The 57109-nt window shown below is 36.8% G+C and carries 64 protein-coding genes and 4 pseudogenes; 16 read left to right on the forward strand and 52 right to left on the reverse strand.

Translation table 11 applies throughout. The features are described 5' to 3' along the window. Window positions 1–419: 419 nt before the first annotated feature. Window positions 420–788, reverse strand: coding sequence for a DnaA N-terminal domain-containing protein (locus HHO41_RS12785; RefSeq protein WP_169099215.1), 369 nt, complete (start codon window positions 786–788; stop codon window positions 420–422). Between the two features lie 472 nt (window positions 789–1260). Then, window positions 1261–1737 carry a hypothetical protein gene (locus tag HHO41_RS12790; protein ID WP_169099217.1) on the reverse strand — a complete coding sequence of 159 codons (477 nt, stop codon included), beginning with the start codon at window positions 1735–1737 and terminating at the stop codon, window positions 1261–1263. 392 nt (window positions 1738–2129) lie between these two features. Here HHO41_RS12790 and HHO41_RS12795 point away from each other — a divergent pair, with 392 nt between their 5' ends. Next, a complete protein-coding gene (locus HHO41_RS12795; RefSeq protein WP_169099219.1) occupies window positions 2130–2630 on the forward strand; it encodes a hypothetical protein in 501 nt (166 codons plus the stop codon). Window positions 2631–3049: 419 nt separating this feature from the next. Here the strand turns inward: HHO41_RS12795 and HHO41_RS12800 are convergent, their stop codons facing one another. From HHO41_RS12800 to HHO41_RS12845, 10 genes and pseudogenes are all read right to left on the reverse strand, one after another. Continuing rightward, window positions 3050–3835 (reverse strand): hypothetical protein, encoded by a 786-nt coding sequence (locus HHO41_RS12800; RefSeq protein ID WP_169099221.1) that lies wholly within the window; start codon window positions 3833–3835, stop codon window positions 3050–3052. Window positions 3836–3968: 133 nt separating this feature from the next. Continuing rightward, window positions 3969–4157 (reverse strand): hypothetical protein, encoded by a 189-nt coding sequence (locus tag HHO41_RS12805; RefSeq protein ID WP_169099223.1) that lies wholly within the window; start codon window positions 4155–4157, stop codon window positions 3969–3971. After that, window positions 4132–4404, reverse strand: a pseudogene (locus HHO41_RS12810) (transposase); the annotation flags it as partial. The pseudogene HHO41_RS12810 and the gene HHO41_RS12805, both read right to left, overlap by 26 nt. A 228-nt stretch (window positions 4405–4632) precedes the next feature. Continuing rightward, the gene (locus tag HHO41_RS12815) at window positions 4633–5094 is read right to left on the reverse strand and encodes a DUF4288 domain-containing protein (RefSeq protein WP_169099225.1); all 462 of its coding nucleotides are present in this window, start codon (window positions 5092–5094) and stop codon (window positions 4633–4635) included. Window positions 5095–5179: 85 nt separating this feature from the next. Beyond that, a complete protein-coding gene (locus HHO41_RS22805; protein ID WP_481747097.1) occupies window positions 5180–5620 on the reverse strand; it encodes a TIGR04104 family putative zinc finger protein in 441 nt (146 codons plus the stop codon). 173 nt (window positions 5621–5793) lie between these two features. Continuing rightward, window positions 5794–7857 carry a HelD family protein gene (locus HHO41_RS12825; RefSeq protein WP_169099229.1) on the reverse strand — a complete coding sequence of 688 codons (2064 nt, stop codon included), beginning with the start codon at window positions 7855–7857 and terminating at the stop codon, window positions 5794–5796. A gap of 274 nt (window positions 7858–8131) precedes the next feature. Further along, window positions 8132–8521 (reverse strand): tautomerase family protein, encoded by a 390-nt coding sequence (locus HHO41_RS12830; protein ID WP_169099231.1) that lies wholly within the window; start codon window positions 8519–8521, stop codon window positions 8132–8134. A gap of 6 nt (window positions 8522–8527) precedes the next feature. Continuing rightward, complete coding sequence (locus HHO41_RS12835) at window positions 8528–9232, reverse strand: SAM-dependent methyltransferase (RefSeq protein ID WP_169099419.1); 705 nt, start codon at window positions 9230–9232, stop codon at window positions 8528–8530. Window positions 9233–9498: 266 nt separating this feature from the next. Next, window positions 9499–9660, reverse strand: coding sequence for a DUF3934 domain-containing protein (locus tag HHO41_RS12840; RefSeq protein WP_169099233.1), 162 nt, complete (start codon window positions 9658–9660; stop codon window positions 9499–9501). Between the two features lie 221 nt (window positions 9661–9881). Next, window positions 9882–10082 carry a cold-shock protein gene (locus HHO41_RS12845; RefSeq protein WP_169099235.1) on the reverse strand — a complete coding sequence of 67 codons (201 nt, stop codon included), beginning with the start codon at window positions 10080–10082 and terminating at the stop codon, window positions 9882–9884. 269 nt (window positions 10083–10351) lie between these two features. On the opposite strand from HHO41_RS12845, the gene HHO41_RS12850 reads away from it, so the two are divergent. Beyond that, complete coding sequence (locus HHO41_RS12850) at window positions 10352–10852, forward strand: arsinothricin resistance N-acetyltransferase ArsN1 family A (protein WP_248278455.1); 501 nt, start codon at window positions 10352–10354, stop codon at window positions 10850–10852. Window positions 10853–10897: 45 nt separating this feature from the next. Here HHO41_RS12850 and arsC read toward each other — a convergent pair whose 3' ends face one another. From arsC to HHO41_RS12880, 6 genes are all read right to left on the reverse strand, one after another. Beyond that, the gene (gene arsC, locus HHO41_RS12855; protein WP_169099239.1) at window positions 10898–11320 is read right to left on the reverse strand and encodes an arsenate reductase (thioredoxin); all 423 of its coding nucleotides are present in this window, start codon (window positions 11318–11320) and stop codon (window positions 10898–10900) included. A gap of 28 nt (window positions 11321–11348) precedes the next feature. After that, on the reverse strand, window positions 11349–12404 hold the full coding sequence (gene arsB / locus HHO41_RS12860; protein ID WP_169099241.1) for an ACR3 family arsenite efflux transporter: 1056 nt from the start codon (window positions 12402–12404) through the stop codon (window positions 11349–11351). 33 nt (window positions 12405–12437) lie between these two features. Beyond that, on the reverse strand, window positions 12438–12785 hold the full coding sequence (locus tag HHO41_RS12865) for an ArsR/SmtB family transcription factor (RefSeq protein WP_169099243.1): 348 nt from the start codon (window positions 12783–12785) through the stop codon (window positions 12438–12440). A gap of 211 nt (window positions 12786–12996) precedes the next feature. Then, complete coding sequence (locus tag HHO41_RS12870) at window positions 12997–13407, reverse strand: DUF1259 domain-containing protein (protein WP_169099245.1); 411 nt, start codon at window positions 13405–13407, stop codon at window positions 12997–12999. A 107-nt stretch (window positions 13408–13514) separates the two neighbouring features. Continuing rightward, window positions 13515–14030: a DUF3189 family protein gene (locus HHO41_RS12875; RefSeq protein ID WP_169099247.1), complete on the reverse strand. Its 516-nt coding sequence runs from the start codon at window positions 14028–14030 to the stop codon at window positions 13515–13517. A gap of 12 nt (window positions 14031–14042) precedes the next feature. Continuing rightward, the gene (locus tag HHO41_RS12880) at window positions 14043–14318 is read right to left on the reverse strand and encodes a hypothetical protein (RefSeq protein ID WP_169099249.1); all 276 of its coding nucleotides are present in this window, start codon (window positions 14316–14318) and stop codon (window positions 14043–14045) included. Window positions 14319–14531: 213 nt separating this feature from the next. On the opposite strand from HHO41_RS12880, the gene HHO41_RS12885 reads away from it, so the two are divergent. After that, entirely contained in the window at window positions 14532–15362 is an 831-nt protein-coding gene (locus HHO41_RS12885) for a hypothetical protein (protein ID WP_169099251.1), read from the forward strand. Window positions 15363–15410: 48 nt separating this feature from the next. Here HHO41_RS12885 and HHO41_RS12890 read toward each other — a convergent pair whose 3' ends face one another. From HHO41_RS12890 to HHO41_RS12900, 3 genes are all read right to left on the reverse strand, one after another. Continuing rightward, a complete protein-coding gene (locus tag HHO41_RS12890; protein ID WP_169099254.1) occupies window positions 15411–15863 on the reverse strand; it encodes a hypothetical protein in 453 nt (150 codons plus the stop codon). 76 nt (window positions 15864–15939) lie between these two features. Then, a complete protein-coding gene (locus HHO41_RS12895) occupies window positions 15940–16806 on the reverse strand; it encodes an SDR family oxidoreductase (protein WP_169099256.1) in 867 nt (288 codons plus the stop codon). Between the two features lie 441 nt (window positions 16807–17247). Then, window positions 17248–18123 (reverse strand): LysR family transcriptional regulator, encoded by an 876-nt coding sequence (locus HHO41_RS12900; RefSeq protein WP_169099421.1) that lies wholly within the window; start codon window positions 18121–18123, stop codon window positions 17248–17250. 211 nt (window positions 18124–18334) lie between these two features. Here HHO41_RS12900 and HHO41_RS12905 point away from each other — a divergent pair, with 211 nt between their 5' ends. After that, entirely contained in the window at window positions 18335–19237 is a 903-nt protein-coding gene (locus HHO41_RS12905; protein ID WP_169099258.1) for a DMT family transporter, read from the forward strand. Between the two features lie 423 nt (window positions 19238–19660). On the opposite strand, the gene HHO41_RS12910 is transcribed toward HHO41_RS12905, so the two are convergent. The 3 genes from HHO41_RS12910 to HHO41_RS12920 form a co-directional block, all read right to left on the reverse strand. Continuing rightward, window positions 19661–19867, reverse strand: coding sequence for a helix-turn-helix transcriptional regulator (locus HHO41_RS12910; protein WP_169099260.1), 207 nt, complete (start codon window positions 19865–19867; stop codon window positions 19661–19663). After that, window positions 19868–20263 (reverse strand): hypothetical protein, encoded by a 396-nt coding sequence (locus HHO41_RS12915; RefSeq protein ID WP_169099262.1) that lies wholly within the window; start codon window positions 20261–20263, stop codon window positions 19868–19870. Window positions 20264–20528: 265 nt separating this feature from the next. After that, complete coding sequence (locus HHO41_RS12920; RefSeq protein WP_169099264.1) at window positions 20529–20879, reverse strand: DUF2200 domain-containing protein; 351 nt, start codon at window positions 20877–20879, stop codon at window positions 20529–20531. A 288-nt stretch (window positions 20880–21167) separates the two neighbouring features. Between HHO41_RS12920 and HHO41_RS12925 the strand changes: the two genes are divergently transcribed. After that, entirely contained in the window at window positions 21168–22004 is an 837-nt protein-coding gene (locus HHO41_RS12925; protein ID WP_169099266.1) for a protein-glutamine gamma-glutamyltransferase, read from the forward strand. Between the two features lie 356 nt (window positions 22005–22360). Further along, window positions 22361–22441: pseudogene (locus HHO41_RS22810) on the forward strand (YjcZ family sporulation protein); the annotation flags it as partial. 105 nt (window positions 22442–22546) lie between these two features. On the opposite strand, the gene HHO41_RS12935 reads toward HHO41_RS22810, so the two are convergent. From HHO41_RS12935 to HHO41_RS12975, 9 genes are all read right to left on the reverse strand, one after another. Next, window positions 22547–22867 (reverse strand): hypothetical protein, encoded by a 321-nt coding sequence (locus HHO41_RS12935; protein WP_169099268.1) that lies wholly within the window; start codon window positions 22865–22867, stop codon window positions 22547–22549. A gap of 189 nt (window positions 22868–23056) precedes the next feature. Then, window positions 23057–23494: a branched-chain amino acid ABC transporter substrate-binding protein gene (locus HHO41_RS12940; protein WP_169099270.1), complete on the reverse strand. Its 438-nt coding sequence runs from the start codon at window positions 23492–23494 to the stop codon at window positions 23057–23059. Continuing rightward, entirely contained in the window at window positions 23491–23697 is a 207-nt protein-coding gene (locus HHO41_RS12945) for a helix-turn-helix domain-containing protein (protein ID WP_169099272.1), read from the reverse strand. The genes HHO41_RS12940 and HHO41_RS12945 overlap by 4 nt, the downstream gene beginning before the upstream one ends. Before the next feature lie 175 nt (window positions 23698–23872). Beyond that, the gene (locus HHO41_RS12950) at window positions 23873–24328 is read right to left on the reverse strand and encodes a VOC family protein (RefSeq protein WP_169099274.1); all 456 of its coding nucleotides are present in this window, start codon (window positions 24326–24328) and stop codon (window positions 23873–23875) included. 468 nt (window positions 24329–24796) lie between these two features. After that, on the reverse strand, window positions 24797–25225 hold the full coding sequence (locus HHO41_RS12955; RefSeq protein WP_169099276.1) for a hypothetical protein: 429 nt from the start codon (window positions 25223–25225) through the stop codon (window positions 24797–24799). 126 nt (window positions 25226–25351) lie between these two features. After that, window positions 25352–25645: a Zn-ribbon domain-containing OB-fold protein gene (locus HHO41_RS12960; protein WP_169099278.1), complete on the reverse strand. Its 294-nt coding sequence runs from the start codon at window positions 25643–25645 to the stop codon at window positions 25352–25354. A 5-nt stretch (window positions 25646–25650) separates the two neighbouring features. Further along, complete coding sequence (locus tag HHO41_RS12965; protein WP_169099280.1) at window positions 25651–26790, reverse strand: thiolase C-terminal domain-containing protein; 1140 nt, start codon at window positions 26788–26790, stop codon at window positions 25651–25653. 81 nt (window positions 26791–26871) lie between these two features. After that, on the reverse strand, window positions 26872–28182 hold the full coding sequence (locus HHO41_RS12970; protein ID WP_169099282.1) for an MFS transporter: 1311 nt from the start codon (window positions 28180–28182) through the stop codon (window positions 26872–26874). 16 nt (window positions 28183–28198) lie between these two features. Further along, window positions 28199–29758, reverse strand: coding sequence for an AMP-binding protein (locus HHO41_RS12975; RefSeq protein ID WP_169099284.1), 1560 nt, complete (start codon window positions 29756–29758; stop codon window positions 28199–28201). Window positions 29759–29943: 185 nt separating this feature from the next. Here HHO41_RS12975 and HHO41_RS12980 point away from each other — a divergent pair, with 185 nt between their 5' ends. Then, window positions 29944–30540: a TetR/AcrR family transcriptional regulator gene (locus tag HHO41_RS12980; RefSeq protein WP_169099286.1), complete on the forward strand. Its 597-nt coding sequence runs from the start codon at window positions 29944–29946 to the stop codon at window positions 30538–30540. Between the two features lie 105 nt (window positions 30541–30645). Here HHO41_RS12980 and HHO41_RS12985 read toward each other — a convergent pair whose 3' ends face one another. Next, entirely contained in the window at window positions 30646–31518 is an 873-nt protein-coding gene (locus HHO41_RS12985) for an SDR family oxidoreductase (RefSeq protein ID WP_169099288.1), read from the reverse strand. Between the two features lie 198 nt (window positions 31519–31716). Here HHO41_RS12985 and HHO41_RS12990 point away from each other — a divergent pair, with 198 nt between their 5' ends. Next, the gene (locus HHO41_RS12990; RefSeq protein WP_169099290.1) at window positions 31717–32076 is read left to right on the forward strand and encodes a response regulator transcription factor; all 360 of its coding nucleotides are present in this window, start codon (window positions 31717–31719) and stop codon (window positions 32074–32076) included. A 248-nt stretch (window positions 32077–32324) separates the two neighbouring features. On the opposite strand, the pseudogene HHO41_RS12995 reads toward HHO41_RS12990, so the two are convergent. The 3 genes and pseudogenes from HHO41_RS12995 to HHO41_RS13005 form a co-directional block, all read right to left on the reverse strand. Next, window positions 32325–32654 (reverse strand): annotated as a pseudogene (locus tag HHO41_RS12995) (redoxin domain-containing protein); the annotation flags it as partial. A 15-nt stretch (window positions 32655–32669) separates the two neighbouring features. Next, window positions 32670–32885: a hypothetical protein gene (locus tag HHO41_RS13000; RefSeq protein ID WP_169099294.1), complete on the reverse strand. Its 216-nt coding sequence runs from the start codon at window positions 32883–32885 to the stop codon at window positions 32670–32672. Window positions 32886–33046: 161 nt separating this feature from the next. Beyond that, window positions 33047–33535, reverse strand: a complete 489-nt coding sequence (locus HHO41_RS13005; RefSeq protein WP_169099296.1) for a cytochrome c-type biogenesis protein CcmH — start codon at window positions 33533–33535, stop codon at window positions 33047–33049. Window positions 33536–33835: 300 nt separating this feature from the next. On the opposite strand from HHO41_RS13005, the gene HHO41_RS13010 reads away from it, so the two are divergent. Continuing rightward, window positions 33836–34303 carry a rhodanese-like domain-containing protein gene (locus HHO41_RS13010; protein WP_169099298.1) on the forward strand — a complete coding sequence of 156 codons (468 nt, stop codon included), beginning with the start codon at window positions 33836–33838 and terminating at the stop codon, window positions 34301–34303. An 89-nt stretch (window positions 34304–34392) separates the two neighbouring features. On the opposite strand, the gene HHO41_RS13015 is transcribed toward HHO41_RS13010, so the two are convergent. Continuing rightward, window positions 34393–34986 carry a class I SAM-dependent methyltransferase gene (locus tag HHO41_RS13015; protein ID WP_169099300.1) on the reverse strand — a complete coding sequence of 198 codons (594 nt, stop codon included), beginning with the start codon at window positions 34984–34986 and terminating at the stop codon, window positions 34393–34395. A 693-nt stretch (window positions 34987–35679) separates the two neighbouring features. Here HHO41_RS13015 and HHO41_RS13020 point away from each other — a divergent pair. Further along, window positions 35680–36111, forward strand: a complete 432-nt coding sequence (locus HHO41_RS13020) for a MarR family winged helix-turn-helix transcriptional regulator (protein WP_169099302.1) — start codon at window positions 35680–35682, stop codon at window positions 36109–36111. Between the two features lie 34 nt (window positions 36112–36145). Further along, window positions 36146–36964 carry a class I SAM-dependent methyltransferase gene (locus HHO41_RS13025; protein WP_169099304.1) on the forward strand — a complete coding sequence of 273 codons (819 nt, stop codon included), beginning with the start codon at window positions 36146–36148 and terminating at the stop codon, window positions 36962–36964. 282 nt (window positions 36965–37246) lie between these two features. On the opposite strand, the gene HHO41_RS13030 is transcribed toward HHO41_RS13025, so the two are convergent. From HHO41_RS13030 to HHO41_RS22650, 6 genes and pseudogenes are all read right to left on the reverse strand, one after another. After that, window positions 37247–38590 (reverse strand): RNA-guided endonuclease TnpB family protein, encoded by a 1344-nt coding sequence (locus HHO41_RS13030; protein WP_169099307.1) that lies wholly within the window; start codon window positions 38588–38590, stop codon window positions 37247–37249. 40 nt (window positions 38591–38630) lie between these two features. Next, window positions 38631–38924: pseudogene (gene tnpA / locus HHO41_RS13035) on the reverse strand (IS200/IS605 family transposase); the annotation flags it as partial. A gap of 263 nt (window positions 38925–39187) precedes the next feature. Further along, entirely contained in the window at window positions 39188–40384 is a 1197-nt protein-coding gene (locus HHO41_RS13040; RefSeq protein ID WP_169099309.1) for a Ger(x)C family spore germination protein, read from the reverse strand. Beyond that, window positions 40371–41474 carry a spore germination protein gene (locus tag HHO41_RS13045; RefSeq protein ID WP_169099311.1) on the reverse strand — a complete coding sequence of 368 codons (1104 nt, stop codon included), beginning with the start codon at window positions 41472–41474 and terminating at the stop codon, window positions 40371–40373. Before HHO41_RS13045 ends, HHO41_RS13040 begins: the two co-directional genes overlap by 14 nt. A gap of 25 nt (window positions 41475–41499) precedes the next feature. After that, window positions 41500–43074 (reverse strand): spore germination protein, encoded by a 1575-nt coding sequence (locus tag HHO41_RS13050; RefSeq protein ID WP_169099312.1) that lies wholly within the window; start codon window positions 43072–43074, stop codon window positions 41500–41502. 4 nt (window positions 43075–43078) lie between these two features. Beyond that, window positions 43079–43204, reverse strand: coding sequence for a hypothetical protein (locus tag HHO41_RS22650; RefSeq protein WP_282434283.1), 126 nt, complete (start codon window positions 43202–43204; stop codon window positions 43079–43081). 181 nt (window positions 43205–43385) lie between these two features. Between HHO41_RS22650 and HHO41_RS13055 the strand changes: the two genes are divergently transcribed. Next, entirely contained in the window at window positions 43386–43958 is a 573-nt protein-coding gene (locus HHO41_RS13055; RefSeq protein ID WP_169099313.1) for a copper resistance protein CopC, read from the forward strand. A 3-nt stretch (window positions 43959–43961) separates the two neighbouring features. Continuing rightward, the gene (locus tag HHO41_RS13060) at window positions 43962–45050 is read left to right on the forward strand and encodes a copper resistance D family protein (RefSeq protein ID WP_169099314.1); all 1089 of its coding nucleotides are present in this window, start codon (window positions 43962–43964) and stop codon (window positions 45048–45050) included. 75 nt (window positions 45051–45125) lie between these two features. Here HHO41_RS13060 and HHO41_RS13065 read toward each other — a convergent pair whose 3' ends face one another. The 6 genes from HHO41_RS13065 to HHO41_RS13090 all read right to left on the reverse strand — a co-directional run bounded on the left by HHO41_RS13065 (window position 45126) and on the right by HHO41_RS13090 (window position 53149). Beyond that, window positions 45126–46421, reverse strand: a complete 1296-nt coding sequence (locus HHO41_RS13065; RefSeq protein ID WP_169099315.1) for an Nramp family divalent metal transporter — start codon at window positions 46419–46421, stop codon at window positions 45126–45128. A gap of 309 nt (window positions 46422–46730) precedes the next feature. Continuing rightward, window positions 46731–47558: a CPBP family intramembrane glutamic endopeptidase gene (locus tag HHO41_RS13070; protein ID WP_169099316.1), complete on the reverse strand. Its 828-nt coding sequence runs from the start codon at window positions 47556–47558 to the stop codon at window positions 46731–46733. A 205-nt stretch (window positions 47559–47763) separates the two neighbouring features. Continuing rightward, entirely contained in the window at window positions 47764–49893 is a 2130-nt protein-coding gene (locus tag HHO41_RS13075) for a heavy metal translocating P-type ATPase (RefSeq protein ID WP_169099317.1), read from the reverse strand. Next, window positions 49886–50254, reverse strand: coding sequence for an ArsR/SmtB family transcription factor (locus tag HHO41_RS13080; RefSeq protein ID WP_169099318.1), 369 nt, complete (start codon window positions 50252–50254; stop codon window positions 49886–49888). The genes HHO41_RS13075 and HHO41_RS13080 overlap by 8 nt, the downstream gene beginning before the upstream one ends. A 355-nt stretch (window positions 50255–50609) precedes the next feature. Continuing rightward, a complete protein-coding gene (locus tag HHO41_RS13085) occupies window positions 50610–52469 on the reverse strand; it encodes a sensor histidine kinase (RefSeq protein WP_169099319.1) in 1860 nt (619 codons plus the stop codon). After that, window positions 52466–53149: a response regulator transcription factor gene (locus HHO41_RS13090; protein WP_169099320.1), complete on the reverse strand. Its 684-nt coding sequence runs from the start codon at window positions 53147–53149 to the stop codon at window positions 52466–52468. The genes HHO41_RS13085 and HHO41_RS13090 overlap by 4 nt, the downstream gene beginning before the upstream one ends. 128 nt (window positions 53150–53277) lie before the next feature. On the opposite strand from HHO41_RS13090, the gene HHO41_RS13095 reads away from it, so the two are divergent. Both HHO41_RS13095 and HHO41_RS13100 read left to right on the forward strand, forming a co-directional pair. Then, a complete protein-coding gene (locus HHO41_RS13095) occupies window positions 53278–54066 on the forward strand; it encodes a C39 family peptidase (protein WP_248278457.1) in 789 nt (262 codons plus the stop codon). Between the two features lie 96 nt (window positions 54067–54162). Further along, a complete protein-coding gene (locus tag HHO41_RS13100; RefSeq protein WP_169099321.1) occupies window positions 54163–54795 on the forward strand; it encodes a LysE family translocator in 633 nt (210 codons plus the stop codon). A gap of 123 nt (window positions 54796–54918) precedes the next feature. Here HHO41_RS13100 and HHO41_RS13105 read toward each other — a convergent pair whose 3' ends face one another. Beyond that, complete coding sequence (locus HHO41_RS13105) at window positions 54919–55362, reverse strand: carboxymuconolactone decarboxylase family protein (protein WP_169099322.1); 444 nt, start codon at window positions 55360–55362, stop codon at window positions 54919–54921. Window positions 55363–55545: 183 nt separating this feature from the next. Between HHO41_RS13105 and HHO41_RS13110 the strand changes: the two genes are divergently transcribed. Beyond that, the gene (locus HHO41_RS13110) at window positions 55546–56037 is read left to right on the forward strand and encodes an RrF2 family transcriptional regulator (protein ID WP_169099323.1); all 492 of its coding nucleotides are present in this window, start codon (window positions 55546–55548) and stop codon (window positions 56035–56037) included. A 106-nt stretch (window positions 56038–56143) separates the two neighbouring features. On the opposite strand, the gene HHO41_RS13115 is transcribed toward HHO41_RS13110, so the two are convergent. Continuing rightward, a complete protein-coding gene (locus HHO41_RS13115) occupies window positions 56144–56632 on the reverse strand; it encodes a GNAT family N-acetyltransferase (RefSeq protein WP_169099324.1) in 489 nt (162 codons plus the stop codon). Window positions 56633–57109: the final 477 nt, after the last annotated feature.

Here is a 57109-nt window from a genome sequence, read left to right on the forward strand (position 1 = left end):
ATTTTTGTTGTGGCATAAGAAAGCACCTCCTTTAATTGATACGTGTATCGTACCAGGAGATGCTGCTTGTTTATATGCGTAGTTTGAATTCGGGCTTACGTTGTTACATCGGCAAACGAGCCTATGTATCATACCCACCTCTCCAAGCAACGTCTTATAGTTATTTACGTTGAAAACTATTTTTACTTACTAAATATATTAAGTAAGCAAAGTTAGAAAAGTAGCTGTCCTTATTTCATTATTTACAATTGATACGGTAAAAATCTTATTATATATATCTAAACGATAGTTCAATAACTAACTTTACGCCTCCATGTTATCGTAATATTCAAAAAAACAGTTATAAAATAAAAAGAAGACCGCATTATTGATCGCCAAAAAGCCATGTTGATTAAACGCATGGCTATCTATATCCGTTTTTATTTCTGTTCGAGGCGAGCAATTCTGTCTTCTAGTTCTTGAATCTTTTTCTGCTGAGCTAGAATTAATCCTTTTAATTCATCGAAGGCACTTTTTGGAAGCTCCTTAGAGGATTGAAACTCCATATTTTTTTGTATGGTTTGACCCGTTATCTCTACTTCCATCGTGTGCCCAGTCACTTCTTTTATGGTTTCAATCATCATTGTTTTATAGCGTTCTTCCAACCAGTCAGCCTGAAATTCATTCTTTGTTTTGACAATCACAACATCGTCCTTTATTTCTGCTGTTGTGTTCTTCAGCCATGTTTCAAAACTAGGCTTGCTAATTCTTTCGCTAATAAGATGTAAGACTTGTTTCCATTGCTCCATTTAAAATCCATCTCCTTATTCTTTTTTCAACTGATCAAGCGTTAAGTAGTAACCACGTTCAATTTCTTCAGCTTTTTCCTTTTTTACGTTTGAAAAGAACCTGTTAAAAAGAATTTAAATATTTCCCTCTGTTTTCTTCCCAGTAGGGATCTTTTTCCCAATGATATGTATCGTTAAAAATGTTTAATTTATGATTTTATTTCAATATTACTTATTAAACCAATTTTACCATAAGCCTTATTGCTAACTTGTATCATTCGCTTAAGTGAAAGAATCAAAAAGATTATAATTAACCATCAAGTTTTGTTCAAGAATATGGCCATTATACTAAAGAAAGGGCACAATTCTTATTGCAGAGATGCGCCCGATTGCGGAAGATCGCTATTGAAAAGCCCTTAATCGCTGAACCCACAAATTCTCTTTTTATTTGTACATCATCTTTCTGAAAAGAGCTTAAATTAGAAATGAAACATTACTGTACTGAGCATAAGTTATTTAATTTCTCACTATTAGGACCCTCTATTTTAATAGATAAATCTTCTTGAACCCATAAATGAAGATATCCCAACCTGGATAATGCCTTACTTTTTTTATTTACTTGCTCTCTATACAATGGAGTTTCTGGCCAAGCAGCAATATAAAAAGCATTATTTTTATATTTTTTATCATCCTCTCGCTCCATTAACTTATTAATTTGGCTCTTGACGTTATCTCTTACTGAGCTTTTTGGCATAGCTCCTATACTATTATCTGTGTCATATTTATTTTTAACAGATCCTTTAGCTTCAATGTAAAGAGTCGCGCCATTTTTCGAAAGCTCTAAATCAATCCCTCTTTCGTTATTTTTTGCCTTTTTCATAAGTTTAAAATCGTATTTATTAAAATAGTCCTCAATTGCATCAATTAATTTGTTTTCAGTAATAAATAGACCTTCAAATGGTTTTGTCATAATTTCCACCTCATACAAGACATTATAACAAAGCCGGATCAGGATACGCTTTAAATAATTCCGTTTACTTCTTCTGAAAATCTTCCTTTAAGTTATACGTATAGGCACTTTAAATATCAAATAATCCAAGCAATTAGATACATCACTGTGCTAAAAAACATAATAATAAGGTCATTTAACTATTGAAAATATTCCATTAAATTTTCACAATTCATTAAGAAAGAGCGCATTTCTTACAGCAGAAATGCGCCTGATTCTGGAATAAGCTGCTAGATATTATCATCGGAAGACGAATTAAATTAGAAATAAAATCGAATTCCATATCTCCAATGCTTTCCTATTGTTTTATAATAAAAAGTATAAATAATTTACATAAAAAGGATGAAACCAATATGGAACTCTCTAAGACCCATATAATTCATATTCAATGGGATGGACCTTATAACTTAACTCAACTTCCAGACTTAATGAATGAGGAAACTGATTATGGTATTTATCAGGTTTACGGCAATCATCTCGTTTATGGTAATGATGTGTTACTGTATATCGGAAAAGCAGATCGTCAAACACTCGGAAGAAGAATCTCTCAAGAAGGCTGGCTAGATACTAACGACTCAAATAGCATAAAAATTTATGTTGGAAGATTTCATGGTAAAAGTAACCCCTCTCAAGAATTATGGTCTTTAGAAATTGACTTAGCTGAACGATTTTTAATCTATGCTCATAGCCCAGCTAACAACTCTAAAAGTATTTCTACACTCCCAGACTCAGAATTTCAGGATATACATATCTTGAATTGGGGACATCGTAGATCTCTTCTCCCGGAGCTTTCCGGATTACTTTGGACTAGTAAGTTAGATGACGTTGAATATGAATTATATAAATGGGTGTAATTGCACCCATTTTTTTCTTTCTGTCGCCTTTTGGTTCAAATGTGCAGTACTCTTGTCAAAGATTATAAATTAAAAGGACCCAATCCCTTGTACTGGAATAGCGCCCTTCGTATTATGGAATAACAAAAATATTGTTCTTATCCCTAAACCATTTAATTCTTGTTTAACTAAAGCAGTTTACTTTAATTACAGTATTTCACACATATTTGAAATAGAAATGCTGACCTAACAAGTACCTCCAATATCCTCCTCTAACCGATTGAATTAGACTAAATTGTATCACCGCTTTGATAAGAAAAATGCCTTGCCCCCTATTAAGGCAAAGCACCCATTAGTTAGTAAAGGGGGAGGCATTACCTATCAGTATCTGCGATATAGTATTTCATTTAGTCTCCTTGAATTATTTACAAAATCTCTATTTACAAATTATTTTCCCAAGCTTTTTCTCTTAAATCCCAATAATCTTGTGCCAGTAGCATATATCTTCTTACGTCTTCTGGGTTTTCAAGCGGTTTTTCTCCATCTACAACAAGGCGTTTAACGAATTCTCTATCATCAATAAAATAAATTTTTTGGCAATAGTCGTATATATCATCAAAAGTATCTAAAAAATTTTTCAATGGTAGAGAATTATATCCTGATTGGCTGAATATATTAAAATTACCTGTTTTATTATCTGACATTCTGATTCTATCTTTTAAGGGAATACTTAGATATTTGTTGAGATAATATACAAAAGTGTCTAATCGATCAAATCCATCCAGTGTATCTCGATTCCCTTTGAATTTATTCATCCCCCCAGTACTTGGCATGAGAGAAAAATTTAATAATGTATGATGGTGTTTTTCACATTTATCAAGCAAATCTAAATCTTTTCCTTTTAGAATCTGTTTAAATCGATATATTTTCCTGCAGTTAAAATTAAAATCACAATCTCCTGATAAACTGAATTTAGACCAAAATCGCCTTTTTTTAGAATATTCACTGTTTTCGTTAATTCCAGCGATATATCTAATATTTCCCTTTTCTGAATAGCGTCCGTATAAATTATAATAGGTATCAATATGATTCAGATTAAATTCGTTGATTAGTTTCCAATGCTTAGGAGTATATACTTTTATATAATGCTCCCAAGCAAATGGAGAAGAATCTGCATCGAATTCTAAACCTTTTTGCTTCTGTGGAATTTCAGGATATCTTTCCATATTTTTCTCCTTATCTAGCATTTACTCCTAATAATTATAAAAATTAATACTTAATTTTTCGATGTATTCTTACAATGTGCTGAATCTGACATATATACTGCGAAACTATTTCCTTTACATTAGACATGTTATTTTAAAATAAATGTTCAACAATTAACTCTCTGATATTTTTATGAATCCACTTTTTATCTTGATATGAAGGATCTAAAGACAATTTTACTACTTCCTTAATCAATTCAACATCTGATAAGTATGTCTGTTTCGAATCTTCACTATTATTTTCAATATCATTGCCGAGCCACAATTGCTTCTTTAAAGCCATTTAATCCATCAACTGAGAATATCAATACATCTCTCTCTTTTTTAATGTCGTTCAAGACTGCTAACCAGAATTTACTGCTCTCATTAGCTCCTACCCAAATACCTAAAATTTCTTTTTTATCATCTAAATTTACACCTATAACAACATTAGCTGCCTTAACAACTATTTGCTTATCTTCCCTTATTTTGTAGTGGATAGCATCAATAAATACGAATGAGTATGTATTTTCTAATGGTCTATTTTGCCATTAGTTTCTTATTGTTACATTTACTTCCGTTTAATATGAGGTCTCTCACAATCTTTAACCCATAACGACTTTCTTTTAATGTCTTATTCCAGATAATGGCCCTAAAATGGAAAATGAGCGCTTATCCTTTTTGAAGGATAGCGCCCGATAATTGAATAACTTATATATGATCTGAATCATTATTGGCCAACGCATTCTGCACGTTAAGAGAATACAACCTAATATACCCTATTTCGAGTTGGATTTTGTATTAAGGTCCCTGTTTCTTAAAACAAAATTTTGGTCAACTACATATTCCTCAACTGTTTCCGGATAATAGTGGGAAATAACTTTTTCTCTAGGTATATCTTTGGGTACATGTAAAAATCGTGAATACAATTCTGTACCTGATTGAAGTTTTTCATCTATTAAAATAAAGCAATCTAACGCATCTACAAATTTCTTTTCAACGAGTTCTTCGTATAGATTCAAATAGTTTATTTCTTCATCTTTTGCTTTCTTTTCAGCAATAGAATATGCGTGTTCAAAGGACTGTGCTTTAACAAGCATTATGCTTTCTTCAAAAGTTTTGTATGTATTGGTGTAATTTTTGTCTATTGTTTCTGGATTAGGGTTTCCCGAGATGATGCTTTCATATAGTAATTTTACTGCATACCATTCCCACGAAGATTTTCTTTGATTTTGGTTCACATAAATCCCCCCTCGTATATTAGCAGCAAGTACTCTTTCATTAGATTTTTACAATACAGGAAAGCGCCCTTAACTTGAATAACAATTATTTATTATTTTGAAAAGAATTATACTTTGTATAATAAGGAAAAATTAAAAAATTACTTGTAATTAGGATTACTCCAATTAATACAAGAATGATAAAAGATATGGAATGTAAAGAAACAGAAAAAACATTTGAAAGAATGCTAGAAAGGAATACAAATAAACCATTTATCAGCCCAAATATTAATCTTGACCGAAAAGTGATATAGTGTTCCAAGCCACATTGTTTACAAACTAATGGTTTGTACCACCATTTATTTGCCCTTTGAATTTCTTTCCATCTAAATTGATAGCCACATGAATCACAGCTTTGAATACCCAAATGTTTATCCTCGACTTTCATGGAAATGACTTTGTTGATTACAAAACACTTCTTTCCTCTTCCTAATCCTGTAATTTCGACATAAAATTTTGATTTTCCTTCTTTCACTAAACTGCTCATTAGTTTAAGTGGAATTCTTCACAAACTACACACCGTCTTTACAACAAATATTCAATTTTGCTTGAGGATTCTTATTCCATTATATGGCCCGATTGTGGAAATTTCCCTCATAAAAACAAGCACAATTCATTCTGCTGAATTGTGCCCGTTCTACATAAAATTATTTTCACCAACTAAACCCTATCTTTTAAAAAAGGGGAAATTTCGGAGGAATACGTCAAAATCATTTTATGCATTGCTCTTGTACAGGCAATATACAACAAGCTTTTATCTAGATCCGTTTTATAGTTCGCTTCATCAGTAAATGGAATGATCACATGATCAAATTCGAGCCCTTTTGCCATATGTGCAGAGGTAATAATGATTCCATCGTGGTATTCCTTACTATTGAAAGTTAATAAATGAATATTCTTGTTCAAGTGTTTTATTGCTTGATAAACCTTTTCGGCCTGGGGTTGTGACTTACAAATGATTCCAAGAGAAGTGTGCCCTGATTTTAGAAAAGCACCCATCAGCTTCTTAATGTTCTTCATTTCTTCATCAAAACTGAAAGATTTTATCAGGACCGGTTCTTCGCCATGTCTTTCAATTGGAATTAGGTTACTATGTGGATTTAATGTTTTCGCGAAATTTGTTATCTCCACGGTGGAACGATAGCTTTTTAACAATTCCACTGTGTCGGCATCCTGAAAGATTTCCTTTATTTTCTGCAGAGAGGATGACGAATATGGATTAACAGATTGGCTGCTGTCACCTAAAATTGTTTTTTTACATTTAAATATTTTGGAAAGAACTGCATATTGAATCGGTGTATAATCCTGCATTTCGTCCACCAGCAAGTGCTTTACAAATTCATAAGACTTAATTCCTTCAAGGTAAATTTTCAAGTACATCAATGGGAAGGCGTCCGCATACTCAAGTACTTTTCCTTTTTTAAAAATAAATAAGTCTGGCTTGCGAATGTGCTGATAAAATTCTTTGTAAAGAGACAGGGTATCAGCAAACTTAAACATTTTCTTAATCGCTGGTTTAATTTTTCGAGAAATAGCTCCCGGCAAACGTTTTCCAGCTTTATTTCTATAATTGGCCACAATGTTTGCGGCGATCTTTTCCAATCTCGGTTTGATTGGCAGCCATTTAAAAGAGTTATAGCTTTTCAATATATCCTTTTTGGAAATGAACACTGACTCAATTTTTATATCAACTGGTGAAAAATAATCAGTTTCGATTGATTTAGCGAAAGATTCTAGTTGGTCGTAGAAATCAACTGTTGCCTTATACTTAATTCTATTTACAGCCCCAAAGTCCGCATCCGCAAGAAGTTCCACTACTTGCTGATCAAAAGTCTGGATGTCGCAAATTCCCACCAATTCCTTACGCGCCAGTTCCTCCATCCTCACTTCAAGAATATTCTCTTCTCCCAACTCTGGTAAAACATTTGAGATGTAATCCGAAAAAACCTGGTTGGGCGAAATGATTAAGATGTTTCTAGAAGTAAGCGTTTCTTTGTTTCGATACAACAAAAATGCCACTCGGTGCAGAGCGACAGACGTTTTCCCTGAGCCAGCAACCCCTTGGATGATTAACTCTCTGGACGTTTCATTTCTAATGATGAGATTCTGCTCTTTTTGAATCGTCGCGACGATATTTTTCATTTTCTCATCTGAAGTACTGCTTAGCTCCTTTTGTAAAACTTCATCATTGATATTAAGGGAGCTTTCAATCATATATTCCATAACGCCGCTTTTTATTTTGTATTGTCTTTTAAGGCAAACCTCGCCTTCAACATTTCCGACTGGGGATTGATAATAGGCAGATCCAAGCTCAAAATCATAGAATAAACTTGAAACCGGGGCTCGCCAATCATAAATAATATTCTCATGGGTATTCTCTTCAAAAAAAGCATGAATTCCGATATAGAAAGGTTCTCTACCGCTTTTTTTAGCCTCAACAAAATCAACTCTGCCAAAATAGGGAGATTGCAGCAGCTTTTGAATTTTTCGACGCTGTATCACCGCTTTTTCGCCAAAATCGATTCCCAGTGAAACCTCAACACGATTAGCAGCTTGTTCCGCTGCATCAAGCTCTGCGATATTTTCCCAAATATACTTTTTTGCTTCAATTACATCTCTATTAATCGTAGAGATTTTATCATTAACAGAATCAAATTCTTTATTAAGCTTAGTCAATACTTCTTCAAGATGCTGTCTTTCCTCTTTTTCCGTTCGATTAAGCATCAATATACCCCTTCCATGAGCTGGTACACTCTATTTTAGGGAAAAAATAAAAAAAATATAGACTTATTATGGCCTATCTAGTATATTATATTAAAATTATCCCCCTTAAAAAATTTTCTTCTTTTTAGAAGAGATAAACATAGTCAAAACAACAGGCGAACCAGAATCTGGTTTGCCTTTTTTGGTGTTTCTTCATATTAACTTCTCAGCTCATACCAATGCCACCGGATTTTAATAATCTAAAAGAAGTGGCCAAAAAATGACCACCTCGTACTTATACATCTACTTTATAGCTCAATTTTAACTCATCCCCAGGTAACCCTCTTATACCCCAATTATGTTTTGGAGTTTCAAAAATGGTAATCTCAATATCCTGTGGAGATATACTCAATTCGCTATTCATACGTTCAAAAAGTAGTTTTATTAATTGTTTTTTGGTTTCTACTGAACGTCCTTCGAACATACTAATTTCGATTATTGTATATGCTTCAGTTCTTCCACTAGCATAATAAAAATCTTCTTTCTCCATAGGGAAGAAACGGTGAAACCTCTTTTCAGATGGTAAATCTAGTGCTGCCACCATACACGAATGAATAACATTCGACAGCGACTCCTTAATTGAATTTAAGCTGTCCTTTACTCCATAAATTTTTATTTGCCCCATTCTTATCTATCCTTTTATTATTTTTAACATTGAGTTAGCATTTTTCTGAAATTCGTATGGTACCTTCACTTCTTCAGTTGTACAACCATTATTTTCAAGATAGCTTATTATTTTTTCTAAATGCTCGTATCGCTTTCCTTCTAAGTCTACTAAAGGAAAGATGCGAATCTCTTCTTTTGTTACCCTTAATAACTCATTTAGAGTTTCAATGTGAAATTGAAAGTCTAATCTGTCACCATACATAAATAGAAAATGTGCAGATAGGAGTAGATCAAATTCATCATTTTTAAAAGGTAAAGTGGGCAATGTGACAGGGATGTACCGTTCACTTGATTTCTTCATATCATCGGAACAATCATTCAAAGCATACAAACGATGCCTCCTAAGACCTACTAAATCTTTGAAATAATCCCATTTAAAATTACTTTTAGCCTTTTCCATATGTTCCATTGCATGCTCAATATCTTGAAGACCTTTATTTTTCAAATCTTCCACCGAATGAAAATAGGCAATATCACTTGCGGTAACATCTAAACCTAATTTATTACCGACAGCAGTAAATGAACATGCTCCTGCTGGACAATCAAGTATTTTTTTTCCTTGTAATTCATCTTTGGAAAATGAAAACATATCCATATACTCTTCATAAGTTCTACCTATAAAAATAATCCGTTCTAAATCTAACTTAGTGCTCTGCTCAACTTTATCCAGCTTTACTCACCTCAACTAAAAGAATTATCTATATACTATCACAACCAATTGGAAATATTAACCTTTTAAAGTTACCTTGTTGAATCAGGCTTCCAGGTATTTTTGCTGAATAAAACTCCATCAAAACACAAAAAAACCTCTCGTGAAACGCCTTAATTTAAGGAGATTCAGAGAGGTTTTTTCTAAGTCAAAAAATCATTCCGAGCTTTTCACCTGATATGTCTTGAAGGATCCGGCTCTTCACGCTATATTTCGGATATGTCACATTAACTATTCCTTGTGGTATTAGCCATATCCGTATTATTTTTTGTACCTTTACTTTTATAAGGTTTAGCGCTCTTTGCTTTGTTTGCACTTGCTTGCCAGCGATTCCAACCTTTTTTGTCTGTTCCTCTGCCAGTTCCGCTTTTCCCCTTAGCTTTACTCATACATTCACCTCATTGTTATTACTTTAAGTTACCCATCTGGTTATATTTTTTCAATTAGTTTGAAGAAAATTAGGAATCCTGCAAATTATATGTTAGAATGTGATTACCATTTGAAATACTGTTTCATATTCCCTACTCTTAAGTGAGTGGGTTTTTTTTGTTTTTTTAAGAAAAATAAAAAACAGACTCTAAAAAGAGCCTGTCCATATTAGATATTTTAATTAAGCCTTTTGAACGTTAGCTGCTTGAGCTCCACGTTGACCTTGCTCAACATCGAAAGTCACTTCTTGACCTTCTTCTAATGTTTTGTACCCTTCGCCTTGGATAGCTGAGAAATGGACGAATACATCTTCTCCACCTTCACGTTCGATGAATCCGAAACCTTTTTCGCCATTAAACCATTTTACTTTACCTTTTTCCATGTTTGTTGCCTCCTATGTGTTTGAACACACAATGTATTACTATCCTTGCTCTCAGTGATCATTAAGACGAAAAGTTTTACTAATACTATCCTTTACACCGAACAAAAATAATTCTTCTCTAGAATAGCATTTATTGAAATGATTTGCAAGGAATCCTTTTAACTAATTACTATTTTTAGTGAAAAAAGGAATTTTGACAGCACTTAGAGAATGTATTTAAATTACTATTTTAAAAAAATACCATGAACGTTTGTAGGGGAGGGAATACTTTGGGAGCTAACATCATCATTCGGCAGGCTGAGGAATCTGATATCTCATCTATTTTAGAAATCTACAATCAGGGAATTGAAGACCGAATCGCTACTCTCGAGGAATCAGCAAAGGACGATTTGTATATGCAGGAATGGTTCGCAAACCATCAGGGTCGTTTTAAGGTAGTTGTAGCAGAGCATGATGGAAACGTGGTCGGTTGGGCTTCTTTAAATCCATATAGTAATCGTTGTGCTTACAACGGGGTCGCTGATTTATCCGTATATATTGCTCGGGAATATCGTGGAAAAGGAATAGGAAAAGAGCTTCTATCTCAAATCGAATCCGTAGCAGTGGCTAATGACTTCCATAAAATCGTGTTGTTTACCTTTCCTTTTAATCAACTAGGGCAAGGACTTTATCAGAAAATGGGATATCGTGAGGTTGGCGTTTTTAAAAACCAAGGAAAGTTAGATGGCAAATTTGTTGATGTTATGGCGATGGAGAAATTATTGGGATAAAAAAATGGTGTAGCCAAGAGTTTACAACCCTTGGCTTTTTTAATATTACTCTCCAAATTCGGAAAAACGTTTAATACGGGCACCAATCTCATCACGAACGCGTTGGAAAAATGCCCATTTTTCTTCTTCTGTTCCCTCCGCTTTTGCAGGATCATCGAAGCCCCAATGAACTCGTTTCACTTGAGGAGGTGTCATTGGGCAATGTTCATCAGCGTGACCACATAAAGTAACAACAAGGCTTGAATTGTTTAAAATTTGAGGGTCTATCACATTTGAAGTTTGATTGGAAATATCAATACCAATTTCCTTCATTGCTTTAACCGCATTTGGATTTAATCCGTGCGCTTCAAGACCGGCACTCTTTACATCCCACTCACTACTTAAATATTGTTTGGCCCACCCTTCCGCCATTTGGCTGCGGCAAGAGTTTCCAGTACATAAAAAATAGATTATTTTTTTATTTTCCATTAAATTAATTCCACCTTCAATTGTTTAGTTATGCCACTTGCTCCGAAAAATATTTACGTTTAAACCATAGGGCAACATTGACTAGTGCGATCATGACTGGCACCTCAACTAAAGGGCCAATAACCGCTGCGAATGCTGCACCAGAATGGATACCAAATACTCCAACCGCAACCGCAATGGCCAACTCGAAGTTATTACTACCTGCAGTGAAGGCTAATGTTGTAGTAACAGGATAATTTGCGCCAATTTTCTTTCCCAAAAAGAATGAAACAAAAAACATAACGACGAAATAAATAAGAAGTGGGATCGCAATGCGTACTACGTCTAATGGAAGGCTAACAATCGTTTCCCCTTTTAAGGAAAACATCACCACGATTGTAAACAGTAATGCGATTAAAGTAATTGGACTGATTTTAGGAATAAAGACCTTTTCATACCATTGTCTGCCCTTTGCTTTTACCAAAGTAAATCGGGTAATCATGCCTGCTATGAATGGAATCCCTAAATAGATGAAAACCGATTTGGCAACCTCTGCCATTGTAATATCAACAATTGCACCTTCAATCCCTAACCATTCAGGAATAATCGTTACAAAAACGTAAGCATAAACGGAAAAGAATAACATTTGGAAAACGGAATTAAAGGCAACAAGTCCTGCTGCATATTCTGTATCACCTTTTGCTAGGTCATTCCATACGATAACCATTGCGATACAACGTGCTAAACCAATCATGATTAGTCCGACCATGTATTCTGGCTTATCTTGTAAAAAAATGATCGCTAACAAAAACATTAATGCCGGACCAATAATCCAGTTTTGCACAAGCGACAACAATAACACTTTTACATCCTTAAATAATCGCCCCATCTCCTCATATCGCACTTTGGCAAGAGGCGGATACATCATTAAAATTAAACCAATTGCTAATGGAATAGAGGTAGTTCCCACCTGCATACTGTTTAGACTATCAACAAATCCTGGCGTGATAAAACCTAAACCTATTCCAACAGCCATCGCCAAGAAAATCCACAGGGTAAGATATCGATCCAAAAATCCTAACCGTTTTTTCTCTGTATTACTCATTTCAACACTCCCTTTTCACTATTTTTTTCGGTTTTAGCAACCACATTTTTCTGTCGGGTTACATTGAATAATTTTATTGATTTTTTCATCTTGTGCTGGAAAATGACGCAAAATATCATTAAGGAGTCCGTACAAGTCATTTTGCTTATTAAGAGAATAATAAATCCATTGCCCTCTGCGTGTTTCTTTTACTAGTCCAGCATCCTTTAATTTTCGTAAATGCTGACTGATTGAAGGTTGACTCATTTCAAACACTTCAACAAACTCACAAACACAGCATTCTCGCTGTGTTAAAATCCCCACCATCGTTAATCGAGTTTTATCTCCAAGCAGTTTGAAAAGTTGAGACATGCGTTCTAAATCAATAATGGTTCGCTCCATTTCGACACCTCCTTGAATCACGATATAATTATGTACTTATATATCGATTTTTATTGACTGAACTGTGTTTGATGTCCGAAAATAAGTATATAACTAGATACTTATATATAGCAAGAACTAACCGTTTTCTTTTACATAACCTTTATAAAATCCATACAATTTGACATAGCGGTTCAATAATATAAAAGAGACTTGGATAGCTCCAAGGTAATTATGTCTCCGGAACAGGATGGTTTCTTAACGTCCGAAACGCCTGAGATAATTTCTTTGCAAAATCTAAAGGAGGTTCAACGGATTGTAAATGAAGATAAAAAAGAGTTGGATTGGTGAAAATCCAATGGTTATGAAGGGCACTGACAATTAAGCCCTGTTTTACGACAGCACTAATAAAGCCTGGAATTTCTTCCTGAAGCAGTGTAATTTCCGCTAAATTTAAAGCTACTCCATTTTGATCTAACGATTCAAATGAAATTCCAACTGGTGTAACCGATTGACTAGGTCTTCCCTGAACCAACACTTTAAAGTCTCGATGCAATTCAACGGAACAAGTATCAGCTTTTATTTTACATTTAGTATGAAAAATTTTTCCGATTTGATTTCCAATTGAGTAAAGGTTATTCATGTAATCATCTCCCGACCTCATCTTTTGATAAATTATGTAAATTCCTCATTCAAAAGAACAATTTTGGGAGAATCTTCATCATTTAATCCTTACTCAGTATCCTTTCATTAAGCTTGAAATTTTTTATTCTCAATCGAAATAATCCTTTGTCCTTCCGATGTACGAGCCGTTTCTTTTGTCTCCTCTACCAACTGAGACACATGTTTACAACATTGTTGCGCACCCTTTACAAGTAATGGAACACCTATCACATTAATTCCAAGGCCCCTAGAAAAGAATCCTCCCATTGTCATGGCAAAAGGGACAACAGGTGAGGTATTAGAGAAAATGATTTTCTCATTCAACTGTTGCCGACTGAACATGATTTCACAAAAACTTAATAGAGAAGGAATGACAAGTTTTGATGATCTTCTTCCAATTGTATATACGGAATTCCCCTCCTGATCCTTTCCGTGAAAGAAAATTTTCCCCGCATCTTTCTTTTTTAATTTATTGAAAAATGGGACAGCCAAAACCTCCTCTTTACTAAGAATTTTCTCTGGGTTATCCAAAATTTTAAGATGATAGGCAGCAGCGAGAGATGTACTATGTGTCCCTCCGAAATCGTGATATATAAAAATCATTTTCTTGCCCTCCTAGGTGTTTCTATATGCCTTTATTTGTGTTTTCAATGCTGCGTATATTCCAACAGCAGCATTTCCATAAAACGCTCCCATTAATATGCCTGCCCAAAGATTATGACGATGTGCAAAGAAAATAGAGATAATGAACCCAATCACATTTGCCAATGTCGGAATGAGTGGTTTAGGGATAGGAAAGATTTTCTTAAATATTTGTGTAAGGATGATAACGGTAGGGACAGCAATTAGCGCATCCCAGAAATTAGTATGAATAATAGGAAAAGCTTCCACATGCTCACTTCCTTAAATAAGCATTTACTTACAAATTTTTCTTGAAAATTACTTGCTTTGAATAAACTCTCTAAAGATGTCTGCTTTTATCTTGCGGTTTTTCTTGAAAAAATAATCTAAAATATACAGATTTTTCTCCTTGTGCAAGAGCACGATGCTCTAGTCTTTCACTTATCATGCCATCACCCATACACTAATTTTGGGGTGATGATTGTGTTTCAGCGAAATCAATTGGACAAAATTACTTATCATAAAAGATTTTTTCGGCCATCTTGCTTTCCAGCATTGAATTTGCGGTTCGACACATGGGAGTTCTTTGCTCCTTATTCTGATAAATCATATAACCAAATCCAAATTCCAGCAGCATTGACTAAAACCCCTGAGGATACGCTTTTGAACTATTTTAGTATTTTGCGCGAAGCAGCAAATTTGCTGGAGCGACTTTGCGGTTCAGTCGGTCAGGGGACTAGTCCCTTTCCCATTGCCTATAACTTTTTGTCCAAGGATTATCAAAAAAAATTAAGTTTTGACCAATTTGTTCATTTGTTTGCAGGAGTTGGCCATACAAGTTTGATCAAGCTTTGTCGCATACCTGATCTAAAAGGTGGAATAAGGTTCTTTTATGAAATCGAAACGATTGAGGGATTTGAAGGAAAAAATGGTGAATATTTTGGGTACTATTATGGATTTATTCAACTCATTCACGAGAGTGACGGTTATCGAATTTCAGATATAAGTAAGATTGCGGAGGACTTTCTGTGCGCCCCTTATCACGGATGGGATCATACCGGGGAAGATGTTATTGATATTAAATTTGGTGAGTGGTGTAAGTTAATACAAAAAAGATACCCAACCATAAAAAATGGTTATATAAAAAACATTTGCTTTCGCGGCAATGATGGGGCAAATTATTGGATGATTTTTTTCACGCTAACAAACGGTACGGATGTCGAAATCGCCCAATTTCGTAAAGCTGAAAGTGGCGCGTGGAAACAAATTTTGATCAAACCTGAAGAAGATTGTATAGGATTGAAAAGAGAGTAGTGTTTCTAATATCAACGAATTTCTGGGAAAAATTCGGATTAAAGAACTTTATTGATGACCGTATTTCTTTTGCGGTGAAAAAATGGGAACCAATGCACCTCTTTGATGACCATATTTCTTTTGCGCTGAAAAAATGGGAACCAATGCACCTCTTTGGTGACCGTTTTTCTTTTGCGGTGAAAAAATGGGAACCAATGAACCTCTTTGATGACCATTTTTCTTTTGCGCTGAAAAAATGGGAACCAATGCACCTCTTTGATGACCATTTTTCTTTTGCGCTGAAAAAATGGGAATCAATGCACCTCTTTGATGACCATTTTTCTTTTGCGCTGAAAAAATGGGAACCAATGAACCTCTTTGATGACCATTTTCCTTTCGGGTTGAAAAAATGGGAACCAATGAACCTCTTTGATGACCATTTTTCTTTTGCGCTGAAAAAATGGGAATCAATGCACCTCTTTGATGACCATTTTCCTTTTGCTCGGAAAAAACGGGAATCAAAGTATCTCCGTTTTAAAAAGCGAAACGTAAACTCGCCACATAATCGTAGCGAGTTTACGTCTCCATATCATTAGTTTTACTCCTCGCTCACCCCATACCCTTCTGGTGCAGGAATACCATGTTCCGCAGATCGACTAACCTCTTCCCACTCTTTCCACGTGGAAATCCGTTTTTCTGTATTTTCCAATGCGATATCATAAACAAAGCTTCCTAAAATTAATCTGAGTGGCGGATTCTCACAATTCACTAGTTTCATTAGAGCTTCAGCTGCTAGCAACGGATCACTATCAACTGATTCCGTTGGACTTTGTTTAGCAAGCTCCTCACGTAACGAATCATACTCGTTTTTTTGTTTGGCAAAACCCATTTTCAAATATAAATTCGTCCAGTAGCCGCCAGGCTCTACAATCGACACTTTCACACCAAAATGAGCAGCTTCTTGTGCTAATGCCTCGCTAAATCCTTCTAATGCAAACTTGCTTGCGCTGTAGACACCCGACATCGGACCAGAAATTAACCCACCAATACTTGAGATTTGGATAATATGACCGAAACCTTGTGCCCGGAAGAATGGCATTACTGCTTGAGCCACCCAAACAGCACCAAAGAAATTCGTTTCCATTTGAAACCTAACTTCATCCTCACTAAACTCCCCAATCATTCCCATGACCATATTGCCAGCATTGTTGATAACAATATCAATTTTCCCAAAATGCTTGAATGCTAATTCCACTGTGTTAAAAACAGCCTGCCGATCAGTAACATCCAACTTCAAAGGTAGTAACATGCCTTCAAATTGACCTGTTAAATCATTCAATTTTTCTATATTTCTAGCAACACCAATAACCTTGTCACCAGACTCTAATGCCTTTTTCGCAAATTCATATCCCAGTCCGCTGCTTGCACCTGTAATAAACCAAACCCGTGAATTTTTGGTAGTCATAAAGCAATCTCCTCCATCATGGAATTTTTCAGCTACTTTTAAACCAAATAAAGAGCACAGGCAATCTGCCCATGCTCTAGTTGTTTATAAAGTGGATGGATTTATCTTTATTTTAAAAATAACTATAATCTCTTGTTGTACCCCGTTCAACGCATATTTCAATGGAAATCTACCTATTTTAAAAGAAAAAAAGGTGTAGATTTTACCATAAACAAACGCAAAATATAGGTTTCCTATTAGATGACAGATTAATCCTATTACTCTGAGCATAAGCAGAGCCTTTGAACGTATGAAATTAACGGTTCAAAGCTAGGATATCAATCATTAGGAAGCCTCCATTCCTCAAGATAATTCAAGTATAGCAAACTGCCTAGACTTGTCAATTTGGAGTAATAATGGTCAAACTGTAATTAAAAAATCGCATTTCTATGTACAGTTTGCTCAATTACTCTCTCGGTTCCTAAATGGTAAATATTCTAAAAATCTTTTTGACGCAAGCGAAAGTGATTTCTGTTCTCTCATTGCCACACCAATATTCCTATAGGCAGGAACTTCAAGCTCTTTTGCTAAAATTTTATGAGGAATACGCTGTAATATTAATTCTGGTAAAATACTGATTCCCAGACCGTTTTCCACCATCGACATAATCGCGTAGTCATCCCAGGTTGTAAAATTCACTTGCGGTGAAATAGCCTGCCTTTCGAAAATTTCTGAGATTTCTGCTTTTGCCCCCTTCTCCAACAGCATAAACGGACTGTCCAATAAGCCGCTAATGGGAAATTTTTCGCAATTGGCAAGCGGATGATTTTCTGGAATCACTACTAGCAATCGGTCTTGTTCCAAAAAGATTGTTTCAAGCTCCGTTTTTAACGGCAGCCGCAAAAAACCAAAATCAACACGCCCATTTAGTATCCAGCTCTCTATTTCCATATAATCACCAAGCAGAAATTCAAAATCTATCTTTGGGTAATCCTTCTTAAAAATTTTAATTATATTAGGGAGCCAATGAGATGCCACGCTAGAAAATGTCCCAATCCGAATCATCCCAGATTCCATATTATTTAATTCTTCGATCTGCTTCATTAAGATTTCATACTCATTGCAAATTCGCTTTAATTGGGGCAGTAACTTTAAACCATCCGAGGTTAAATTGATCCCGGTCCGTCCTCTTTCAAAAAGGAAAATCCCCCATTCCTTTTCTAAATCGTTAATCATCCGGCTAATCCCAGACTGTGAGTAGTCCAATATTTCGGCAGCTTTTGTAAAACTACCTAATTCTACGGCTTTGACAAATGCCATATATTTTTGGATATTCATACTCTGTCTTTTCACCTCATCTGTTTTTGTCATGCATTTCATGATAAACATTCGTTTTTGTAATGCTTGTGAGAATGATATATTAATACTACTAATTAATCAAGTGAGAAAAGGAAATGAGGTTTAACGATGTTTTTGGTAAGTGATAGGCTGGAAACAGGGCCAGACAATTGCAGGTCTCATCTACAAAATAATCGAAATGAAAAAGCCGATGAAATATAAAATTCAGTTTATTTTATCCATGATGATTTTCGGTACGATTGGTTTAGTTGTTCGAAATATTGATCTATCATCGAGCGAAAGAGCTTTACTTAGTAGTTTGATCGGATGCTTATTTTTATTTTTCATATCTGTCACGATAAAGAAAAAAATCGCTTGGAATTCAGTTAAATCAAATGCGTTGTGTTTAATTCTTTCAGGTATTGCACTGGGAGGAAATTGGATATTTCTTTATCAATCGTATGAACATACAACAATTGCTAACGCGACGCTGGGTTATTACTTTGCACCTGTGTTTGTCATGATTCTTTCTCCCGTTGTACTTCGGGAACAATTGTCATTTAAGAAAATGGTGTGTATTGGTGTGGCAATCATCGGGATGTTAATGATTCTAGGAGAGGGCGTAAGTGCGTCCGATTCAGGTGATCTACTTGGACTTTCCTTCGGACTAATCGCAGCTGCCTTTTATGCTGCTTTGTTACTTTTAAATAAGTTTATTAAAAATATAGGAAAGTTAGAGCTGACCATCATCCAGCTTGGAATAACTACTTTACTATTAATACCCTATGTCTTTTTGACATCAGGCTTTGATATCTTTGAAGGAACTCGATCCTCCATTCCTTTTATTTTAATACTTGGAATCATCAATACAGGAATTGGATTTTGGTTATTTTTCTCAGGAATGGAGGGATTATCAGGACAGAGTATCGCAATGCTAAGTTATGTGGATCCATTTGTAGCTATAATGATTTCTGCCCTTATCCTGCAAGAACAAATGACTTTGGTCCAAACGCTTGGTGGTGTATTTTTGTTAGGCTCGACATTTGTAAGTGAAATTAGATTACTCAACTCTTCGATACAATTTATCTCAAAAACACCCGTTGAAAAAAGTTAAAAACAGTGAGGCCCTAGAGTCCCACTGTTTTTATTTTGGTTTGATTTTGAATTATTGAAGATACTCTTTTTTTGCGGACATTTGGTTCGTTATTTTCACAAAAAGTATGGTATTGGCTGGTAAAGTGGACAACAGATACGTTATTTGATCACCAATAGACTTTTTTCAATCATTTTTATCTAAATTTGGTCTCCTATGTCCGCAAGAGGTTGGAAAAGGAGTTTTCCATCAAAATAAGGGCCTCGCTGTCCGGTAGAAACCAGGGCAATGACTTTTGTAAGAGAGAGCTCAAGCGGAAGTTATACGATAAGCAATGCAACACCAGCTACCAATAAAGTAATCGCAACTGCAATTGTGATTTTTTGTTGAGTTTTATTCATTTTGTGATACCAATACATAAACATACACCTTCACTTCCTTTCGTTAGTCAAAGTCACTATCTTCAAAGATAAATAGTTCTTCGATACTAACATGAAATAGATGAGCGATTTTCACTGCGAGCTTTAATGAGGGGTTATATTCTCCTTTTTCCAAAAAGCTGATTGTTTCTCTTCTCACTCCGACTGCTTTTGCAAGTTCCAATTGGGTCATATTGTGTTTGGCTCTGTATTCCTTGATCTTCGTCTTCATTTATTCAAGACCTCGCCGATTCTTTGTTAAAAGCCAAGATACCAACAATGACAAAGCCATTCCTAATAACCCCAAAATGAGAATGTCGTCACGATCGAAGTATTTTTGGAAAGCGAGTAAAGCAATCCATATATACAAGGAGTAAAAGTATGCCCTACCAGCAGAATAGTATTTTACCTTTTTGGATCGTTCGTCATCGAAGGGTAAACCAAGTTTGAATTCCGGGAATAATCTTTTCATGATCATTGAAATATAACCCACAAAGCTTATTAAACCGATCAACAATAAAATTGCTGAAAAATAATCAATAGACTCAATTAATGTAAATATTTGAAAAAGCATACCTAACACGATACTTATTGAAATAAACCCTAATAAGATAAACTTAATTTTCAAGGTAAACCTCCTTTTGTTAGAAATATATAACCTTATGTTATAAATATATAACACCAGTTATTGTAATTCAATAGACTTTCAAACATTTCCAAAGCAAGAGTGCCAATTAAATTGAATCCAATAAAAAAAGCCCCCTTTTTCAATATGACAACTGAAAAAATGGGCTCTGACCACTTCGTAATAGGTCCGATTGCTGAATTATCGGACTGTAAATGAAAAAAATTTATTCTATAACAAAAATATAGCAAGCATCGCCATTTAATAATTATTTTCGTAAAATCTTTTCCATCGCTTTTCCCTTTGCTAGCTCATCAATCAGCTTATCCAAATAGCGAATTTCTTGCATGATTGGTTCTTCAATCTCTTCCACCCGGTAACCACAGATCACACCTTTGATGAGAGCTCTTGAAGGATTTGGTTGCGGGGCTTCTGTAAAAAAGGTCTCAAAATCTGTCTGATTTTCCAAGACAGTTTCTAACTCTTCCTGACGATAACCAGTCAACCAACGAATGATTTCATCGACTTCTGCCTTTGTTCGTCCTTTTTTCTCTGCCTTAGTAACATAATGGGGATAAACACTTGCAACACTCATTGTATAAATCCGATGTTTGGTCATGATACATCCACCTTCACAAGTTTTTATGTAATTATTCAACAATGCTATGCTGGCCAATCCTTTAAAAATAAAGATGCGACCTACCTACGCCTATATTCGGATTGTAATACGCGGGTTATTTCTTTTCAACAAATAACCAAACAAATGTTGCCATGAACCTAAAAAACTGATCAGCAGTCACAGTTTCCAAATAGATCTTCATAGTTATTTTATAAACATGATGTAAGTGTAATGCGAATACGATAACAATGGAGAAGTATGAAACTCAAGGTTGGAATGGAGGATTGTATGATACAAATATCAGGGGTTCCGTTTCATCTAGATGAGAAGTGGCAGCTTGGGAAAATTGAAAAAGCGATTATTCGCAATATGCAGCAAGCATCTGTAGACTATTCTTATCATTCCATCGGTGAATTATTGTTTGAATTAAACGTCCGAAAAAACATCATAAATAGTGCAAAAGAGATGGATAAAAGTAAAGCTGTATTTAGAAGCTTTAAAAGGGCACGCTGTAATCCAAAATACTGGCAACTAACAGCTGCTGGAGGGTTCCTGTTAAAACCTGGAGTAAAACCTTCTGTTGCGATTCTAGACATTTTCCGGAACGGTCCACTATATGCATTTGAATGTGCAACCGCTTCGATTATCATTTATTACCACACCGTTCTATATACAATCGGCAGCGATTTATTTAATTCTCTGTTTCAAAATCTTTATCTATATAGCTGGCATACTGATTCTGACTTGCGAATCTATACTTTTTATACAAATCATTTTATTCCTGGTGACATTGTTTTCTTTAATAATCCTGACTTCCACCCAAATGGACCCTGGTTTAATGGTCTAAGTGCTGTTCTTCTTCCTGATGGGAAATATTTTGGTCATGGATTTTCAATCAGAACCGCTGATGAAATTATTGAACTGCTAAATACAAAGCGAAAACCCGACGCTAAACAATCCGCATATTTAACGAACTTAGTGACAAGGCCATCTTTTACCCATATAGCCAGATTGGCAAGTCAAGGAAGTGGAAGTGCTTATCGAGCAAATAATAATCAACACACAATTGTGCACCATGACAAAAGCTCCATTTCATATGCACAATATCTTTATTTATCAGAGTGAGCGACAAGAGGTTAACGATAAATTATTTTATTCCTTAAAAAGAATGTCCAGCATTGAAGCAAACTTATGACATTAACCCATTTTGTGTTAGACGGGCTCCATTTTCGCCTTTGAGAGTATTCTATAGTGATAGAGATACTAACACGAAGGGGAAATAAAAAATGTATGCTAACGTAAACGCACCTCCAAATATGATGCCAAATGTGATGCCGAACGTGATGCCGAACGTGATGCCGAACGTCGCTCCAATGCCAAATGTAGCTCCAATGCCAACTGTTGCACCTATGCCTACTTGCACAGCACCTGCTTATGATTTTTGCACTCCAGCCTATGCATATTGTCCACCTAATCGTTGCAATAATTTTGTCCTAATTGTTGTATTGTTTATCCTCCTAATCATCGTAGGCGCATGCGGCTTTACCTTTTATAAAGTTTAAAAAAAGTGCCAACAAAAGCAACAAAAGTGCCAGGCACCACCCGATTTTTCTTGTTTCACACGTTACTGTGAAACAAGATTTTTCGGGCGGTGCCTGGCACTTCGATTATTTGGCACTTCGATTATTTTTGACCTTCGCCCATTGTTCGACCTTATTTTCTTTGTTCAAATAAAGAAGGTATTCCACATTGCTTTCCTTACCGTCTCCCAGTGGTTTCACTCGATACGTCCTTGTTGCTGCCCACCATGCATCGTGTGACTGTCTATCTACCACAGTAATATCAAAACCCAACTTCTCTTCAATTTGTTGAACTTCCTTGTATCTGTCCACAGACTGCCATATGAATAATCCGACCACCACTAGAAGTACGATTCCTATGCCGACAAACTTGAACCATTTTGAATTATTCCTTCTAATTTCCGCCACTTTATCCACCTCTTTTTACTGCTTATTACCCTACCGTTATAATCTTACTAATTCTTCTAAACCCCCAATTTTTCACAGCATGTTAAATTTTAATATTAAACGGAATTCTAATAGGCTTTGGGTTAAAAACTGGCCAAATCATACCATTAACAACATTCTTGCATGGTGAAAAAAGCTGGAAAGTTCAAATCACTCTTCAACATCATGTTCTTCATAACGTTTTTTCCTTAGAAAATAGACCACTGTAAATGAAAATAAAAAGCATCCAAACATTACACCCCCGATGATAACGGCATCACGAGCGGTTCCGTCAGGTGTTAGAATCGTAATTACACTAAAAATAACTCCTACAACCAATGAAATAAGTAGATTTATATAATACGGTCCTTGCTTTTTATTACTTTGAGTATCATATTCATCAACTGATATTCTTAAATTCAGATATCCCATAACAACGAAAGTTCCTATAAAAACTAACCATAATGGATTATCGGTAAATCGTGAAATTCCATTACTTATTCCATCGTAAAGTAAAATTCCTAAAATGGATATTGTTTGAAAAATAAAGGCGACACGGATATTTTTTAAATTTTGAATGGCTAAACGTTCATCTCTAATAATCTTCATAGTTTCTCCTCCTTATCGATCCAAAATAATTCATCTAATGATTTTTTAAGTACATAACAAATCTCCAGGCATAAATTTAATGTTGGATTATATTTTCCTTTTTCAATTAAACTGATGGTTTGACGTGTAACACCAGTTCGCCCGGCCAACTCTTGTTGCGTTAAGTCCCTTTGGATACGGGCAATTTTCACATTATTTTTCACCTGTTCGATCACCTTCCCGACAACAATGTAATATATATATTACTTATTCAATATATATATTACATTAACTTTACATAAAATGTAAATTTATTTTTCGAAAAATTCTTATAATCACTTTATATCTCCTACTATAAAAGAAACCCCCATTTCCATGGAGGTTTTTATAAAACATCACTTATTTATTATTACCGAGTTCTTCCGCCAAACCGATTAGAAGTCCTTCAACCCCGCGAATGTAGCAGAGCCGATATGAGTTCTCATACTGAACCACTTCGCCAACGAGCTGGGCACCAAACTTAGTAAGTCTAGAGACCATTTCGTCAATGTCGTTAACGGTGAACATGACGCGTAGATAACCGAGGGCGTTCACAGGAGCATTACGGTGATCTGATATAGTAGATGGTGTGAGGAATTTTGAAAGTTCAAGTCGGCTGTGGCCATCTGGGGTAACCATCATCGCAATCTCTACGCACTGAGAACCTAGTCCGGTTACGCGACCAGCCCACTCACCTTCGACAGTTGCTCGCCCTTCGAGAGTCAAGCCAATCTCCTCAAAGAAAGAGATTGCGTTATCAAGGGATTCAACAACAATGCCGACATTATCCATTCTTAGTAATTTGTTTTCTGCCATAGTTTTATCTCCTTATGTGTATAAAAATAATGATCTGATTCTCATTAACAATGTGAATAAATAGTTTTATAAAATCAATACCGTAGTTGCTATTTTATAAAACAAAACTTCGACTTCCCTACAAAATATTCCTGCCCTAGGCTCCATTAAGGACCAGAATGTGAGCGTTGATTTCATTTCAGTTGAAAAATAAACGGAAAAATTCCGGTTAAATTGGGAAATACCTATATTTCCATTAAAATAAACGGAGCTTTTCCGTTTATCATTTCATCTAAATCATCAAATTTTGGCGTATTTGGAGCAGTTAAACGGAATTTCTCCGTTTAAATCCACTTCTATAGCATTCCAAATCTACATTAGACGGAAATTCTCCGCTTATGGATTCTCATAACTCCACAAAAATCGATACGGAATAGGAGGAAATCCACAATCCAAAGAATTAGCATTTAAAGCACAATCGCAAGAATATTACCCCAAGCTATCTGGTCTAAAATTCAATAACTTTAGCAACTTAGCTGTGTCACCTTCGAATGTAAAGATATGCATTCTGTTTTCATCATCAAATACCATTAAATAAGGATTTTCTTGACCTGAAAATATGATCGTTACTTCGTCCACAAGATCGTTAAACCACTTATTTTTCACCATGACAGGCCGATCTATAGGAATTCTTATCATAAATCCTTCATTTGGAATTGGGTTGTATTTGACATATACCCCAGTTATACCTTCAAGGAATTCTTTTACCTCTTCTTGTATTTCAGGTTTGGATTGAACATTCCTAATTACTTTTCCCTTACTTATATCAAAAATTTCAATTTGCCGATTAGTTTGAGCAGAAGCAATGGTGCAAATTAATTGAAATACAATGATGATTCCGATTACCTTTTTAAACAACTCATTCACCTCAAAGCTATTATTCCCCCAAAAAGTGCCAGGCACCACCCGATTTTTCTTGTTTCACGGATAATTTATGTGAAACAAGATTTTTCGGGCGGTACCTGGCACCGCATGCACCGCATTTTACTTTCTGAAGTAAAATGCACCATTTTCGAATTTTGTGAAATGAACGGTGTCGCCAATTTGTACTGGTTCGGCCATTCGGGCGGTTACTTTTAGGGCTGCATCATTAAGTTGAATGATCGCCACGGTATAAGGACTTTCTTGGGCAAATTCTGCCGGCGGGACGTAAATGGTTGTGACTGAATAGACGATTCCCTCACCGGAAATTTCCCGCTCCCGAACTTCTTGATTTTCAAACTCCCCTGTAAAGGGTCTTATTAGATAGTTTTTATTTTTATACTCATAAATCATCATCGTCCTCACACCCTTTCTAATACATGGACAACAGAGTAGGCTCCAGTCCCACCTAGATTTTGTGCCATTCCGATACGCGCCCGCTCTACCTGATTACATGCTTGTCCTCTTAATTGCAGAACAATTTGGATAAACTGTGCCACTCCTGTTGCCCCAATTGGATGACCTCTTGATAACAGTCCTCCACTTGTATTGATTGGTGTCTTCCCATTTAATCCAGCATGTCCCTCCTGAATGAATCTCCATCCTTCGAGTCGATTGGAAAAGCCTAAACCTTCGATAGCCAGCAGTTCTGTAATAGAGAAGCAATCATGAACTTCAACCACATCGATATCCGACGGCCCCAAACTAGCTTGTTCGTACGCGAGCTTTCCTGATTCAATAATCGCTGGAATTTGGAGAATCGAATCCAAGTCTTGAATATTTGTTGGCCCAGACACTTGAACAGATGCGCGAATTTTAATTCCACTCGGATTTTTACTTAATACGACGCTCGCTGCTCCATCGGTGATTGGCGAACAATCAAACAAGCCAAGTGGGTCGGTAATTTGTTTCGCTTGCATCACTTCTTCTAATGTTGCCGGCTTTTGGAATTGAGCCATTGGATTGTTGACAGCATAGGAACGATTTTGTAAAACAACATTGGCTAAATGCTCCTTCGTCGCTCCACTTTCATACATATATCGATTAGCTAGTAATCCAAAGAATCCAGGGAAAGTTAACCCGGCATTTTTTTCACTTGAGCCATTATCCATTGCAGCATTGATTGCTTGTGTCACTACTTCAGTGGAAGCATGCTTCATTTTTTCTCCACCAACCACAAGCACGTTTTCATAAGCACCACTTAAAATACCAATGACCGCTTGGCGAATCGCGATGCCTCCAGATGCACAAGCACCTTCTACTTTTAATGATGGAATATACCCAAGTCCTAAATCATTCACAAGCATCGAGCCTAGAATTTCTTGATTCGTAATCGCCCCGCCCATAAAATTCCCAACAATCACAGCATCAATTTTTGGATTTCCCGCGTCATTCAAAGCATCCTTTGCTGCACGCAGCATCAGCTCTTTTAATGAATACTCATTGTGTTTACCAAAAGGTGTTATGCCCACACCACTTACAAATATATCCACCTCTAACATCCCCCTATATCCCGTATAAGCCCCACCATCGACATAAACGCTTGAAAGGCTTTCAATCTATCAATTTTTAAAAAATAAAACCTACATCTGCTTCATTTTTGGAAAATTGTCCTCATTGACGATTTGATCATTGTATTGCGTCACCTTGCGTGTATCTGGTGAGAAAATCGCCAAAACAAGCGAAATAACTAGTCCAAAAGCCATAAATCCACCGAATAAATATGGTGATGCCCCGTAAACTGCACCCATTTCTGTCCATAACATCGGTCCAAATCCTACGATTGCAGCTGCGACCTGATATCCTAATCCAAGTCCTGTATAACGCACATTTGCTGGGAATAACTCCGAGAAAAATGTCCCTTGTGTTGAGAAAATCGCTGCCCAGATCACGCCTAATAATAAAGCCTGCATAATCGTAAACATAGTTGCGCTTTGTTGAATCAATGAAAAATACGGAACCGCTAACAATAGCAACGCTACAACCCCACTGATATAAATCGTTTTACGGCCGATGAAGTCTGATATATATCCAATCAACGGAATCGTTAGAATCATAGTGGCACAGCTAATCGTCAAAGCTGTTAAAGCAACATCACGGCTATATCCTAAATAAGTTGTTGCATAAACTAAGATAAATGACATCAGGAATACATTGAAAAAGCCGTCACCAAGTTTTAAACCAATTAAACGAAAAATATCTTTTTTGTTATACTTTAACGCATCAATAATCGGTACTTTTGCAAGCTCACCTTGTTCCTTTTTCTGCTTGAACTCTGGTGTCTCTTCAATACCGCTTCGAATCCAAATAGCCAATACAATTAAGACGGCACTGAACAGAAACGGTAATCTCCAGCCCCAAGCCATAAATTGTGCTTCAGTCGTTAACGAGTTAATCATCGTAAAACTAAATGTCCCAAGTACTAAGCCAATCGGCACCCCTAATTGCGGAATCGAACCAAAGAAACCACGTACCCCTTTCGTTGCGGATTCAGTTGCGAGAAGTACCGCGCCTCCCCATTCACCACCAAGGGCAACACCTTGAAACAAACGTAAGACAACCAATGCGATCGGTGCGACTAAACCAACTTGAGCATAGGTTGGAAGTAATCCAATCAAGAACGAGCTTCCACCCATCCCAATCAACGTCAGCATGAGTGAGGCCTTTCTGCCGATGCGGTCTCCCATATGTCCAAAAATAATACTGCCTAGAGGTCTTGCTGCGTAACCTGCTCCGAAAGTAGCAAATGCGATTAGAATTGAAATAGAGGGATCCTTTGTTGGAAAGAATAACGTAGAAAATACAAGACCTGTTGCGGTTCCATATAGATAGAAGTCATACCATTCAATAACGGAACCGGCTAGACTGGCTAATAGTATTCTAAAATTTTTCATCTAATTCCCTTCTTTCTTAAATGGATATTAACTTTCGCAAGATATGTTTCTGGATTTTACCAACAGGAGTACGAGGGAAATCATCAACAAATTCAATGAACTCTGGCACTTTAAATTTCGCCAGTTTTTCGCGGCAATGTTCAATGAGCTCTGCCTCCGTGACAGTTACATCTTTATTTAAAATGACATATGCCTTAATAGCTTCATCACGCATCTCATCTGGAATACCAATGACAGCTGCTTCGTAAACCGCTTCATGCTCGACTAATGCACTTTCGACTTCGTTGGCTGCAACATTTTCACCTGAGCGCTTAATCATATCCTTCATCCTGTCAACAAAGTAGAAGTAGCCATCTTTTCCGATATAAGCATTGTCACCTGTTAATAACCACTCTCCGTTGAAGGTTTGCCTTGTCGCTTCTTCATTTTTAAAATAACCCTTCATTACCGTTCGGCCGCGGACACCTTTGACAGCAATTTGGCCAACCTCTCCCTCAGGTACCTCATTTCCGTCTTCATCGATCAATTTCACTTCATAGCCAATACTTGGTCTTCCGATACTCATATTTTTCCGAATATCGTTGATTGGATTGATTAACGGAACGCCAATCGTCTCCGTCATCCCATACATTTGCAGGAGCTTCACTGAGAATTTTTCTTCAAATTTAGCTATTTGGTGTTCTGCTATCGACTGTGCAAATAAGATTAATCGGATAGAATTATCCTGGTCATTCATGTCATATTCTTTTGCTAAAATCATTCTAATAGGAGCAGCGAATAGTGAACCGACCGTTCCACCAAGAGCCTTTGCTTGTTTAAAATAACGAGAAGCACTAAATTTCTCTGTTAGCGCAATACTTGCACCAACAACCAGAGCAGACATTGTTGAATAATACTGGGCATTCCCGTGGAATAACGGTAAAACGATGAATGGTCGGTCGTTTTCATTTAGATTAATAGATTTGGAGAGTAGTTCACCGGCATAAATATAATTAGCATTGGTCACTTGGACGCCTTTTGGTTTGGAAGTTGTTCCTGAAGTATATAGCATCGCGACTACATCCTCTGACTTAACCTCTGGGAAGACTTTTGAATCATTAATGGACTCTTTTAATAAATCATTGAAATTTAGAATCCCTTCGATCTCTTGCTCACAGCGAGTAAGAATCATATGTTGAATCGTTGGTAATTCACTCCATATCTGAGTAAACTTATCTAAATACTCAATTTCAGTCATTAAAACAACGGCCTCAGAATGATTAATAATGTAATTCATCTCTTCAGCTGGGGATAAAATATTGGTTGGGACCATAATGGCGCCAATATTCGCTAATGCAAACCAAGTCGTTAAAAATTCGATATTGTTTGGTAAATGCAGGACAACATGATCCCCTTGTTGAATCCCCAGTTTCAAAAAAGCATGACTTAAATTGTTTACTTCCTGTTGAAATTGTTTGTATGTTTTTTGATACTGGCATTCATTCGCATCTTCAAACTGGATAAACACTTTATCCTCGTGCTGCTTGACCTTATCCGCTAATAATGACCGCAACGTTCTTTTCCCTAATATATCCATCTGAAACTCTCCTTTCTGTTAGCGTTTACATTTTCATAGACTATAGTCTATTAATAAGATAATATAGTTTTATTTTAATTGTCAATGATATTTTCAGATTATTTTGTAAATTCAGAAATGCAGTTGGGTATCTTTGGTGTATTATGGTAATATAGATGTGAAGAATAATGAGTAGGTGTTCGGTTATGAAGAAGAAAACGCGAGAACAGCAAGCAGAAGAAACGAGACAAAGAATCTATCAAACAGCATTAAGATTATTTGAAACTAAAGGGTTTAACCAAGTAAGCGTGGATGAAATTGTTCGGAAAAGTAAAAGCTCAAAAGGTGCGTTCTATGGCCATTTCGCTTCAAAATATGATATTTTTATCGAGAAATTTAAAGAAATAGATTTATTTTATGAAAATTTTGTTCAAAACTTACCTAGCCATCTGCCTTTTGAAGAAAAAGTGATTGCCCTTTTCGATGCGCAGATGACTTTTTTACAAAATGAATTGGGCGAGGATTTGATGCGGAGTGTCTATACGAGTGGATTAATCAAAAATGAAGCTAATTTTTTCGCCAATACAGACAGAAGCTTATATAAAATCTTAAAACAGTTTGTGAATGAAGCCATTGATCATGGTGAACTGCCAAATTCAATCGAAATAGATAAAACAAGCCTGTTCATTTCAAGATGTATGCGCGGTACCCTCTACGATTGGCTTTCCTTTGGTGACACCTTCAATCTAAACGACGAAGCCAAAACATTTATAGCTATCTTTCTAAAAGGTTTAATGAAATAAGTGAAATAAGTGCCAGGCACCACCCGATTTTTCTTGTTTCACGGATAATTTCTGTGAAACAAGATTTTTCGGGCGGTGCCTGGTACCGTATTGGCGGCACCTGTGCTATCCGCCTACAATGGTGCCGCCATTGACATGAATGGTCTGACCGCTGACATAGCTTGAATCATCCGAGGCCAAATAAACATAGGCAGGTGCCAGCTCATATGTTTGGCCCGCCCTTCCCATTGGTGTATCCGAGCCAAAAGTGGCGACCTGGTCGGCTGTAAATGTCGAAGGAATCAGTGGAGTCCAAATCGGCCCCGGTGCTACCGCATTCACCCGAATCCCTTGGGCAGCAAGTGACAATGCCAGCGAACGAGTAAACGACACGATAGCCCCCTTTGTTGCCGAATAATCAATGAGCTGTTCATGACCATGATAGGCTGTAATCGACGCTGTATTGATGATTGATGCTCCCTTTTTCAAATAAGGTAAAGCCATTTTCACCATGTAAAAATAAGAAAAAATATTCGTCCTAAATGTTTTCTCCAGCTGTGCCGAAGTGATATTTAACAGGCTCGGTTGCGGATGCTGTTCAGCCGCATTATTCACCAGAATATCCAGACCCCCGAACTCTGCCAGGATGTTATCAATCGTACTTTTACAAAACTCTTCATTGCCAATATCGCCGGCATATAAGAGACATTTGCGCCCTTCCGCTTCAATTAGCTGTTTCGTTTCACCGGCATCATCATGTTCATCCAAATAAACAATGGCAACATCTGCCCCTTCTTTAGCAAAATGAAGTGAAACAGCCTTCCCAATTCCGCTGTCTCCACCGGTAATAATCGCCCTTTTACCAGCCAGCTTTCCATTAGCCTTGTATGCAGGGCTGATTGCTGTTGGACGGGGATTCATTGCCGTTTCAACCCCAGGCTGCTTGTCTTGATGCTGAGGTGGAAAAGTTGGTTTCTTTTGGCTTTGATTACTACTCATCAAAATACCTCCAATTGATCAATTCACTTGTTAGTTTTTGGAGTATGAGTGGAAATTATTAGGGACAAAAAATTCTCCTATTTTCTCAAAAACTCTGACTTCGCAATTTTTCACTACAAATATAGTAATATTATATTCTGAAATTATTTTTCTTATGTTAGAATAGTATTAATATTAAAAATATCGGAGTGAATGAGTATGAAGATATTAATCATTGAAGACGAAATCAGAATTGGAAATTTGCTAAAAATATACCTAGAACGGGAATCATTCCAAGTGGAGGCTGTATTGCACGGAGACACCGGGCTAGATAGAGCACTTCATGAACATTTCGATTTAATCGTTTTAGATGTGTTAATGCCAGGTAAAGATGGATTCACAGTGCTCGAGGAACTTAGAAAAATAAAAACAACGCCTACCATTATGCTTTCAGCAAAGTGTTCAGAAGAAGATGTTAAACGAGGTTTTGACTTAGGGGCAAATGATTTTATCGCCAAACCATTTAGCCCTGGAATGGTTGTTACAAAAATCAAAGAAATTTTATCAATTCCTAGTTAGAGCACCTTTCGTGCTTCCTTCGGGAATTGTCCAAATCCAAAACAAATTCATTCCATAGATTTGCCTCAAACTCGAAGCACAGTAAACTGCCCGCCTTCAAATAGAGTCTTCCATTACTGTTTTTATTTTTTGCGTTACCCAAGAGGGTGATGAATACTATTTTACAAAAAACAAAAAATAGCAGTATAACAATCCCTATTTGTTTGGATTATTATACTGCCGGCTAAAAATTATTTACATAGTATTTACTATTGTTGCTCAGAAAGTTTCTCAGCAGCATATGGAATAATCCCAGCTGCTTCTTCACCAAATGGATCGATTTCTTGCGAATGGATGACACTGCCATTTTCATCTATGATAGCAAACCCTCTAAGTGATTGGGGTTCATGGTCGTCATGTGGGTCTCTTAAATTTGCTTTCCCAATAATTTCAAAGTTCGGATCACTTACTAAGGGATAATCTAATTGTAATTTTGTTTTAAGTTGATTGTGTTCCTCTTCAGAAGAAGTACTCACTGCATAAACGGTACCAGGAAATTGACTAAATAATTCTTTTTTGTTTTGCAACTCGACCAGTTGCGATTGACAGTAGTCTCAGCCAACCCCTGTAAAGAAAAACACAAGTGCAGGAGTATCAAGATTTTCTATTTTCGCGATGTTCTCCTGTTCATTCTGAACGGGTGTTTCATTTTGAACAGCTTCTTTTGGAGAAGATTCTTCATTTTGAACAGATTCTTTACTAGAGTTTGAACACCCAACTATTAATGAAGCAAATATTAAAAACAGAACTAGACTATATACCTTTTTCATCTTTCCCTCCTAAAATATAACCAAATAGATTAAAATGTAGTTTAAACAGCTCGTAAAATACCTATATGGGTATTCCGATAGTCGCAATCAACTGAGTTATTCTTGAATTCATTTATATTTTTATATACATTCAGGATGATATCTCATTCCCATTAACTTAATTAGAGAAACTTTTTCCGTTCTTCTTCAATTATTGAGGAATAAATTTCAGATTCAGAATCTAAAAATTGAGCTTCATCCTCCACCATTAATACAGGATTATTCTTTTTCCACTTTCCGATTAAAAAATACAAAAGGATCGTAACAAGTACAATTAACAGAAGTGGTGTAACCCAAAGTGTAAGGTTAAATCCTTTTTTAAGTGGTGCTTTTAAAGCAAATTCGCCTTGTTCTTTCACGTAATAATCAAGAATATCCTGTTTTGTCATACCTTTTTCAAACATTTCTGCTACTTCTTGATAATATAATTGTTTTACACTACAAGATGAATAGTCATCATTTCCATGTCCATCCATATCTAGCATATCAACAGTAGCCCTAAATTCCGGATTAGAATAATCGAAATTATCCTTTAGTCCACCATCTGCCGAAACTGCTGTAGCACTAAAAAAGATTAGTAGCCCAAAGACAATAACATAAATTCGTTTCATAAAAACCTCCATTTTTACTCATTATTATTTGTTCTAAGCTTTCCCTCCTCTTAAAACCCACCGGGGTATGTTTGGTTACAATATTATTATAATACAATAATTAATAACAAGACCTTCAAAATATTAATTATTTGAAAACATTTGAAATGCGGCAGCTACAGTACATATCGCCTTACTATATCTATCTAAACTTTAGGTAGAAAAAAACAAAACACAATTTTCATATATTACTAATCTAAAACAATAGAAAACATTATATACTGGATAGGGTATCAAAATCACTTTGAGAGGAGTCAGAACATGAAAAGAGCAGTCATCTTAATAACAACATTTCTTTTCCTACTCTCTGGATGTTCAACAGGAGAAAATAATGAAACTTCCAATGAAAATGGAAAAATTGGAAAGAGTGGAGAATTCAAATCATATTCTTCCGAGCAAAAGAAGGAAGAAACTTCCGAACAAAACAGTTATACATCAATCACTTCTGATAAAGCAAAGGATTTACTAGCAAAAGGTAATGTCGTCATTATTGATGTTAGGAAACCAGAATTCTTTTTAGAAGCTCATATTCCAAATGCACAAAATATCCCTCTCGATGGGCTAGAAGCTAGACTGGCAGAATTGGATAATAGCGGCACTTATTTAATGGTTTGTAAAACTGGAAAAACATCAGAGACAGCAAGTGAATTACTTGCTAAAAACGGGTTTAACAATTTGTTTAATTTAAGTGGCGGCATGGATGCATGGACTGGAGAAATAGAAAAATAAAATTTTGCTCTTAGATCCATATTTAAGGTGAAACTACAACCCACAGGGCATTCAAAGAAACCTGAATTCAATTGAATTCAGGTTTTGGTTTATTTTAAATTTTGGGGAAGGTCTTTTTTCCTTGCAAACACTATTCCATATTGCAATTCATTAATTTTGTGAACACTTGCTTCCACTTGAAGTTTCTTAACGGTATTAGCCAACTCCTCAGATGAAATCCGTTCATGCAGCGGCGGTCCTGATTCCGACTCGACTTTTTCCCATTCAATAATCAATGCTCGGCCTTTTGGTTTCATCATATTAAAAATTTGTATAAGCACTTGATCTAGATCCTTTACCTCATGCAAGACCAGCGAAGTAATAACCTTGTCTACCGATTCCTGCTGAAATTCCATGTCTTCAAGGCTGCTTTCTACATATTCAATATTACTTACCCCCTCATCTGCAGCACGGCCCTTTAATTTCTCCAGCATCTGTGGCTCGATATCAACAGCAATGAGCTTCTTTTTGGTCATTTTTGCAAAGGGGATGGAGAAAAATCCGTTGCCAGCCCCTAAATCAGCTATCGTATCATCTTGAGTGATGCGCAATAAATCCGCCATCTTTGCAGGCGATAATAACTTTTCCCTTTTAGGATCAATTAACAATTCAGCCTTTTTAGGATTAAAGCGATGTCCAGACATGAAAATCCTCCTTTTATATGTCTAAAGGAATAACCTATCATTTGCGATAGGTCCTTCTATTTTATCTTGATTAAACTTGCAGCACTTTAAATTCTCCACCACCGAATAATGTCTTTGTATAATCAATTTTTGCATGATCAAAATAAGACATGTCTCTTTGGTTTACTAAAAACTGTATACCACTAATTTCCGTTATTTCATCTGTTTCTAAAGCTGACTCTTCCAGAGCCAGACGAAGCTTTGGACCCCCTCAGCCAACAACCATAGTAAAGCGGATTAAAGGTTTTGTTCCCTCATCGATAACATCTTGAACTTCGCGTTTTATTGCTGAAATCGCAGCATTCGTTACTTTGACCATTTTAGTACCTCCATCGCCTTTATATTCCGTCTGTATCTATCAAACACCCAATATGCCTACGCGGGTATAGATTAAAGTTAATCAGTGATCTTGTCAAAGTTTTTGCTTTAGGGGACTGCTTCAAAAATGACTTCTAATTGAAATCTAGCTTAAAAAAAGCTGATCAACTTATTCCTCCCACTATTATCGGTTGATGCTACTTATTATATTTATTCATCCAAATATTAGCACTCGCTAATTTAGTAAATAAACATTTACAATAATAGCGAAGTTAGTTTGATTTTACATAAAAATAGTAATATAATATGTACTACCAACACAGAAAGATGGTTGTTATGATAGAAGAAATTATGAAAGAATACATCGCTCTGATACCAAATGTCTTTGGGAATTTTAGCAAAATAAATGAGGAAGCTACCGATTTATCTCATCTGCAAAACCATGTCATTGAATATATGTACATGCAAAACAAAGCATTAAATCTTAAAGACATTAGTCTTGGCCTAAACGTAGCTAAGCAGCAGCTGACCAACATTATCAAAGACTTAGAAGCAGACGGCTATATTATTAAATCCCCTGACGCCAAGGATGGACGGGCTGTTCTAGTTTCCCTCACCGCAAAAGGTAAAGAAACACAAGCGAAAAAATGGCAAAAGATTCACCAGAGTTTTACCGAGAGTTTACATCAGTTAAATACGGAAGAAATGTTGGATTTACAATACGCCCTTCACAAGGTGAATTTTCTGTTTAAAAAAATGGAGAAGTAATGTTACAGCAACACGACTATTAGGAGAGATAATCATGAATTCCCATAAAATCAACTTATCTGAAGAAAAAGAAACCCTGCTAATTACTTTGCAGGCAAAGGCGCTAGACAGTCGTTCAACAAATTCAATTCTCCAAGATAAAATGGCACAACAGATTCTTAACATGATCGATTATGATTTTGATAAAATCAATACTTTTGGTAATGAAATTATGGTCATTAGAGCTAAACAATTGGATATTTGGCTTGCGGAGTTTATTAGCAATAATCCCCAGGCAACCGTCCTTAATCTTGGCTGTGGCTTAGATACAAGAATATCAAGAATCAATCCTCCTTCAACAGTTCAATGGTTTGATGTTGATTTTCCTGAAGTGATTGAATTGCGCAAGTCCTTTTTTGAGGATCGAGACGGTTACGAAATGATTCCGTCTTCGGTGACGGAACTGAACTGGTTGGAGCAGATTCCCCAGAATAACCCTGTGATGATTATTGCCGAGGGAATTTTGGAATACCTAACTGAAGATGAAGTTAAGAAGCTGCTTAATCGGCTGACGAGTCATTTCCAGGAGGGGCAAATTGCCTTTGACATTATGAACTCATTTGCAGTCAAATCCGGCCAGGAACAACTAAAGGAAACAACCGGAGCAGTTCACAAATGGACGGTCGATGATATCCATGATGTAGACAAGCTAGATACTAGCTTAAAGCGAGTCGCAAATTTATCCATTTTCACATCAAAATTGGTTCGGAAGCTTCCGTTCAAGACCCGATTACTTTATTCGGCGATGTGCATGATTCCTAGTTTTAGAAACATGATGCGAGTGGTTTTATGTCAACTACCCCCACTGAGGTGAATCTTTTCAGTGGGGGCTTGAGTTCGAACTCTAGGTCTTCTCGTCTATTGCTAGACCGTTTGACGCTCTAGAATTCATGCCACGTTACAGTGACACCCCAAGTTATTTTTTGGTCGGTACTGGTGACGAACTATCGTTTTCCCACTTGCACCCTCCCTACAATGAGTTAAGGTTTTCCGAATGGATACAGAAAAGTCATAGCCTTACGAGCTATGTACTACAAGCTCCGGCACAAATGTGACGAATACACATGGATGGTTGACGCACCCACTAAGCCATGCGCTAGGCAACAGCCTTACGTTTTTGCACAGCCAATAAGAATGGCGTCTTCACTCTGAGATTTTCATTAAATTCTACAACTTCTGATTTCCGTAGGGTGTTTAACGCTCCGTTGATGTCAGCGTGAATACATTTTCCTGATTTACTTTGGTACAGACCACGAGTGATTCGCTTGCCACTGAAGTGGTAGCTGGTTTTATCGTCTTTTGACCAAACAGGCATACTGTCTCTATCTAGGAAACTAGCTTTTGAGGTATAGCTTTCTTCTTGTCTAAGAAAACGGATGCCTTCTTTTAAACATTTATTTTCTATGGCAGATATGAGTTTCTGAAATGGAATATGGACAAACTGCTGATTGTTCTTTTTTCCCATATGGCATTCTTGCTTCCAGCCCACGTTGTAACCAACTGCTATGGTATCAATATTATATTCCTTAACTTTTTTAAACAACAAGCCGACGATTTGTGAGAAATATCCATTGATTTGGTGCTCTCGTTTGTTCCAGAGTTCAGCTAGTTTATTGGTCACAACTCGTTTGGAAATGCCGTTTTCGATATTTTTCTGCTGTAAATTGCTTATAGCTTTATTGAAGTGTTGGTTGATGGATTTTAACTTTTTTCCATCAATTAAGAAGGCGTCTCCTTTGTTTGTTGCACAACTCAATAATCGGTCTACACCTAAATCACCACTCAAAGCGTTTATCGTGGTCGTTGATTGTTTCTTCATTTGAGCCACATGCACCTCATAGGTGTAGTGCACCTCAAAGAACCGACCTTTTTGCTTTGGTTTGATTTCAATGTAGGAGATTTTCTGGTTTAACAAATTTTTAGGCATACGGATTTTGATAGAGCTGAAGCGTTTTCTGAATTCCACGTTCATGGGAATCGTCCAAAATCCATCTTTGTCTACTTTCGGAACTTGATAGATTTCAATAATCCTCTTTTCAGTGGAGCCAGAATACCTCGGAAACTTAGGACGACCAGTGAATTTTTCAGGAGTTTTCTTCCATTGTTCCAATGCTTTAAAAAAGCTCTTTGTTTCCGAAAACAGTGTTCTACGAATAGCTTGAACGGAGTTTGATTGAATGCCCCAATAATTCACATCCGCTTGCATTGCAGCGTCCACTTCGTTTACAGTAGCCATTCTTCCGTGGTTCAAGTAGCATTGCTTTATCGCGTATAACCCGACGTTTCGCAACGCTTTTGAACTATGAGTCATGCGTTGAAGCAACCGGAATTCTTTTGCGGCAAGGCTAGTTCGTCCGAGATTCTGTTTTTGAGTGAACCTTTGAATGTTTTCAAGTTTCTTTTGTTTCCGCAATACTTTAACTGCCTTTTTCCTGGTCATTTTGTTCACCACCTTTCTCAGAGAGTTAATTAGGATTAGGTTTTATCTGAGGGAAATCACGTTTTACGAAACGAGAACTAACACTTTTGTAGCTGTTAATAGCTTTTGACAAATCGATATTTGGAACTGAACGAAACAAAATATGAACGTGATCGCAATCATGGTTCCATTCTTCTACTGTAAGTCCTTTTGGCTCAAGTAATCATATGAAATGTTCTTTCAGATAATCTGAAATCTCATCGTTTACTACTTTTCTGCGATACTTAATGACGAAAACCAAGTGATAGTAGAGTAAGAACACTGAATGATTATTACTATCTAATTTTGTTATTATATCAATACACTTCCCATATATGACTAATTATATCACTAGCACAAATAATATGCGAACGTTTGTTCTTGAAACGGTGGGGTAATTATGCAAACCAAACATAAGATTTCAGCCTATCGGCTGACGGCAATTCTTCTCCACCTGAATTGTTGGGCTTCGCCCGTAACACAAATCAGATGGAGTCTTCTTGCCGAAAAGGATAAAGTATAAACACTATAAGGGTGACCCGAATTTTACATTTTCGTGACACCCTTGATACTAAATATTTAATGGGCTCTTGATTCACCAGAATCAGTAATCAGCAATTCGACCTTACAATGAACTGGGACCTCACTAAATGTTTGATCCCAATCTTTTTTAACCTTTTCCCACAATCTTGGATATTTTATCCGTATCTGTGCTCCAAAGCCACCAACATCAACTTGAAATTTCCCTTGCATTTTTTCAACAGTATTCATAACCAAGCGTTTCACTTCTTTTTCTAAATCTTTTTCTGCATTTTGATGGTACTTTTTTTCCTCAATTTTATTGGAATCGTTCCAATTTTCCGTTATCCGCCCATCCGTTTTAATCTTGACATCAAAAGAATTAATCTTTCCATTTGCAACATGTGGGATAATTTTACTTTGCATGGATTTGGCCTCATAAATAATGATTTGCCCTGTCTTGTTATCATGGATTTTAACCACTCCACCTTTCCCCTTTCCAGACAGCCATGTAATCCCTTCTACCTCCTCTTCACTCAAAAAACCTATCAGTTTGTTTGTTGTTCCGTTGATTACGCTGGCTCCAGAAAATTTTATTTCTCCATCCCTTCCTATGATATTTTGCATTAGAAAACTCGAGCCAGAATGAATTTGGCTTTCGATTTTCACCAGTGACAACGGTGCGAGCATCCTTGATGTCCTATATAAATTATCAGCGATTCCAAGAATCCGTATCGCCGGTATTTCCCCTGACTTTTTAGTTTCCATTAGATCACGAGCTATTCCCCTGCTGATAAACACCTGACAACTTGGCCTCATTTCGTTATCCCGAAAAAAAAAGCTTAGTAATTGATCTAAACTAAGGGCTCGTGCTGCTTTTTCACCGATGATGATGACTTTTGTATGATGGAAAATAATCGGTCTATCATTTCGTAAGGATACCTCCCGGATAAGTTGATGAAAGGAGTCTCCTGTTTCCGAAATATTGTTATAGCTTTTTTGTTGAGAACCTCCTTTATTTTCTAAACCATCCGCTTTTGGATTAATAATTTGATGGGTTAATGTGATTAAATCTTTTTTTTGATATGCTCCGTTTTCTTTTTCTAGCTGTTTTTCAATAGTGGTTTTGGCGGCTTTATCGATTGCTAAGCCAACACTAATACTTAATTCTTCAATCTCGTGACTGCTAAAGCAACCTGTAAGGGAAAACATCAGCAATGTACATCCAAAAAGTTTACTGAACCTACTTAGCTTCATGTTTTAACCTCCTTACTTTTGAGATTATAAGCAGAAGAAGCGGGATGATACTAAAAAACCAAAGACCCGAAGTGCTAATAAACTTGCCCATAGTAGATAAATCTTTAAGCGTTTTGGGAACCATTGCCAAAATATAAATGACCGGCAGTAATCCAAACAGAGGTAAGCGAATGTTTTTTTTCAAAATCTGTGATAGCCCTAAACTGGCGGCATAGTAAGTAATCGTATAGGAAGAAAATATTTGCATAATCCAGATTACAAGTAATAAAGACTCAAACCGTTCAAATATTAAGCCAGGCAATTCATAGCTTCTGATTAGCGAAATAGTTGGCCATATTCTCATCACAACCCCATCTGTGGATAATGCGCCAATGACCATCACAAACGTTGTCATATAGAAAACCATTGGGATCGAAACACCAACGAAAACAGCCTTCACCCCTTTCTTTGGATGCTCCATAAAGGCTAAAAGAAGAAGCATGATTTCTGTCCCGCTAAATGCCAAAGTCGTTGTTCTTATCCCTTTTAATACAGGGATTATCCCCTTCCCCAGAACTGGACGCAAATTATCTAACTCAAAGATTTTCAAACTCATTAAGGAAACTACAAGAAAAAGTATGATGGTAATAGGAAGAATAATTTCAAAGAGTCGAGCAATTGAGGTGATTCCACCTAGGATTAGGAAAAAACCTATCCAGATAAAGGGGATGATAATGGCCCACATTGGTGTGCCTTCAAGTAAAAAAAAACTGGTCACTTCACCCATTACTCTAATCTCTAATGCGGATAGTGATGAAAAATAAACGATGAGGATAAGACTAATCAACCTACCGGCCCATTTGCCAATGATATCCTGATTGTATTGATAAAAGGTTTTAACCGGAAACCTTTGGCTTAATTTTACCATGATGATTCCCATCAATGTCGCAACGATTCCCCCCAAAAATACACTAATCCAGCCATCTGGCGTATTCATTTCTTCAACTAGAGTTCTTGGTAATGTGAGAATCCCAGATGCAAGAATGTAATTGATTATAATGACTGCTGCTTGTGAATTCGTAATCTGTTCTTTCGAACTAATTGGTATCATGGTCTTAGCTCCTTACCAAAGTAAACTAATCTTTCCGTTTTAGATTCTTTGGTTGCAGCATCTTTGGCCGACTCTGCATCATGAATAGCGGCATACGAACCAAAAAATCTTTCCAATCGCTGAGGCGATATGGAGCAGGAGGACTAACATATGGAATTCCAAAACTCTTCAGCCTTACTAAATAACTGCCAAGGAAAAGCATAAATAATATGATTCCATACAATCCCAATAAAGCAGCGCTAAACATGGCGATAAATCTAAGAAAACGCAACGAAATTCCAACGCTATATTGTGGAATCGCAAAAGAGGCAATAGCTGTTATCGCCACAACGATTACCATAATAGGGCTGACAATCCCTGCCTGAACAGCAGCCTCCCCAATCACAAGCCCACCAACAATGCCGATTGCTGGACCAATTGGCCTCGGTAAGCGAAGACCGGCTTCTCGTAATATTTCGACGGAAATTTCCATAATCAACGCTTCAATAATGGCAGGGAACGGAACACCTTCCCGTGACCCGGCAATAGACATCACTAACTTAGTCGGAATCAATCCTGGGTGAAATGAAATAAAAGCAATATACATCGCAGGAGCTAATAATGAAATAAACGCTGCAAAAAAACGCAACAGACGAATAAGGGTCCCGGGGATCCAACGTTCATAATAATCTTCGGGAGATTGCAATAGCATGCTTAATGTCACCGGGACGATTAACGCAAAAGGTGTCCCGTCTAACAAGATGGCTACTCGACCTTCCATCAATGCCCCCATAACACGGTCAGGTCGCTCGGTATTCTGTATTTGTGGAAATGGACTGAGATAGTTATCTTCAATGAGTTGCTCAATGTAGCCAGATTCCGGTACATAATCAATATTGATTCTCTGAATTCTATTTTTTACTTCTTCCACTATTTCCGGGTTTGCAATTCCCTCAACATAGGCAATAACCAGCTCTTTTTTTGAAGTCTTTCCAACTTGGAATTTGGTTAAGAACAAATCGCTCGTTTCACCGAGTCCCCTTAAAATAGCAGTATTGTCGCTTAAGGATTCCGTAAATCCGACTCTTGGTCCTCTCACTAAAGCCTCGGAACTGGGTTCTTCCAACGCACGTTTCATACCTTTTGCTGTACCAATAATCATGATATCCGATTCACCAGCTAATAAAAGTGCCGCCCAGCCAGTCAATACTTTAGACACCAAATCACTTATATTTTGAATCTCTTTTATCTCACTAGCGGGAAGGAGCTTATTTATTATAAAATCGAGAGATATCCTGCCAGCTTCAATATTGGCTTCCTTGCTGTGTTGTTCAGAAAAATCAGTCATCAGTGATTTCATAATATGCTTTTCGATAACGTCCTTATCGGACAAGCCATCCACATAAATCAACATGGCCGGGACCTCGGTTGCTCCCAAGTAAAAATAGCGAAAATGCACGTCCGAATGTGGACTTAATTGTTGTTTAATCCGTTCCGAATCGGTATGAAAATCGCCAGTGAAACCATCCATCGTTTCTTCATGTACCTTGCTATGATTTTTTGTGTGATTTTCATTGGCTTGATTTTCTCCATTTCCATTTTTCCATTTCCAAGATTTCATCTTTTCACTCTTTCTCAGAATTCTGAATGCTACTAAATATACTTGAACATAAATACGGAATAAAAAATACAATAAATGCTTGGACAAACACTGTCCAGTTTGGAAAATAGCGAACAATAGTTTCCATCATACTACTCATCCCCAAATTAAATTGACTGTAGGTTAACAACCCTATATTTTCCAAAATTTAATTTTATATGAGCAGTTTGTTAAATTAACTTTTCAACTCATTCAAATAATCCTTTGAGTATGATTTAAATTCTAATTTTGATATAATAATTTTGATTAATACTATTCGGGGGTTATTTATAGTGAAAAAGATTCTTGTGTTTACACTTCTGTTCTATCTAACATTGATTCAATCCGCCTACGCACATACTGGATTAGAAAATTCTTCACCTCAAAATGGAGAAGTAATCAAGCAAGAATTGAAGCAAATTACCTTGACGTTTGAGACGAAGGTAGAACAAGGCAGTACATTAGAACTCCAAAATTCTACTGGGGAGCCTGTACTAGTTGAAAACATCGCCTTATCAGAAAATGAAATGGTTGGAAGTTTAAAAGATCCGTTAAAAAATGGGGAATACATAGTCAATTGGAATATCATTGGAGCAGATGGTCACCCAATCGAAGGACAATATACTTTTTCTGTTGATGTCCCTGTAACTGAAGTACCGACTCCTGCAGAAGATCAGGTTGAATCAGCAGATGAAGCACAACCCCAATCAACAGTGGAAAAGAAAAAAACAGACACGGTAAACGAAACAGCTACTGAAGACGTTCAACAAAACAAACTTCCCTCCTATATAGTTCCGGTCATCATAGTGATATTAGCCATCGTTGTTGTCGGAAGTTTCTTATTTATGATGAAAAGGAAAAAATAGCAGATGACTTTCGTGGAAACGATTACTCAAGCAATCATCTATCTTTGTTTTGCAATTCTTCTAGGGAGCTTTATTTTAGCTCTCGTACCACAAGTAAATAAACCTACAATCTCAATCCCAAAAGGCGCTTTGATGACAGCCACCGGGGGCATTGCCCTCTTATCTTTTATCCCGGTTTTCCAATTGATTTTATATCTTTCTCCGGGTATCGGTTATCTTCAAACTATGCAATCCGTTTTATTTACGTTTGAAGTTGGGAAAGCATGGCTCTTCACTTTCATCATAGCGACTATCTTATTTATTTTTATCGTTTGGTTTGATTATCGGAAAAATAAATCCTATGCTTACATTGGAATTGCTATCGTTTTTATTTTAATTTTAGGATTAGCCTGGTCCAGTCATGCCAGTTCCTTAGACAAAGTTGTAGGATTTATCAGTCATACAGCCCATTTTACCGCTGTTAGTATCTGGGTAGGAATCCTTTTTGTTGTGAGTTGGTTCGCAAAAGATTACTCGAATTGGGAAAGCTTTTTAAAATGGTTCTCACCAACGGCAATGTTTTGCCTCGTAGGTACCATCATTTCTGGATTCATTCTGATGAGCTTTGTGGTGGAATTCAAAGATTATACTAATTCTTGGATGCTTCCGTATGGACAAACTTTATTGATTAAACATTTATTGATGATTCCATTACTTGTATATGCCCTAATCAATAGCATTATTTTAAAAAAGAAATTATCAAATCAACTCTTTAACCCTTTACCTTGGGCGAGAATGGAAAGTATCATCGTTTTGCTAATTTTTTCGGCAACAGCGGCCTTAGGACAGCAATCGCCTCCGCATGAAACGCTCTTAACAGAAGAAGAGATTTCAAGTTTATTTACCATGTTTTATCAGGGGCAATTTCAGCCAGGGATGACAGTCAATTTAATGCTGAATGCGACCAGTATCGCTTTGTGCGGTTTAGCTCTCCTTTTCATCGCCTTAATGATGCTTTCTTTTATAAAAAAAGCGCCTGTAATCCTATCGATTTTGATGAGTGTACTATTGGTTCTCTGCTTATATTTATCAATAATGCTCGGTATTCAATAAGTTTTCTAACAGATTTCGCCATAAAAATACACTTGAAACACCATAACGCGGCAGCTCAAGTGTATTTTTAATCTTTTATCTAAAAAACGTTTGAACTAGCAGAAATATATTTAAAGTAATAATCAAGCTTGCAATAACCCATGCCGTTGCGGTGGTAATTGTCTTATTCACCAAAGACTTCATAATTTTGGGGTCGCTCGTAAACATGATTAAAGGGACTAATGCAAATGCAATCCCAAACGATAGAATCACTTGACTTACTACAAGAGCTTTTGTTGGATTTATCCCCAATAAAATTATCGCAAGTGGTGGAATCATTGTAATAAATCGTCTCAAGTAAAGTGGAATTCTCCGCTTGAGATACCCCTGCATGATGACATCTCCTGACATCGTACCAACGGATGAACTGGATAGTCCTGCAAACAACAAACCTACCCCAAATAGGATAGCAGCAGAAGAACCTAGTAAATGATTAAATTGTTGATAAGCAACATCAAGCTCTTCTACATTAATGCCTGCGTTATGAAATAAGGCCGACGCTACAATGACCATACTGGCGTTGATGCCACCAGCAATAATCATCGCAATAATGACATCAACCAGTTCAAATTTAAATATCCTTTTGCGTTCTATGTCATTTGTTCCGACAATTCGCTTTTGTGTCAGAGCAGAGTGTAAATAAATCGCATGTGGCATAACGGTTGCCCCAAGCATTCCTGCTGATAATAATACACTATCTACCCCTTGAAACTTTGGTATAAAAAAGCCCGCTATTATAGGACTTACTTCTGGCTTGGCATAAAATACCTGTACTCCAAAAGCAATGACGACGATAAAAATCATCCCAGTAATGATGGCTTCTAACGGACGAACGCCTCGACGTTGTAATTCTAAAATCGCAAAAGATCCGATCGCTGCAATGAGTGCTGCTAAGATCATCGGGATTTTAAAGATTAAATATAGCCCTAAAGCAGCCCCAATAAATTCTGCAAGATCAGTTGCCATTACTACCAGTTCAGCTTGAATCCATAATAGAATCGTGGCTTTTTTAGAAAATTGATCACGACAGATCTCTGGGAGATTCTTTCCTGTAGCAATTCCTAACTTTGCTGACATCGTTTGAATCAGTACAGCCATAAGGTTAGAAACTAATATGACCCATAGTAAGGAATAACCGTATTTTGATCCAGCAGCAATATTCGTAGCGTAATTACCTGGGTCAATATAGGCGACAGCAGCAATAAAGGCCGGTCCTAAAAAAGGTAATACGCTTTTAATTCCCCTTGTTTTTCCAGTTAAGGATGAAGTGGCATGGTTTTGCAATGCCTGGTCATTACTTTTAATTAATTGGGAAGATGTACGAACTTCCATAGAATGATACCTCCAAAAAATATTAATCCATCTTTCCCATGCGACAAAATGTTTCCTTAAGACAACTTTTTAAGCTATACGATTATTATATGCGCAGTTTGTAAAATGTCAAAGTATTTGATTTCCTTTCCATTCTTAATTCCATGGGGATTTAAGTTCGGTGGAACTCAACCCTTAAAATAAAAACAAGCAAGGCACCCTACGGAATTAGAACATAGGGAACCTTGCTTTATTCATCATGAAAAATTATAGTATTTCAATTCTACGATTCATGTTTTCGTGTATTCTAAAGAAAATATCTCATAGGAATTAGGGTAAAATTCTTAAATGGTGATGCTTCGTATCGCTATCATGAGAGGATCGTAAATACCCTCCCAGTAATATTAATGAAGCGACCAGGTAAAGTGCTGTAAATACCACAAAGAAATAAGTATCATCCGGACAGAAAACCATCGACAAATTAAAACAGAAGTGAACCCAGAAGGCATAAAAAAGGTTATCGGACTTCTTCATGATAACTGCCATGATAAAGGTCAATGCTGTCAGAAGTACTAAATTTTCAATGATATAAAGAAGCAGCGACCATCCGCTGTAATCGGTTGAGACAAACCAAAGTGGCGCGTGCCAGAACGCCCAGATAACACCCAAGGTAATGTTTCCTCTAATGAATCCGAATCGCTCCTCTAATTCCGGACGTAAGTAACCACGCCAGCCCGATTCCTCACCGGAAGCTCCCTGTAAAAGCGTAAACAACAGGGCACTCGGCAGTATGGACGAATCAAAGATAAGCTGCTCGTTGATGGACGTATTTTGGGTTGCAGCTATAATTAACGCCGATAATATGAGAACGCCTGATGCGATGACAAATACAAATAAAATCTGGCCAATATGTAATTTTTCTTTGAAAGCCTTTTGATAAAATTCCTTTATAGTTAGACCGGGCTTGAGATTTTTCAACATAACAAGAAGTACAATCGTCGGAGACCAGCTGCATATTACAACAACCCATTGCATCGCCGTAGGCGTACCATGTAGTACCTGTGATACCAGCCCGCCAAGTCCTAAGACCATTACCCAAAACAACAAGTATGCATTGATCACATACTTCCACATTACATTTAACCTTTTCCCTTTCATGATACTTCGCCCTTTCTTTTCATTAAATAAAAATCATCGGGAGAATAGAATCTTGATAAAACCATTTTACTACTTATGGAATTCATAGGCGAAAAAAATCCGCTTATATTTAAGGAAATATGATTATTTCCCAATATAAACGGAATTTGTCCGGCTATTTTTCAATCAAAGTGAATTTTCTTTCCTGATGATGAGTGTACGTTAATTATTCTTTAACTCTCAATAATCGCAGACTATTAAGCGTAACAATTAGCGTCGCACCCATATCAGCAAAAATCGCGATCCATAAGGTTAACCAACCTGGGACAACTAAGAGCAGCGCTAAAATTTTTATTGCTAACGAGAAAGTTATATTTTGCTTAATAATCGCTAATGCTCGACGGCTTAATTTGATCGTATACGGCAACTTTCCTAAATCATCGGACATCAGCGCAATGTCTGCCGTTTCTAAGGCCGTGTCTGTTCCGGCACCACCCATGGCAACCCCAACCGTTGCTGCAGCAAGAGCCGGTGCATCATTCACACCATCGCCGACCATCGCCACACTGTGATGCTTTGCTCGGAGCTCTTTGATAAAATTCAACTTATCTTCTGGTAATAAATCAGCTTTAATCTCTGAAACTCCGACCTCATGACCAATGGCTTCAGCAGTACGCTGATTATCTCCAGTCAGCATCACCGTTTTTTCGATTCCAACTTGGTGAAGTTTTCGGATTACTTCTTTGGAAGTTTCTCTGATTTCGTCAGCAACGGCAATGAATGCGAGGATTTCCTGTTCCGTACCAAGAACCATCACCGTTTTCCCTTGTGCTTGAAGCGTTGCAATTTGCTCCACTTTCTCGTTTGAAAAATGATTCGGGAGGATTTCTTTAAACAGATTTGGACTACCAACATAATACCATTCATGGTTCACTCTGGCTTTTACACCTTTGCCGGTAATCGATTGAAAATCTTCTACTATTACATTTTTAAAAGGAAGAGCATGCTCTTCTGCCTTGCGGATAATGGCTGACGCAAGCGGATGCTGCGACCCATTCTCAATGGCAGCGGTAATGGTCAGGTATTCCGCTTCATTTCCACTAAACGTGATAATATCAGTAACAGCAGGTACACCTTTTGTTAAGGTTCCTGTTTTATCAAAAGCAATGACCTTTAATGCTCCTGCCTCTTCTAAGTGAATACCACCCTTAATTAATACCCCATTTCTGGCTGCGTTCCCAATTGCCGTAACGACCGCCACCGGCGTTGACACAACAAGGGCGCACGGACAACCAACAACTAACACGGCTAAACCTTGATAAATCCAATCGCTCCAATCCCCTCCAAATAACAATGGTGGGATGATGGCGATTAAAAATGCAAAAACAATGATAACCGGAGTATAGTATTTGGCAAATTTATCGACGAACGCCTGTGACGGTGCTCGTTCCGCTTGAGCTTTTTCGACAAGATGAATGATTTTGGCTATGGTTGTATCATCTGCCAGTTTTGTAACTTTAACTTCAAGCAAGCCTTCTTCATTCAGCGTTCCCGCAAATACTTCATCCTCAATCGTTTTGGCGACCGGTACACTTTCCCCTGTAATCGCAGCCTGATTTATCGATGATGTCCCTTTTACAACAACCCCATCCATAGCCAACTTTTGTCCAGGCTTCACAATCATGATATCGCCAATTTGAATATCTTCAACTGGGATCAGCATCTCTTGTTGACCACGCCTGATTAAGGCATCTTTCGGAGCGATATCCATTAATGAGTGGATCGATTTACGTGCTTTATCCATGGAGTAAGATTCCAAAGCTTCACTTATTGCAAATAAAATTACAACAGTGGCTCCTTCACCCCATTCCCCAATCACAGCGGCACCAATAACGGCGATCGTCATTAACGTTTTCATATCAAATTGGAAACTGAATAAGTTTTTGAATCCCGCACTAAAAAGTCGATATCCACCAACTAAGATTGACATCCCGTAGGCTAAAATAGAAGAAATACTATCTTCCCCATTTAATTGTCCACTTAACCATCCGATTAACAGAAACACGAACGAGGCGATTACTGTAGAATGTTTCTTCAAAAATGGTTCTTTTGTCTCTTCAAATCGCTGTTTTTCAGGAATCACTTTTATATTTTCAAATGCTCCTGCTTTTTCAATTTCTGCTATTGTTGTATCTCCATAAACCGTAAGCTTCGCAGCTCCAAAGTTAACACTTGCATTAGAAACACCATCCAGGTGCTTTACGTTCGTTTCGAACTTTTTGGCGCAGCTAGCTCAGGAAAAGCCTTGAACACGGTATACCGCTTTATTCAAAGCTTGCTCTAAACCGTCACTCATCCACTTTCACCTCCAGTTGATGGGCGAAAGCAATTTGAATTAACTGTCTAACATGCTCATCGTCTAATGAATAATAAACCAATTTACCCTCTTTACGATATTTCGCTAATCCAAGGCTGCGTAACAATCTTAAATGATGCGAAGCCGTTGCCGTTGTTGCCCCAACAATATTGGCTACATCACATACACATAACTCATCTTCTTCGCTTAACGCAAGGGCGATTTTAATTCTAGTGTCATCGGATAACGCCTTAAATATTTGTGAAACAGCAAGCGTGTTTGTTGAGTTAATGACTTCCCTTACCCGTTTTACTTTTACACCATCCACACAAGTAACTTCGCAAACATCATCATGCTTCATCGGATAAGCACCCCTTATTCAAACGTCTATTTGATTATTAGTATATGTTTATTTTTCAGAATGGTCAAATGAATATTTGAATGTTGGGGGATCAGGATGGGACACAGAATACCTTATTTCGTTAAAATGGCCAGTTTTTGGGCTGTAGTGGACACCAGGGCCCTTATTTTAGCAAAAATACAACTCTGACACGGTTACATAAGCAAATAACGTACCCTATGTCCGCAAAAATTCAAAATTTTATATTTTAATGAAAATAAGGTCCCTGGTGTCCCCAAAGAATAAGTGCATGGTTCAAAAAAACCAAGCTAGCCAATTTTGATCTTTGGCACGCTTGGTTTTAAGTGATAAAACACTATTCCATTTTCATCAAATAAAAATAAAAGAGAACTCCTTTTTTGGTATTGTATACACCGAATTCGGTTTCATGCATGAGGAGGATATTTTTTGAAATGGACAGCCCTAGCCCAGTCCCTCCTTGAACCTGAGACCGTTGCCGTGACGGGTCACTGCGGTAAAAACGCTCCCAGACTTTATTTAAATCGCTTGCTGGAATCAATACACCCGTATTTTCAATCGAGATTTTCACGCGCTCATTTTCTTCCGCTACTGTTACGAAAATTTTCTCACCATCAGGCGAATGACGAATCGCATTCATCATAAAATTGGTCAGAACTTGTTCAATCCGCAGCTCATCCGCCATAACTTTTACTTGAAGTAAGTTCATTGTCAGCTGCAAATCCTTTTTCTCCATTTCAGGGGCGAGCGTTTTACAAATATACGCCAGCAGTTCATTGATATAAAAGCTCTCGAGCTTGATTTTAAAAGTACCTGATTCCAATTTAGCAAGCTCTAGCATATCGACGATCAATTGATCCATTTTCCCCACTTCTTTTTCCATTGCAGCAAAATAGTAATCCTTCTTATGACTGGCGACGCCATCCTTTAAAATCGAAATGCAGCTTTGCATCACACTTAGCGGTGTTTTTAATTCATGGGAAACACCAGATATAAATTGCTTTCGAGTGTTTTCTAACTGTCTTTCTTTTTCAATGTCCTGCTTTAATTGGTCAATATGCGTTTGTAATGTTTCCGATAAAATATTGATATTTTCGCTAATCGCACCGATTTCATCATTTGAGGTGATCGGCAGCTTTTCTGAGAAATCCAGATTGGCAATTTTTTGCGTCGTACGATTAATTTGCAGCAGTGGTCTGGCAATTTTTTTTGAATAATAAAATGCAGCTAGAAGAACGAGCAACAAGACAAACAGAATCAAATAGACATAATAATCCTTCATCATGCCCACCGCCTCATCAAGCGGCTGTAGGGATGTCATCGTGAAAATATATTCGGTCTTCCCCTCCACGTTCTTAAACGGTTGAATCAATAACCGATACTTAATTCCATTATCCGTAAAATCGCGGACCATAAAAGCCGAGTCTCCAGTTAAATTTCCTGATGAGTGGGTGTCAGATAATATTTCTGCTTGTAGTTCGTTAATTTTTTTTGTAAATAAGGCATTCGCCGTCAGCGATTTTGATACAGAACCAAAATCGGGAACATTCACTTTTTCAATAACTCCTGTAGTGAAATAGTTTTCGTCAGCATGGATTCGTGGTGGCGCCTGATTTTGATTGTCCGTTACTGACTTATTTAGTTGACCTAGATATTCATTGAATGTTTTTTTAAGAACGTTGTTTTCAATACTTTCCAACATGGATGTGCTAACTATTTCAACGGGGATGAACGTCTCTCCGCGTTTATATCCATAAATATTAACGTACATGCCTTCCTTCAGTCGGGTTGGTTCATTCCAGAAATCGTTGATATTCATACTATTGTATAAAGGTACGGAAAATTTCTTAATCGGTACTTCGCTTGGAGCTTTTCCATAATAATTCGCAAAATCATTGCTAACGATGAAACTAAATTCATTTTCCCCTTGAATTAATCCATTTTCATCCAGTATGGTAATCCATGAATTATGATCTTCATAAAAGCGATCCTTCAATTCAATGATTGCTTTTGTGTTTTTACCATTTTTTACGTAGCTTTGTTTAAAGGAACTCATGTTTTTCTTGAGTTCATCTGTCTTTCTTTCTACATAAAATCCTTTAAAAAACATTGTTTGCCCAATAAATATGGTAGCGAGAATTAATGAACACAATGCCGAGGTTAATAAAAATAATTTTAAAACGATTCCTTTTCTCATGATTCTTCCTCAAATTTATAACCAACTCGGACAATCGTTTTGATCATATCCGCTTTTGGACCTAGTTTGTGACGCAAATTTCGAATATGGGTATTAATCGTTCGATCATCCCCGCTAAAATCATAGCCCCAAATGGAGGTAATGAGCTGTTCTCTCGTGATGACAATTCCGCTGTTTTTCATCAAATAGGAAAGGATTTCAAACTCTGTATGAGTCAGATGGACGATTGCCTCATCAACTTTTACTAATCGTGAAGGAACATGAATCGAAATGCCATTTAGAGACAACGACTGATCATCGAGCCTTGGACTTGTGTAATGAATTGAATCGAGTAATCGTTTTGCCCGCGCTAGTAAAATCGGAGGGCTGTACGGTTTTGTGACATAGTCATCTGCTCCTAATTCAAACCCCAGTAACGTGTCATCCTCATCTGTTCGTGCCGTTAACATAATGATAGGACAGTTCGATTTCTTGCGAATCCGTCGGCAAACAGACCAACCATCCAGACTTGGCAGCATAATATCTAAGATGATTAAGTGAATATCATTTTCTTCAAACATTTTGATTGCTTCTTTGCCATCACTGGCCTCAAGCACATGATAGCCTGCCTCTGTAAAATAATCCTTTTCAATTTCTCGTAATATCGCTTCGTCTTCAACGATGAGAATTGTTTGCTTCATCTTTATACCACCACATTATCCAAAAATAATAGAAATCTTTATTTCATCTTCATTTAATATTCATTTTACCTTTAATCCTCTCTTCTACAATAATTTTCGACAAGATTATTGTGAGGAGACTACTTAAAATGACAATAGAAATGAAGATACATAACCGAAAAGGTGTTAGAAGGAGTAAGGCCATACTTGCACTTAGCTTTAGTTTAGCGATGATTACTTTTACCTTTCGCTATCATCAAGCATCCTATATAAATGAGAACGAAGGAAAGACCGAATTGGTTTCAGAAGTACCATCTGAAGCGATAAAAGCTGTTGAGGAGGTACCAGCGAAAAATCATTCATTGTTAAACGTACCTTTCATTCAACAGAAACCCGAATTACCACGGGGGTGTGAGGTGACTAGCTTAGCGATGCTATTAAACTTTGCTGGGGTTCCAGTATCAAAAATGGAGCTGGCAGAAAAAATTGAGAAAGTGCCATTTTCGAAAAATGGCTTAAGAGGCGATATGAATGAAGGTTTTGTCGGGGACATGTATTCGATGCAAAATCCTGGTTTGGGTGTTTATGTGACCCCCATTTACCGGCTAGCCAATCAATATCTTCCTGAAAGAATAATAGATTTAACCAATCAGCCGATTGAGAAGCTTTATGAAATGATTGATCAGGGTGTGCCAGTATGGGTCATTACCAATTACAAGTTTAAGAAACTGCCCGATAGCGATTTTCTGAACTTTAATACCAGAAATGGAGCGATGAAGGTTACATACAGTGAGCACAGTGTCGTCATAACAGGGTATAGTGAGGAAGATATTTATCTTAATGATCCGCTTGCAGCCGAGCCCAATACAAAAGTAAATCGCAAAGACTTTGAGGAAGCATGGCGGCAAATGGGTAGTCAAGCGATTAGTGTGAAGTAAAGTATGTTTATGTTCAATTAAAATCAGTATTTATATATAATAAAGTTTATTAATTACATATTTAGTCCTTATTTTAATCAGAAAGGAGATCATAAAATGGAAAACTTTTTTCAGTTTGTCCTTATGTGTATTTTTCTCATTATTTTACCCGGTCCCGATACTGCCATTGTTACTAAAAATACTCTCATCCAGAGTAGAATCGGTGGTCTTAAAACTTCTTTAGGGATTATCTGCGCTCTTCTTATCCATACTTTTGCTGCTGTCATCGGACTTTCAGCCATCATTGTGAAATCAGCACTTTTATTTTCTATCTTCAAATACGCCGGCGCTGTTTACTTGATCTATTTGGGTGGCAAAATTTTATGGTCATTATGGAAAAAGGAAGAAACAGCAAGCGTTGAGCTGAACACAAAAAGTCAGTTTGAAAACACATCGACTTTTACACAAGGATTCCTTACCGATATCCTAAATCCCAAGGTTGCCATCTTTTTCTTATCCTTTTTCCCACAATTCGTGGAACCTGGAAGCGGCACGTTTTTACCTTTTCTTATAATGGGTATTACCTTTACGCTATTGTCTGCTATTTGGTTGTTACTTTATGTCTATTCAATTAATCAAATTAGTGCTTTTATGAAAAAACCGAAAGCAAAAAATATCATTGAAGGAATCACAGGTACTATAATTATCGGGTTTGGGATAAAACTGGCACTAGAAAAGGCTAATAATTAGTTTTTTTTTATTATAAGACCCTCGATTGTCCGTTATCGAAGGGTCTTTTTTGCCGAAGGTCCCTAGGATTCAGGGACTAGTCCTCCAACATCGAATGCCATTGGTTATCCTCGGTGAACATAATTATTTATCAGTTGCTGTATTTCCCATTGCAATCGAAATTCTATTCCAACTGTTGATTTGATTTATAATTAGTACGAGGTCAACATATTGTCTCTCATCATAATGTTCACGTACTCGTTGATAAAGCTCATCCGGAACACGCTTTGTCGGGATTAGGGTTACGTATTCAGTTAACTCAAGCGCCACTTTTTCTGCATCAGTGTAAAATGTACACTCTCTCCATGCACTAATACAATATAAGCGTTGCTCTGTTTCTCCCATCTTTCTAGCATCAGTTGAATGCATGTTAAGACAAAATGCACAACCATTTATTTGAGAAGCCCGTATTTTGATAAGTTCGCGAAGTTTACGATCGATATTTGCTGTTTTGGTATACTTCTCCATTTCCATCATAATATTAAGTGCTTCTGGTGCTACATTGTAATATTCAACTCGCTGTTCCATTTTAAATTCCCCTTTTTGTAATGAGATTTCGGTTATTAATTAACGACAAAGTTAATCATCGATTAATATAGTCCATAATAACATTTTCATTATTTTTGTCAATTGAAAATGATTTGACTAACATTCCAAATACTCCTAAGATAAAATATGACAATCCTCAAAATTAAAGGCAGGTAAGTTTACATGCAGTATAGTGTCGGAGTTGAATACGCTTTACATTGTCTTGTTTATTTAATTGACGTTCCTTCCAACGAAAGTATCGGAATAAAGGACTTGGCAGAATTTCAAGGACTTCCAGAGACATTTCTTTCAAAAGTTTTCGGTAAATTATCTAAAGCTGGAATTGTAAGTTCTGTCCCAGGGGTAAAAGGAGGATATAGATTATCGAAGTCTCCAGAGGATATTTCCTTTTGGGATGTTATTGAAGCAATTGAAGGTACTAAACCTATTTTCCAATGTAAAAATATTAAAGATAATGGTTATTTGTATAGAGAAAACTGCTGTAAGCCTACTTCGTTTTGCACCATTAATTCAGTTATGCTTTCCGCAGAAGAAAAAATGCGTGATGAATTACGTAGCAAAACACTTTCATGGTTAAATAAAGAACTAGATAGCGTCCTATCCAAACAAATACGTGAAGATACTCGGAATTTTTTTTCGAAGAGTAAAACATAAAATAAACCTCTCGTGAAACTCCTTAATTTAAGGAAATTCAGAGAGGTTTTTTTAGTAAAAAAATGCTTACTTAAACATATATCAAACGCGCGTGCGCGACATTCAATCACGATCTTAATTTGACCATGTTATACCAGGTTACTCCACCATGTTGCGATTCAGAAATGCCATGATTGGAAAATCCATATTTTTCATAAAATGATACTAATTCCTGTTTACATGTTAAAGTAATTCCTTCTCTTTCATTTACTTTCACCAGTTCTTCCATTTTCGCAATTAAGATTTTGGCGATTCCTTGATTTCTAGCCGTCTTGGACACAGCTAATCCTAAAATACTCTGATATCCGCCTCTGTTTGGATTTTCATGGATTTCTGCAAAAAGGTCATCTGTTATATATTGTTGATTAATAATAGGGCCATTAATATACCCAAGAATTTCCCCTTCTTTTTCTACGACAATAAAAGTATCGGCAATCATCTGAATCCTCTGCACAAATGCATCTCTTGTTGCAGCTTCTTCCTTTGAAAAACCTTCATTCTCAATACGTAACAAATCTTCTAAATCAGTAGCTTGTACATTCCTTACAGTAAGCATATTGTCTATTCCCTCTTTTCTCGATGTAGGTCTTTTTCCTACTCCGAGCTTTTCCCCTTTTATTTACCAAGTTTTTGTCAGCCCTATGATCCAACAAATATTTTGCAGTTTGCGAGGTGACTTGCGTAATTTGTATAGTTGTTTGTTCCTCAATGTGCTCGAATAAAATCGTATATCAATTTATTTAATTTTGTCGCAGACTTTGTGGGAATTTGATGCTTTTCATCAATAAATTTTAATTGATTATTTGGTAAATTTTCATGTAAGACCTTGGCGTATTTATGAAATGATTTATCTCTTGTTCCGTATACGAGTAAAATTGGCTGGTTAATACTATTTAACTGATTGGTGCACTTATAGTGTAGACTATAAGTATAATATTGCTCGATATTTCTTGCATCACCTTTTAGTGATTCTCTATACATGTGCCTAAAAATTTCCTTTGTATTTGAATTTCCCCATGAAATGGCTAGTCCC

The sequence above is a fragment of the Bacillus sp. DNRA2 genome, from assembly GCF_012843265.1.
Taxonomy (GTDB): Bacteria; Bacillota; Bacilli; order Bacillales; family Cytobacillaceae; genus Bacillus_BU.

Excerpts from the sequence above, each read along its gene's own strand:
- HHO41_RS12940 (WP_169099270.1), bottom strand. The coding sequence starts at position 23,494 with ATGAAGATTATTAGAGATGAACGTTTAGCCATTCAAAATTTAAAAAAT.
- HHO41_RS12875 (WP_169099247.1), bottom strand. The coding sequence starts at position 14,030 with ATGATTTTTATATATCACGATTTCGGAGGGACACATAGTACATCTCTC.
- HHO41_RS12970 (WP_169099282.1), bottom strand. The coding sequence starts at position 28,182 with ATGAAAAATTTTAGAATACTATTAGCCAGTCTAGCCGGTTCCGTTATT.
- HHO41_RS13115 (WP_169099324.1), bottom strand. The coding sequence starts at position 56,632 with ATGCTTACTGTAAGGAATGTACAAGCTACTGATTTAGAAGATTTGTTA.
- HHO41_RS13000 (WP_169099294.1), bottom strand. The coding sequence starts at position 32,885 with ATGAAAAAGGTATATAGTCTAGTTCTGTTTTTAATATTTGCTTCATTA.
- HHO41_RS12905 (WP_169099258.1), top strand. The coding sequence starts at position 18,335 with ATGAAATATAAAATTCAGTTTATTTTATCCATGATGATTTTCGGTACG.
- HHO41_RS12910 (WP_169099260.1), bottom strand. The coding sequence starts at position 19,867 with ATGAAGACGAAGATCAAGGAATACAGAGCCAAACACAATATGACCCAA.
- HHO41_RS12965 (WP_169099280.1), bottom strand. The coding sequence starts at position 26,790 with ATGTTAGAGGTGGATATATTTGTAAGTGGTGTGGGCATAACACCTTTT.
- HHO41_RS13040 (WP_169099309.1), bottom strand. The coding sequence starts at position 40,384 with ATGAAGCTAAGTAGGTTCAGTAAACTTTTTGGATGTACATTGCTGATG.
- HHO41_RS13005 (WP_169099296.1), bottom strand. The coding sequence starts at position 33,535 with ATGAAACGAATTTATGTTATTGTCTTTGGGCTACTAATCTTTTTTAGT.
- HHO41_RS12990 (WP_169099290.1), top strand. The coding sequence starts at position 31,717 with ATGAAGATATTAATCATTGAAGACGAAATCAGAATTGGAAATTTGCTA.
- HHO41_RS13060 (WP_169099314.1), top strand. The coding sequence starts at position 43,962 with ATGACTTTCGTGGAAACGATTACTCAAGCAATCATCTATCTTTGTTTT.
- HHO41_RS13070 (WP_169099316.1), bottom strand. The coding sequence starts at position 47,558 with ATGAAAGGGAAAAGGTTAAATGTAATGTGGAAGTATGTGATCAATGCA.
- HHO41_RS13065 (WP_169099315.1), bottom strand. The coding sequence starts at position 46,421 with ATGGAAGTTCGTACATCTTCCCAATTAATTAAAAGTAATGACCAGGCA.
- HHO41_RS12975 (WP_169099284.1), bottom strand. The coding sequence starts at position 29,758 with ATGGATATATTAGGGAAAAGAACGTTGCGGTCATTATTAGCGGATAAG.
- HHO41_RS12800 (WP_169099221.1), bottom strand. The coding sequence starts at position 3,835 with ATGGAAAGATATCCTGAAATTCCACAGAAGCAAAAAGGTTTAGAATTC.
- HHO41_RS12950 (WP_169099274.1), bottom strand. The coding sequence starts at position 24,328 with ATGGCAGAAAACAAATTACTAAGAATGGATAATGTCGGCATTGTTGTT.
- arsB (WP_169099241.1), bottom strand. The coding sequence starts at position 12,404 with ATGAGTAATACAGAGAAAAAACGGTTAGGATTTTTGGATCGATATCTT.
- HHO41_RS12840 (WP_169099233.1), bottom strand. The coding sequence starts at position 9,660 with ATGAGTAAAGCTAAGGGGAAAAGCGGAACTGGCAGAGGAACAGACAAA.
- HHO41_RS12920 (WP_169099264.1), bottom strand. The coding sequence starts at position 20,879 with ATGACCAAACATCGGATTTATACAATGAGTGTTGCAAGTGTTTATCCC.
- HHO41_RS12900 (WP_169099421.1), bottom strand. The coding sequence starts at position 18,123 with ATGAATATCCAAAAATATATGGCATTTGTCAAAGCCGTAGAATTAGGT.
- HHO41_RS13015 (WP_169099300.1), bottom strand. The coding sequence starts at position 34,986 with ATGTCTGGACATCGCTTTAATCCTAAAAAGGCTGAATTGTTAATTGAT.
- HHO41_RS22650 (WP_282434283.1), bottom strand. The coding sequence starts at position 43,204 with ATGATGGAAACTATTGTTCGCTATTTTCCAAACTGGACAGTGTTTGTC.
- HHO41_RS12865 (WP_169099243.1), bottom strand. The coding sequence starts at position 12,785 with ATGGAGCGAACCATTATTGATTTAGAACGCATGTCTCAACTTTTCAAA.
- HHO41_RS12790 (WP_169099217.1), bottom strand. The coding sequence starts at position 1,737 with ATGACAAAACCATTTGAAGGTCTATTTATTACTGAAAACAAATTAATT.
- HHO41_RS22805 (WP_481747097.1), bottom strand. The coding sequence starts at position 5,620 with ATGAGCAGTTTAGTGAAAGAAGGAAAATCAAAATTTTATGTCGAAATT.
- HHO41_RS13095 (WP_248278457.1), top strand. The coding sequence starts at position 53,278 with ATGACAATAGAAATGAAGATACATAACCGAAAAGGTGTTAGAAGGAGT.
- HHO41_RS13045 (WP_169099311.1), bottom strand. The coding sequence starts at position 41,474 with ATGATACCAATTAGTTCGAAAGAACAGATTACGAATTCACAAGCAGCA.
- HHO41_RS12985 (WP_169099288.1), bottom strand. The coding sequence starts at position 31,518 with ATGAGTAGTAATCAAAGCCAAAAGAAACCAACTTTTCCACCTCAGCAT.
- HHO41_RS12870 (WP_169099245.1), bottom strand. The coding sequence starts at position 13,407 with ATGAATAACCTTTACTCAATTGGAAATCAAATCGGAAAAATTTTTCAT.
- HHO41_RS13090 (WP_169099320.1), bottom strand. The coding sequence starts at position 53,149 with ATGAAGCAAACAATTCTCATCGTTGAAGACGAAGCGATATTACGAGAA.
- HHO41_RS13025 (WP_169099304.1), top strand. The coding sequence starts at position 36,146 with ATGAATTCCCATAAAATCAACTTATCTGAAGAAAAAGAAACCCTGCTA.
- HHO41_RS12925 (WP_169099266.1), top strand. The coding sequence starts at position 21,168 with ATGATACAAATATCAGGGGTTCCGTTTCATCTAGATGAGAAGTGGCAG.
- HHO41_RS13080 (WP_169099318.1), bottom strand. The coding sequence starts at position 50,254 with ATGAAGCATGATGATGTTTGCGAAGTTACTTGTGTGGATGGTGTAAAA.
- HHO41_RS13085 (WP_169099319.1), bottom strand. The coding sequence starts at position 52,469 with ATGAGAAAAGGAATCGTTTTAAAATTATTTTTATTAACCTCGGCATTG.
- HHO41_RS12785 (WP_169099215.1), bottom strand. The coding sequence starts at position 788 with ATGGAGCAATGGAAACAAGTCTTACATCTTATTAGCGAAAGAATTAGC.
- HHO41_RS12895 (WP_169099256.1), bottom strand. The coding sequence starts at position 16,806 with ATGACTACCAAAAATTCACGGGTTTGGTTTATTACAGGTGCAAGCAGC.
- HHO41_RS12960 (WP_169099278.1), bottom strand. The coding sequence starts at position 25,645 with ATGATGATTTATGAGTATAAAAATAAAAACTATCTAATAAGACCCTTT.
- HHO41_RS12845 (WP_169099235.1), bottom strand. The coding sequence starts at position 10,082 with ATGGAAAAAGGTAAAGTAAAATGGTTTAATGGCGAAAAAGGTTTCGGA.
- HHO41_RS12805 (WP_169099223.1), bottom strand. The coding sequence starts at position 4,157 with ATGGCTTTAAAGAAGCAATTGTGGCTCGGCAATGATATTGAAAATAAT.
- HHO41_RS13100 (WP_169099321.1), top strand. The coding sequence starts at position 54,163 with ATGGAAAACTTTTTTCAGTTTGTCCTTATGTGTATTTTTCTCATTATT.
- arsC (WP_169099239.1), bottom strand. The coding sequence starts at position 11,320 with ATGGAAAATAAAAAAATAATCTATTTTTTATGTACTGGAAACTCTTGC.
- HHO41_RS12795 (WP_169099219.1), top strand. The coding sequence starts at position 2,130 with ATGGAACTCTCTAAGACCCATATAATTCATATTCAATGGGATGGACCT.
- HHO41_RS12980 (WP_169099286.1), top strand. The coding sequence starts at position 29,944 with ATGAAGAAGAAAACGCGAGAACAGCAAGCAGAAGAAACGAGACAAAGA.
- HHO41_RS13105 (WP_169099322.1), bottom strand. The coding sequence starts at position 55,362 with ATGGAACAGCGAGTTGAATATTACAATGTAGCACCAGAAGCACTTAAT.
- HHO41_RS12825 (WP_169099229.1), bottom strand. The coding sequence starts at position 7,857 with ATGCTTAATCGAACGGAAAAAGAGGAAAGACAGCATCTTGAAGAAGTA.
- HHO41_RS13020 (WP_169099302.1), top strand. The coding sequence starts at position 35,680 with ATGATAGAAGAAATTATGAAAGAATACATCGCTCTGATACCAAATGTC.
- HHO41_RS13030 (WP_169099307.1), bottom strand. The coding sequence starts at position 38,590 with ATGACCAGGAAAAAGGCAGTTAAAGTATTGCGGAAACAAAAGAAACTT.
- HHO41_RS12830 (WP_169099231.1), bottom strand. The coding sequence starts at position 8,521 with ATGGGGCAAATAAAAATTTATGGAGTAAAGGACAGCTTAAATTCAATT.
- HHO41_RS13050 (WP_169099312.1), bottom strand. The coding sequence starts at position 43,074 with ATGAAATCTTGGAAATGGAAAAATGGAAATGGAGAAAATCAAGCCAAT.
- HHO41_RS13110 (WP_169099323.1), top strand. The coding sequence starts at position 55,546 with ATGCAGTATAGTGTCGGAGTTGAATACGCTTTACATTGTCTTGTTTAT.
- HHO41_RS13010 (WP_169099298.1), top strand. The coding sequence starts at position 33,836 with ATGAAAAGAGCAGTCATCTTAATAACAACATTTCTTTTCCTACTCTCT.